The following is a 51775-nucleotide window of genomic DNA, read 5'->3' on the forward strand; positions in this document are numbered from 1 at the left end:
TTCGGGAACCGGGTCGACGATGTCGACTTCGATCCGTCGTGGCACGAGCTTCTCGATGGCTCGATCGGGAGGGGAATGCACGCAGTCGCATGGACCGACCCCGGGGGGTGGGTGGCCCGGGCGTCGTACAACTACCTCGAGTCCCAGGTCGAGCCGGGGCATTGGTGTCCCGTCTCGATGACGGCTTCCGCAGTCGGCGCCGTGCGCATGGAGCCGGATCTGGCCGCTGAGTGGGAGCCACGTTTGCTGTCGCGGGTCTACGACCCGACGCCGCGACCTGCCGGTTCGAAGAGCGGCGTCCTCGTCGGCATGGGGATGACCGAGAAGCAGGGAGGATCGGACGTACGGGCCAACACCACCACCGCGTCACCGCTCGGCGACGGCAGGTATCGCATCGAAGGCCACAAGTGGTTCACGTCGGCGCCCACCAGCGACGCCTTCCTGGTGCTCGCGCAGGCGCCGGGAGGCCTGACGTGCTTCTTCGTGCCGCGCTTCGACGAGGACGGGGGCCGCAACGCCATCCGCATCCAGCGGCTCAAGGACAAGCTGGGCAATCGTTCCAACGCCTCGTCCGAGGTCGAGTTCGAGGGCGCGACCGCGCACCGGGTCGGCGAGGAGGGCAGAGGCGTCGTGACGATCATCGAGATGGTGAACGGCACCCGCCTCGACTGCATCGCCGGATCGGCAGGCATCATGCGCCAAGCGGTGTCACAGGCGATCCACCACGCCCGGCACAGATCGGCGTTCGGCTCGAAGCTCTTCGACAAGCCGCTCATGCGCAACGTGCTGTGCGACCTCGAGATCGAGGTCGAGGCTGCTGCGTGGCTCATGGGGCGCGTGGCGCACAGCTTCGACCGCGCTGGTCACGACCCGAGCGAGAGACAGCTACGACGCATCCTCACGCCGATCGCCAAGTACTGGGTGACGAAGCGGTGCACGGAGGTCGTGCGCGAATCCTTGGAGTGCCTGGGCGGCAACGGCTACGTCGAGGAGTCGCTCCTGCCGATGCTCTATCGCGAGTCGCCGCTCAACGCCATCTGGGAAGGCTCCGGGAACGTCATCGCTCTCGACGTCCTGCGGGTCGTCCGTCGCGAGCCCGAAGCGGTCGAAGCCCTCGTCGGCCTCCTCAGGCGAGGGTCCGATGAAGCGGGATACGACGCAGAGTCCACGATCGCCGACATCGCCGGCACGCCGGAGGCCGGTGCCCGCAGTCTCGTGGAGCGGCTCGCGGTGCTGGCCCAAGCTGCCCTGCTGACCGAGAACGCACGGCCGGCCGTCGCCGAGGCCTTCGTGGCGTCGCGGCTCGAGGGCCGGTCTGGCCGCCTCTACGGGACCCTCACAGGAGAGTACGACGCCGATGCGATCCTCGAAGCCTGACCGCTCACATCCATCCGATAGGCCCTACCGTTGCGCCGTCGCGGCTGATGGCATGTCGATATGAGAACCCGAATCGCCCTCATCTCCGTCGTCCTGCTCGCCGTTGCGGCGTGCGGAGGCGAGCCATCGGCGACGTCGACGTCTCCGCTAGATGGTTCGACGACCGTCACGGCGGCGCCTCCGACGACGGCGGCGCCGACGACCGCGGTGCCGATGACGACCCTCGCCCCAGGTACGACCATCCCGCCCTCGACGTCGCAGGTGACGTCGACCACGGGGCCTCCATACGTGGTGCCGGGCACACCGGATCTGACACCTCCCGATCCGCTCAACGGGAGTGAGGGTGCGTCGGGATCCGGGTGCGCTCCCGGCACCGACGACCTACCGAGTGGGATCTGGTTCGGCTTTCTCGTCGAGAGGTCGGACTCGGCTGTGGAATTGGACCTGGCGTGCTTCTACTTCGGCGACATCGCCTGGGAGAAGGCTGCCGAGGTGGGCCAGGAAGCCAACAACGACTACTGGATCGTGAACGAGAACCCGCTGGTGCGCACGGTTCCGGTTGCGGGCGACGCCGCGGTGTGGGCGATCACGGGCGACGCCACCCTCGGCCACGAGCGGCTCGCCTACGCCGATTGGACCGGAGCCGAGTCCACGTACACCCCGTGCCCCGGTGAGGGTTGCACGGTGTGGCTGTACGTGAACGACGGAGTCGTCGACGAGATCGTCGAGCAGTACCTGCCCTGACTGTTTCCCTGGTCAGTCGCCGCCGCCTCCCGGCCCCAGCCAGAAGGGATCGTCGGGTCGGACTTCCCTGGCCCGCCTGACGGCGTAGCCGGCGTGCACGATGACGTGGTCTCCAACTTCGGCATCCGGAACCATGACGAGGTCGACCTCGCGCAGCACGCCTGCTGCGTCCACCCTCCCCGGTATAGAGGCGGGCGACGGATCGCCGATCCACACGATCCTCCCTGGTACGGCGAGGCACATCGTCAGTCGCGCACCGTGAGGGAGACGAGGACGACGCCGAGCGCTCCGGGGCCGTCGTCGGACATCTCGAGGTCGCCGGCCATCTCGATGGAGACCCTCGGGGCGTAGCCCCATCGGTGGCGCGCCATGCGGTCTACGGCGCTCCCGAGAGACTCCGCGGTGAAGCCGGAGAGGGCGCCGACACGAAGCCGGATGGCTTCGATGCGACGGTTCGGCTCTTCGGCCTCGGCGCGGGCCAGGAGGTCCCTGACGATCCCCGTCTCATGCATCGTCGATCTCCCGCGTGACCGTGGCGACGGCTTCCTCGACTTCGGGAGACAGCGCCGTTCCCGAGGTCAGGTCTCCGGCTTCGATCCCGTACACGACAAGGCTGGCGGGGAGGCGCCGCAGCGCTCTGGCGAGCTCGATCGTCTCGGCGACACCGACGGCATGGGTGGACGTGAACGTCCCAAGAGGCAGAGGGGCGCGCAATGGATCGAACTGACGGACGGTCCCGGGCGGAGAGCCCGTGCGGGTGGCGTCCACGATGATGACCTCGTCGGCTTCCTCCCAGAGATCGATGAGCTCGTACGACCCGAACATGACACGGTGCGCCTCGATCGTGCGCACCCGGTCGGCGACCTCGAGGCCAGCGGCGTCGTCACTCCTGAACGGGTTGCCGAGGCCGATGAGCATGCGCTTCACGGTCACGGCTCCCTGTCGACGGTGAGGTCGAGGAAGTGGGTGGCGCACGAGATGCACGGGTCGTAGTTGCGGATCGCCTGCTCGAGCTGCCAGCGGAGCTCGTCGTCCCCGAGGGCGGCGTGCCCCGAGGCGTACACCTTGAGGTCATCCTCGATGCTCAACTGGTTCTGCGAGGTCGGCGGGACGATGTGGGCGTCCGTGATGGCGCCTGCGTCGTCGACCAGGTAGCGGTGGTAGAGCAGGCCCCGGGGCGCTTCCGTGGCGCCATGACCGACAGCGCCACGAGGGTCGACCGCGATCGACGGTGAAGGGGGCTGCTCGTACTCGGCGATGAGGCGCAGGGCTTCCTCCACCGCCAGCACCGTCTCGACGGCTCGAACGACGATGCTCCTGAACGGGTTCCTGCAGACCGGTCCGAGGCCGGCCGTCTCCGCCGCCATCTTGGCGACGGGCGTGAGCTGCTCCGAGTTCAGGCTGTACCTCGCCATCGGTCCAACGTGAAAGGCGCCCCTCTCCTTGATGTGGGCGTGGAGTGCGTTCGACCATGCGACGTGGGTCTCCTCGAAGTGCTCGGGCCACTCGTCGACGGCGATGTCGAGACCGCGGTTCGAGACGACGCGGCCTTCGTGTATGGCGTACTCGTCCTCGTGGCGGAGTGCGACGAACTCGTAGTCCCGCTCGAACTCGGGGAACGAGAAGGCGGAGACCCACTCGGCGGTTGCCAAGGCGGCCTCGAGAGCCCACTCGAGCTCGGGAACCATGGCGGCCAGCTCCCGGCGGGTCGGTGTCCGATAGAAGCCGCCGACCTTGACGTTGATCGGGTGGATCTCCCTGCCACCGAGGAGCGTCATGATCCGGTTCCCGAGCCGCTTCAGGCGAAGGCCTCGCTCGACGATCGCCTGGTGGTCGTGCGCCATCGCCACCGCGCTCTCGTACCCGAGGAAGTCCGGGGCATGCAGGAAGTAGAGGTGGAGGACGTGGCTCTCGATCCATTCCCCGCAATAGAGCAGCCGTCGCAGGGCGCGGATCGGGCCATCGACCCGGACCCCCGCCGCGTCCTCCATGGCGGCGCACGAGCTCATCTGGTAGGCGACGGGGCAGATGCCGCAGATGCGGGCCGTGATGTCGGGCACCTCCTTGAACGACCGGCCTCTGAGGAAGGCTTCGAAGAACCGAGGCGGCTCGAAGATCTTGAACTTCAGGTCGAGCACCTCGTCGCCCCGAAGTTTGAGATACATGGCGCCTTCACCCTCGACTCGCGCGAGGTAGTCGACCGCGATCTCGCGCTCAGTGCTCATGCGCCTCGCTCGCTTCCTTGAACTCCGGGGCGTAGGCATTGAACGTCCGGAGGGCGAGCACGAGGTCGTGCTCGATGACCCCGAGCTCGGTCCACCGGTCGGTGAGCGATGGCACGTTCGGGGACGTGGCCGGTCCGAAGCATCCGTAGCATCCGCGGTCATAGGCCGGGCAGATGGCGCCGCAGCCTGCGTGGGTGATCGGGCCGAGACACGGTGTGCCCCTCGTCACCATCACGCACGGCGTCCCTCGCATCTTGCACTCGACGCACACGCTGTGGCCCGGGGTGGCGGGCTGCCGGCCGGCGACGAAGGCGTCGATGACTTCGACGAGCTGGTGCTTCGAGATCGGACAGCCTCGCAGCTCGAAGTCGACGTCGATGTGGTCGGCGATCGGGGTCGACGTCTCCAGGGTGTCGATGTATTCGGGGCTGGCGTACACGATGCTGAGGAACTCGTCGACGTTGCCCCAGTTCTTCAGGGCCTGGATGCCACCCGCTGTGGCGCAGGCCCCGATGGTGACCACCGTGCGAGACACCTCGCGCACTTGGCGGATGCGTGAGGCGTCGTGTGCGGTGGTGATCGACCCTTCGACGAGGGACAGGTCGTACGGTCCCGCCACCACCCCGCGCGTCGCCTCGGGGAAGTAGGCGATGTCGATCGCACCCGCGATCGACAGCAGCTCGTCCTCGCAGTTGAGCAGGGTGAGCTGGCAGCCGTCGCACGAGGCGAACTTCCAGACGGCGAGCTTGGGGCGCCTCGTCACAGCTCGACCACCCGCATCCGCTCCATCACGCGCCTGTACGGGACCACGGGACCCTGCCGGCAGGCGAAGTCGGGTCCGTACTGGCAGTGGCCGCAGAACCCGACGGCGCACTTCATGTTCCGTTCGAGGCTGATGAACACGTCCTCAGGGCGCACCCCGGTCGCCTTGAGCTCCCGGGCGATGACCTTCATCATGATCTCCGGCCCGCACACCATGGCAAGGGTGTTCGCCGGGTCGAAGGCGATCCTCGGAAGCAGGCCGGTCACGACGCCGACGTCGCCGAACCATCCTTCGTCGGACCGATCGACGGTCACCTCGATCTCTGCGTCGAAGCGGCTCCTCCACTCCTGGAGCTCGGAGCCGAACAGGAGGTCGCGGGGCGATCTGGCGCCATAGATCAGGGAGACGGTTCCATAGCGGCTGCGGTCGGTCAGGAGGCGGCGCACCACGGGCCGCAGGGGGGCGAGGCCTATGCCTCCGGCTGCGACGACGACGTCTTTGTCGTGGGCCTCGGCGAGCGGCCATGGGGTCCCGTACGGTCCGCGTATGCCGACCTCATCGCCGGCCTCGAGGCCGCAGATCGCCCTGGTCACCGCCCCGACCGCTCGGACTGTGTGTGACAGCGACTCCCCGGCGCCGCCGCCGCCCGACACCGATATCGGTACCTCGCCCACTCCGAAGACGTAGACCATTGCGAACTGACCCGGTGCGAACGCCGCCCCTCGATCTCCTACCGGCTCGAGGTCGATCGTCACCGTGTCCGCCGTCTCGTGGCGGGAGGCGACGACTCGATACGGGCTCGGGAGCATCGCCTCGGCGGGGAGTGGTGGGGTCGTCGATTGCGCACTGTGCGTCATCTCGACTCCCCGTAGAGGTCCAGGAGTTGCAGCCTCGTGCTCTGGAGGCGGCCGACGGCCTCCCTGGCGATCACCTCGAGAACCTGCCGCGCAAGGGCGCTGTCGCGATCGCAAGCGAGCCGAACGGCGGCCGCGTCGAACGACGTCGCGGTCGTGTCGGTCAGCGCCTTGGCGCGCCAGTTCCACCGCTGTGGCGGGAACAGCCAGCTGATCCCGACCAGGTCGCCGTCGCCCAGGGTCTGGATGACGATGGGCGGCCTACCGGGGCTCGTCAGCTCCAACCCGACCTTGCCCTGGTCGATGACGTAGAACGTCTCGGCGTCTGCCGCCTCTTCGAACAGCACGTCGCCGACTCTGAAGCGGACTCGGCGGCTCACCGACTCCATGAACGCAGCATCGTTCGCCCCGAGTCGGGACAGGAGGTCGGCTCCCGCTCGCCTTCGTCCTTCGCTCATCCGGCCCCCGCGGAGTCGGCCCGGATGGCGGCGACCTCTTCGGTGATGTCGATCCCGACGGGGCACCACGTGATGCACCTCCCGCAGCCGACACAACCAGAAGACCCGAACTGGTCGTACCAGCTGGCGAGCTTGTGAGTCATCCACTGCCTGTACCTCGACCTCGTGGACGAGCGGACGGGGACGTCGTGCAGCTTCGAGAAGTCGAGCGTGAAGCACGAGTCCCATCTGCGGCTGCGAGCCGCGGCAGCGCCGTCGAGTGCCGACGTGTCCTCGGTGGTCGAGCAGAAGCAGGTCGGGCACACGAGGGTGCAGTTCGTACAAGCCAGGCACCGTTCTGCTACGTCGTCCCAACGAGGGTGATCGCTGTTCTCGTACAGCAGCTCCTTGATCCCAGCCGTGTCCATGGCCCTTCCCATGCTCTCGGCGGTGTGCGCCACGATCTCGCCGATCGCCGTCTCGTCGGCCCGGTCCGCAAGGCGGCCGGGGAGCCGGTCCAGGACCTGTTCGCCGCGCTCCGTGCCCGCCTCGATCACGAACTCGTGACGCCTCGAGTCGATGACCTCTGTCATCACGAGGTCGTAGCCCGACGTGCAGCGCGGGCCCGTCTCCATCGACACGCAAAAGCACGTCCCGCCGGCGACGGCACAATTGACGCCGACTGTGAACGCTTCCCGGCGGACGTTCGCATAGGTCCGATCGACCATCGCCCCCATGAAGACCCTGTCTTGGATGTCGATGGCCGCCAGCTCGCAGGCTCGGGCGCCGAGAAAGGCGTACCTGACGGTCGGGAGGTCACTCTCCGAGAAGACGAGCGACCCGTTCGTTCGCTTGATCTGCAGGAGCTCCGTTCTCGGAGGGAACAGGTACTTCTTCCACGAGTGAGGTCCGACGGCGTAGCCGAACAGTGCCTCGTCGTGGCGACGGCGCAGCCGGTATGTGCCGCCATCCTGGGTGTCCGTCCAGCCGATCGGGAGGTCTTCGACCCCGGAGAGCTCGTCGTAGACGATCGCATCGTCGCGGATCGTTGGCCCCACGATCGTGTAACCCTCCTCGACGAGGACATCGAAAAGCGATCCGATGTCGCTGCGGTCGACGACGCGCCCGGCCATGAGGTCTTCTCCCTGCATCCCGGCAAACCTACCCATCCCGCGGCAACTTGGTCAGGGCCGTTCGGACGTTGCGATGCGCTGCCGCCGGGGCACATGACGCCGCAGCTCAGGGGAGCCTCTCGGCACCGGCGAGGACTCGGAGAGCGTTGAGGGTGATCATCTCGTTCGGGGCCGAGCGGCCCCAGTCGACCACCTCGACCGTGCCAGCATCCGAGCCGGGCGGCTTCCACCAATAGGCGCCCGGGCGCCACCTGCCGTCGGTGAGGCGGCGCCGCGGCAGCGCGGGTCGCCTGCCACACCGACCCTGGAGAGCACGAGGAGAGCCTGGAGGACGTCGTAGTGCCAATAGGGTGGGTAGTGGAGCGCCAGCCAAGCCCGGTTGATCACCGCTCCGGCGTGAAGCGAGTGGTAGACACGATGCTCGAGCAAGAGCTCGGCTGTCCGCATCGCCGCCGCCTTGGCGCGCTCGTCGCCGGTTGCGAGCCAGTACTCGAACAGGCCCCACATCGCCGGGAGCGACTCGTGGAATGAAGAGCGGCGCCCGGATGCGGCGATGTCGCAATTCCAGCCGCCGTCGGGCCACTGCCAGTCGATCAGCGAGTCCGCCAGCAACCCGACTCGATCGTCCTCCGCCAGCCCGAGTCGCGAGCAGACGGCGAGGACGTTCCCTTCCTGCGAGGCACAGCGTCGCACCAGTCCGTCCACGGTGGTGATCCGGGAGCGATGTCCTTCGCTCGTCAGCCAAGCGAGCACGGTGTCTGCGGCTCTCGTCGATCTCGGCTCATGGGCGGGTACGCCGAGCTCGACGAGGGAGACGAGGCGCCAGTGGGCGCCCCTCCATTTGCTGTACGGGTGGACGCCGAAGGCTCCATCCGGGCGTTGGCCGCCGAGCAGCGCCGTCACCTTGGGCCCGGCGAGGATCCCGTCGTCCGGGTCGGCTCGTCCGCCGAGGAGGTCGCGGCGCGTAAGAGAGCGAATGGCCGGTTCCTCGGACTCGAGCAGCCAGGCGATGGCGCGGCGCGTCGCCTCGTCCCAGTCTCCATCGGCCACGTCGGCGCGCCCGTGCTCGGGCCGATTGTGGCAGGCGGCCGCCTGCCACCGCCTCGAGGCGCCAAGGAAAACATGACTCGACGGCGGCGCAGCCGGGTACATGGGCGCTGGATGCACAGGCCGCCTGTCTCACGGGAGGACGGAACATGACGGACATCTGGAGCTACGAGGAAGATCTCGTCGACGTCGTTCAGAGCATCTCCGGCTTCGACGTCGAAGCACGGGATGGGAGGATCGGCACGATCGATGACGCCACCCTCGACGTGGGTTCGAGCTACATCGTCGTCGACACCGGCCCGTGGATCTTCGGCAAGAAGGTCCTGCTCCCTGCCGGCCTGATCGAAGCGATCGACCTCGACGAGGAGATCGTCTACGTCGACAGGACGAAGGAGGAGATCAAGAAGGCACCCGAGCTGCCTGAGGGCTCATTCCGGGACGATGCGTACCGAGTGGACATCGCCACCTACTACGCGTCCGGACCGCTCACGTTCTGACCGGACATCTGATGAGCCGACGACGGCGGTCCCTTCGTGGGGCCGCCGTCGCTGTGTCACGCCTGCGACGGGAGGGTAGATAGCCGTCATGGAGCGCACGACACCCATCGGACGTGACCTCGAGGCGATCACGATCCTCGCCCCGCCGGGGCGCGCCCTCGACCGCATCGATGGAGTGCGCTGGGCCGACCTCGACGAGTTCGGCCACTTCCGTGTGGCTACGTCAGACGTCGACGACAGCAGGCTGCAGTTCACCGTGGCTGCATCGGATCCCGGGCTGGACCCCGCCAGCGACACTGCCTTGTGCCGCAGCGGCTGGGTAACGGCAACCCCGCTCTCGTCCGTGGAGCCGGCCCCGTTCCCCGGCGAACGCGTCGAAGAGCTCTTCCGGATGCGGCCTGGCTGAGGGGGGTTTTGTTTCTTCGATTCGGGGTAGACCGGGGCGTGCCGACGCCGCAATGCATGAAAGGCACCAGGGAGAATGACTCGCCTCGGGCTCTCCGTCGAGAGGGCGGCCCTTCCGACTCTCCACTTCGAGACTTCGCACCTCCGCAGGTTGTCCGGTCGTCACGGGCTGTACGAGCACGCCGAGCACGATGTGCCGAGGCGCGCCCACGGATACACGACGGACGACAACGCGCGGGCTCTCGTTGTGCTCTCCCATGCGGCACTGCGGCACGACAACGGCGCCCGGTACCTGCTGCCTCGCTGCGCCGCCTACGTCATGCAGGCCCGGGTTCGGCGCGGCTGGCTGAACCGGAAGGCGGATTCCGGCCGCTGGGCAGGCGATCGAGGTCCCGACGACACCCACGGACGGGCATTGTGGGGACTTGGAGCCCTCGTGGCGGCCGGGGTGCTCGTCGACGAGGCAGCGGCCGTGTTCGCCAACGGCTGCGATCTCGACTCCCCTCATCCGCGGGCGAACGCCTACGCGGCGCTCGGAGCCGTCGCGGTGCTGCCAACCGGCCTCCCGTGCGCTGAGCGGATGCTGGAGTCAGCGGTTCGGTGTATTCCTCGCTTCGGTTCGGACCGGGCGTGGCCGTGGCCGGAGCCGCACCTCACGTATGCCAACGCCAGGCTGCCGGAGGCTCTCATCGCGGCAGGATCCGCCATCGAGGACGCCGGCCTCGTCGAGCAGGGTATCGTGCTCCTCGAGTGGCTCAGCTCCGTCGAGTCGGGTGCAGCCGGCTTCAGCTTCACGCCCGTCGGCGGCCGCGGTCCCGGAGATGGCACCCCGGGTTTCGATCAACAGCCGATCGAGGCGTGGGCCATGGCAGATGCATGCTTGCGGGCATACCGTGTCACGAGATCGGCGGTGTGGCTCGACCGCGCCGAGCAGGCGGCGATGTGGTTCCTCGGACACAACGACGTCGGCGTCTCTCTCTACGACTGCGCGACCGGGGCCGGTTTCGACGGGCTCGAAGACCGAGGCGTCAACTCGAACCGAGGAGCCGAGTCGACGTTGGCCGCGCTCGGTGCGTTGTGCGTGCTCGTTGATTGCCGCCTCGAGAGGAGAGGCCTGTGACGATACGAATAGCCATGTTGGCGCCGATCACCCACGCCTATCCACCGAAGGGATACGGTCCATGGGAGAGGGTCACGCACGACCTCACCGAGCGCCTCGTCGCAGACGGCGCCGACGTGACGCTCTTCGCGCCCGGCGGGTCCGTCACATCCGCAGAGCTCGTCGAAACGGTCCCGATCCCACTCTCGAGCGCCGTTGGCGGGCTCGACCCGCGCCTGGCAGAGACGGAGCACATCGCCACCGCCATGGAGATGGCTTCTCGCGGCGGCTTCGATGTGATCCACTCTCATCTCCACGTCCACGCCCTCGCCTTCTCGCGGCTCGTTCCCTGCCCGGTGGTGACGACACTCCACGGAGTGGCCTGGGACGCGGCCACCCACGGCCTGCTGCGGCGCTACGCGTGGTCGCCGTTCGTTTCGATAAGCGACTCGGAACGCAGGAGGTTGCCTGAGTTGAACTATGTCGCCACCGTCCACAACGGCATACGCGTCGACGAGATCCCACCCGGCCCGGGGCGGGGCGGCTATCTGGCCTATGTCGGCCGGATGGCTCCGGAGAAGGCGCCAGATCTCGCCATCGACATCGCCCGGCGCGCCGGACTTCCCCTTCTCATGGCGGGCGTCGTGGAACCGAGGCACAGTCTGTTCTTCGACGAGGCGGTTCGACCAGGGCTCACGGGACGGGGCATCGAGTACCTCGGTTCGCTCGACAGGGCCGACGTCGCCTTCCTGTTGCAGGACGCCAGCGCCTTGCTCATGCCGCTCCGGTGGGACGAGCCGTTCGGCCTCGTGGCCGTCGAGGCCCTGGCGGCAGGCACCCCGGTCATCGGTTGGAATCGCGGGGCGATCCCGGAGATTCTCCGGGACGGGGAGACGGGGTTCATCGTCGACACCGTCGACGCAGCGATCGGTGCGATCCAGCGACTGTGGACGATCGACAGGGATGAGTGCCGACGCGACGCCGCAGAGCGCTTCAGCGATGCGGCGATGGCTGCAGGGTATGCGGACGTGTACCGCACGGTGACGAGTCAGAGTCAGGTCATCGAGTCGATCAGCTGACGTACGGGATCTGGGCTGCCCGGGTCAGGCGGTGGCGCGAGCCCTCCCCGGCTCCGACAGCAGCCTGGCGTATTGCTCGGCGATCCCTCTCCAGCCCAGCCCGAGACCGCGCCGCCGAGCCTCTTCAGCGTGGAACTCGTACAACGGGGCATCGTCGAGGATGCTGTGGATCGCCTTCGCCATCGCATCCGCATCGTGATCGACGACCAGCCCTGCTCCGTCGCTCAGCAGTTCGACGGCGTGGGGGAAACGGGTCGCCACGACCGGACGGCCTGCTGCGACGGCGTCGATGACCACTCCTGAGCACACTTGCTCGTCGTTGTCATATGGCACGATGACGACATCGCTCGATCGGACGAGCCGATGGAGCTCGAGGTCCCCCACGTACCTGTCGACGAACTCGACGATCCCGGTTGCGTCGAGCTCCTCCACCAGGCTCTCGAGGGAGCTGCGGTATGTCGTCCCAGTGGCGCGAATCACCTCTGGATGGGTCTGGCCGACGATCCGGTAACGCAATCCGGGCGTCACGCCCCTCAGCTTCGACACTGCCCTGATGGCGCGCTCGAGGCCTTTGCCGGGGCCGAGAAGCCCCCAGCTGATCAACTCGGTTCTCGGCGTGGGGCGCACGGGGACCGGGGCCCATCGGGAGCCGTGGTCGATCACCGCGACCTTCATCGGCGACACGTCGTAGCCGGCTGCGAGGAACGTTCGCGCCGCCATCGACGGCACGACGACGCGGCTGCTCGCAGCCGCGAGCGATTCGACGATGTCTCGCTGGCGTGCCGTCGGGTGCCGGAGCACTGTATGGAGAATCGAAACGATCGGGCGCTCGATGTGCTCCGTGAGGTCGATCACGGCGACTCCGTCATCGGCGCCGTAGATGCCGTACTCATGTTGGAGGACGACGACGTCCGTTCCGTTGAGATACCTGGCCGCGGCCCTCCTGCTCACCGTGCTCTCCGGATCGAACTCCATACTGGTCGCCGTCACCGTCTCGTCGAGGACCGGCTCGACGTTGCGACGGATCCTGGCGACGTCCACGGAGACGTTCGGGCTCTTGGCGCAGAGGCCCTGGGCGAGCGACTCTGCGAATCGGGCGATCCCGCAGCGACTGGGAGGATACGTGGACACCATCCCGGCCCGAAGGGCAGCCTTGTCGTGAATCGGTTGCTGGACCATCGGCCAGTAGTACCCCGGTTGGTTCACTTCAAACGCCGAGGCTCGGGCGGCTCTTCCGCTTCGCTCGTGTGTGACCCCATGCCGTCTCGATCCGGCGTCGATGGCGAGAATCGAGGCATCGCGCCCGGCGACCGCCGGCGCTCAACGTGACAGGCGAGCCACGAACCAGTCGCGTGCCAGCTCGGCTGCCGCCGCCAGGGTTCCGGGTTCCTCGAAGAGGTGGGTGGCCCCCGGCACGATGGCAATGCGGCTCTCGCATCTCAGCCTGCGTTGGGCGGCGCGGTTGAGCTCGATGACCTGGGTGTCGAGACTCCCGACGATCAACAGCGTGGGACTGGCCACGTCCTCGAGGCGGTCGGCCGCCAGGTCCGGCCTTCCGCCGCGTGAGACGACGGCCCGAACGTCCACGCCTCCCCCGGCGGCTGCCCAGAGAGCGGCTGCCGCGCCGGTGCTGGCTCCGAAGTAGCCGATCGCAGCGCCGCCCGTCTCCGGCTGCGCCGTGACCCAGGCCGTGGCCCCGACCAGCCGCTCGGCCAGCAGCGGGATGTCGAACACGTTGGAGCGGTTCTCGGCCTCCTCCGGCGTCAGGAGATCGAAAAGCAGGGTGGCGAGCCCTGCATCGTTCAGCGTTCGAGCGACGTAGCGATTTCGTGGGCTGTGACGGCTGCTCCCGCTCCCATGGGCGAACAAGACCACCCCCGCGGCGCCGGGCGGCCCCGCGAGCCGTCCTTCGAGGACGACCCGGCCGATCGCCAACCGGGCGTCCCTCTCGCGAGGCGCGGGCGGCGGGCCTGGGACGCCGACCGGCGTCCTGTCGAGGCATCGGACGACCTCCTCGTCGCTGGTCGGCGAGAAGTCCCGGTACCACTGCCCTATGGCATAGAACGGCTCCGGCGTCTCCAGGCTGATCGTCTCGTCCGCTTCGCCCGCGAAGCGGGTCGCCCATCCTCGAGGTGCGACGGGCGTTGCCATGATGATCCGGCGGGCTCCGTGGGCCCTCGCCACCATGCAGGCGGCGCGGGCAGTCGCCCCCGTGGCGATACCGTCGTCGATCACGACGACCGTCTTGCCCTCCATGGGGACCGGGCTGCCGTCACCGCGATAGCGGCGGGCTCGCCGCGCCAGCTCTTCACGCTCGCGGGTCTCGACGGCCGTCACCTCCTCGGGTCGCAGTCCGGCGCGTCGAACGAGATCGCGATCCAAGACCCGGACGCCGTCCTCACCGATGGCTCCCATGGCAAGCTCCGGCTGGAACGGCACGCCGAGCTTGCGGACGAGGATCACATCGAGGGGCGCACCGATCGCTCTGGCGACCTCTGCGGCGACCGGCACTCCGCCGCGCGGCAAGCCGACGACGACGACGTCCTGGCCGCGGAGGCCATCGAGGCGCTCCGCCAGCTTGCGCCCTGCCTCGATCCGGTTCTCGAACATCGTGTTCCACACTCGTCAGCGAGGGCGTCGATGGCAAGAGTCGTTCGACCCGGGAGGGCCATCTCGGCGGGCCGCCCCCGGCGCTACCGTCGGACCATGGACGATCTCACGGCCGTCGGCGACGCCATGTGGGAGGTTCCCAGAGAAGCGGGGATGCGGGTGCCTGGCATAGTCTTCGCGTCCGAAGCGCTGCTCGAGGAGGCAGAGATCGGCCGGACGCTCCAGCAGGTACGCAACGTCGCCCACCTGCCTGGGATCGTCAAGGCGTCGATGGCGATGCCGGACATCCATTGGGGGTACGGCTTTCCCATCGGTGGAGTTGCCGCAACCGACGTCGACGCCGGCGGAGTCGTGTCGCCCGGCGGGGTGGGTTTCGACATCTGCTGCGGTGTCAGGCTGCTGGCGTCCGGGTTCGACGAGTCCGACTTCGACGGAAACCGCGCGGCCGTGATGGACGAGCTCGACCGGCGGATCCCGCGTGGCCTCGGACAGGGCTGCCTTGCACGTATCCCCGTCGAGACGGTTCTGCGGCGGGGGGCGCGCGCCGCCGTTGAAGCCGGGTACGGCAACCGACGTGACCTGGAGCGGTGCGAGGAGCGCGGCGAGTCGGGCGGTGCAGAACCTGCCCGCGTCTCAGTGAAGGCGCGCCAGAGAGGGGCAGGACAGCTGGGTTCCCTCGGCGCCGGGAACCACTTTCTCGAGGTACAGGTCGTCGACGAGGTGGTCGATACGCCCGCCGCCGAGGCTTTCGGCATCACACGAGGCATGGTGTGCGTGATGATCCACTGCGGGAGCCGCGGCCTCGGGCACCAGACGTGCACCGATCAGCTACAGGTCATGGGCAAGGCCATGTCTCGGCATGGCATAGAGGTGCCCGATCGTCAACTTGCGTGTGTGCCGGTTCGGAGCGCCGAGGGGGAGGCGTACATGGGAGCGATGGCGGCGGCCGCCAACTTCGCGTGGGCCAACCGGCACATCTTGGGCCACGAGGCCCGGTCTGCCTTCGCGGCCGCATTCCACATGAGTGTCGAGAAGACCAGCATGGATCTGGTGTACGACGTCGCCCACAATCTCGCCAAGCTCGAAGTGCACGACGTCGACGGAGTCGAGCGTCTGTTGTGTGTGCACCGCAAGGGAGCCACCAGGGCTTATGGTCCAGGACATCCCGACCTCCCTGCCGATCTGAGGGCCGCAGGCCAGCCGGTACTCGTCCCGGGGAGCATGGGTACCGCCTCCTGGGTCATGAGAGGCGTCGCCGACAACCCGGCATTCGGCTCGGCGGCTCACGGCGCCGGGCGGGTCATGAGCCGGCACGCTGCTTTGCGGCGTGACCGCGGTGCTGCCGTCGCCGATCGCCTCGAGAAGGCAGGCATCTCGGTGCGTCCCGGTTCGGTCAAGCTGCTCGCCGAGGAGGCGCCATACGCCTACAAGGACGTCGGCGAGGTCGTCGACGTCTGCGTGCGGGCGGGGCTGGCGGCGGCGGTGGCTCGGCTGCGCCCAGTTGGCGTGGTGAAAGGATGAGGCCGGAGCCGGGCGAGCCGCTCGGGATGCCGCGTGGGCACGGGACGTTCGAGCACACCGCCGACTGCGGCATCGAAGCATGGGCGCCCGACCTTCCCGGGTTGCTCGAGGAGTGCGCCTCTGGGATGTTCGGGCTCATGTACCCGCTCGTCGAGAGCGTCGACGGGCGCGAGGTTCGCGTTGCCGCTTCAGGCGAGACGATCGAGGAGCTGCTCGTCTCCTGGCTGGGGGAGTTGTTGTACGTCTCGGAGGTCGAGTCGTTGGCTCTCGTGAGTTTCGCCGTCGACGAGGCGGATGGCTCCTCGGTCAGCGGGCGAGCGATCGGTCGTTCTTCTGCGACGGTCGAATTGCATGGTCCTCCGATCAAGGCGGTCACGTACCACGGGCTGAGTGTCGTCGGCAACGGCGAGTGGCGCGCTCGGATAATCTTCGACGTGTAGCTCGCCCGACTGCCGTTGGTGGCTCGGCGCGCATAGGCTCGGTGCGATGCAGGGTTGGCGGCACGCCCCAGAGCCCCTCGGCAGCCCCGGTCGCAAAGTGCCGTGGGGGTGTTCGTGATGCGTGATGACGATGCTCGGGAGCTGTTCGTGCGGTATCCGGGCAATCCGATCCTGGGACCCGGCCGGTTCCCCCAAGTCGTGAACGCCGTCTTCAACCCCGGAGCCACCGTCCTCGACGATGGGCGCACCCTGCTTCTGTTGCGAGTCGAGTACAGAACCGGTGTGTCGTCTCTGATCGCCGCCACGAGCGACGACGGCCTCACCGGATGGGACATCGACCCCGTGCGCGGCCTCCACCCGAAAGCCGAGGACTTCGCGGAGCGGTGGGGCGTCGAAGACCCGCGGATCACGAGGATCGGCGACGAGTGGTACGTCATCTATGTCGGCTACTCGGGCGCCGGACCGCTCGTGTCGTTGGCGGTCACCCGGGACTTCGTCGATTGGGAGCGGCGAGGCGTGCTCATGCCGCCGGACGACAAGGACGCGGCGCTGTTCCCGACCACATTTGGCGGCCGCTGGGCGCTGGTTCACCGGCCGTCGCCCTCCATGCCAGGACTCGGTTCGCACATGTGGATCTCTTTCAGCCCCGACCTCCACCATTGGGGGGACGCCCAGGTCCTGCTTCCCGCCCGGCGCGGCGGCCTCTGGGACGCCAACAAGGTCGGGCTCGGTCCACCGCCTCTGCTGACGAGCCGCGGGTGGCTCGTCTGCTACCACGGTGTCCGAGTCACGGCATCGGGTTCGATCTACCGCCTTGGGCTCGCCCTTCTCGACATCGCCGAACCGACCCGGGTGATCGCGAGGAGCAGCGAGTGGATCTTCGGGCCGCGGGCGCCTTACGAGCAGTCTGGCGACGTGCCGGGAGTGGTGTTTCCATGCGGGTGGGTGTTGCGCGACGATGGCGACACCGTCCACCTCTACTACGGCGCGGCGGACAGCGTCGTCGGTGTCGCCGAGGCGAGCCTCGAGCGAATGCTGCAGTTCCTCGTCGACACCCCTCCTCAAACTGCAGAGTGGGCGACTCCTGATTCACCGGTCTGATCGTCTCGGCGAGAGCGGCCGTCGACGAGCATTGTGATGTCGCTCGAAGGTCCGCGATTCGGGCCAGAAGTCCCTGGCATGTCCACCCGCCCTGTGTGATGGTTCGCGGTGAAGGGGTGCGCCTTCGACGGGCGTGCTGACGGCGAGGAGGTCGCGTTGATCCACCTCACGTCCGACGGCGTTGAGTCGTCGCTGCGCGTCGCCTTGATCTCGAGGTACCCCCCGAGCGTCTCAGGCGCCGCGGGTGCCGCCTCGCATCTCGTCGAGCGCCTGATCGAGCACCTCGGAGTACGGGTCGAGGTCGTGCGGATCGTCGAGTCCGGAGAGCCGTCCGCTGTCGGGCTACCCGTCGTCATGGAGGTCGATTCACGATCGCCGGATGCCGGAGCCGTTGCGGCCTGGAGGGCGAACCGCTCCGACATCGCGGTCGCGTGGATCGACGATGGACCACCGACACCGTTCCTCGTGCACCTGCTCGAGCATGCGGCCGTTCCCGTCGTGCTCCTGATCGACGAGGTCGCGTCGAGTGGATCGCTCAGCCAGTGGGGCCCGCTCTTCGGCAAGGCTGCGGCCGTTGTGGTGCGTTCCCGTGCCGCCTCGACGTATGTGGGTGGAGCCGCCGCCGACGATCTACGCATCGAAGTGGTCCCCCACGGCTCGCCGTTCCCGGTTGTCTCGATAGATCGGACGCTGCGGCGTCGCATCCTCACATGGGGCTTCCTAGGTCCTGGGGCGGGTGTGGAGCGCGTCATTCGCGCCCTCCCGCTTCTCGCCGACATGGATCCCGTTCCGCGATACCGGCTGATCGGCGCAGGAGATCCCAGATGCTCGTCGAGCGTCGTCGCAAACTATCGGGACGAGCTCGGGGCGCTGGCGGACGATCTCGGGGTGGCGACCCAAGTCGAGTTCGTACCCGGGTACCGGACCCACGACGCGCTCGTGGGTGAGCTGGCGACGGCCGATGTCGTTGCCGTCGTCTACGACGAGGTGGATCGCACGGCCTCGCGGATACTCACCGAGACGATCGGCGCCGGCAAGCCGGTGGTCGCAACGCGATTCCCGGGGGCGGTCGAGGCGCTGCGCTCCGGCGCAGGCACGGTCGTGGCACACGAGGATGACGACGGTTTGGCGTCGGCCTTGAGGCGCTACCTGGAAGACGACTCGTCGTACGGTGCCGCCGTGCGAGCGGCTCGCGGTTCGAGCGTCGAGCACGAGTGGGATGCGGTGGCTGGTGCCATCTTCGCCGTGCTGGCGCGTGTCGTATCCGGCGGAAAGATCACTGTCACCGGTCGATGAGTGGCAGGCTGGTGCCGACAGGGTCAGGAGCCGCGCATGGGAGACGACGAATGCTGAATGTCGAACGGCGCGACGTCGAGATCAGGCCCGATCCCACCAGGGTTGTCGCCAAGCCGTTCGTGCCGGGCGAATCGGCGTTCGCGGGGGGCCCGAGCCGCGCCGAGCTCATCGCCGATCGCGTGATGAAGCTGACCGACGACGAGGTGACGAAGCTCCTGGACGAGACCGTCGAGAGATTCGCCGGGCGGCATCGGGACCTCGTGCGCACCTGGGAGGCCAACGCCGACACGGCGCGCGGGCTCGTGCCGGGCCTCGAGGCGGTGAACGGGGCGCGGCGTCACCTGCTCGGCGCCGTCTTCACCCAGGAGTACGCACCCGGTGCGGCCGCCATATGCAACCCCTCGATCGTTCAGAGCCCGGAAGGCGGGGGTCGCTTCGTCCTCAGTGTGCGCTCCATAGGCGAAGGGCACATATCGTCCGTCGAGTTCAGGACAGGGCACGTCGCCCGGGACGGCTCCGTGCAACTCGACCCCCCCTCGCCGTACCTCACGACGGGAACTCGCCGGACTCCGCGCTACGAGCGGCGGGCGTTCGAGGGGCGCCTCGTCGACCTCGGTGCCGATTCGATGCTGACGGGGCGGCTCGTCGCCGACCTGGGGGAGCGGTTTGGATACGCGGAGCTGCAGGGAGCCCTCGAGGTGCTGCGGCGCAGCGACGTCTCCGAAGCCGCGGTCTTCGAGACAGCCCGCCTCGCTCACTGGTTCGCCTCCTCGAACTACGAACTGGTGTTCTCGGAGTCGATGCCCCTGTCGGAGCGCATCCTGATCCCGGCCGGGCCCGCGGACAGCCAGGGAATCGAGGACGCCCGTTTCGTTCGATTCGTCGACGACGACGGGACGTCCACGTACTACGCCACGTACACGGCGTTCGACGGCTTCACCATCCTCCCCCAGCTGATCGAGACCACCGACTTTGTGACGTTCCGGATCGCGACGCTCGGAGGCGCATGCGCCAGGAACAAGGGCATGGCCCTCTTCCCTCGCAAGATCGAGGGCCAGTACGTGGCCCTCGGTCGACACGACCTCGAGAACCTCCATGTCCTGCGCAGCGACGACATCCGCACGTGGAGTAATGCCGAGCTCATCTACGGTCCGGGGAGAGGTTGGGAGCTCGTGCAGATCGGCAATTGCGGCTCCCCGATCGAGACCGAGCACGGCTGGCTCGTGCTCACCCATGGTGTCGGTCCGATGCGCACCTACGCGATCGGCGCCTTGCTGCTTCACCTCGACGACCCTTCTCGCGTGATCGGCGATCTCGGGTCTCCCCTTCTGGAGCCGGCGGAGGACGAGCGCAACGGCTACGTGCCCAACGTCGTGTACTCGTGTGGCGCCATCGTGGAGGATGGGACCGTGGTCATCCCGTACGGGTTCTCCGACCAGGCGATCCACGTGGCCACCGTCGACCTCGAAGAGCTCATCGCCGCGATGACGTGACGGCCGGCTCACTCCGGGCGGTCGTGACCTTCGGCATCGTTGACGTCAGTGAGCTCGAGGAGGCGCGCCTCGCCTGGCGTGCACGACCGCCTCGATGACCTGCTCGTAGCGCCGTGGGCTGCGTCGCCGGCGCCCGATGGCCGCTCCGGGTACGTCATCCGACGGCTCAAGAGCCGGACGCCGGCGAAGGACGCCAGCGCCAAGCCGGCGACCACGGCCCATTGCAGGGCGCTCATGCCGGTTGTCTTGAGGAACTCGTTGCCGAGGGGGGTGTGAACGGCGAGGACGTGGATGATCGCCGAACCGGCGGCGGCACCGATGAGCCAGGCCGTGGGCCGCCGAACCCGGTCCGATTCGACGAACGCGGCTCTCACGTTGAAAGCGTGAATGAGCTGGCTGAGGACGAGGGTGCTGAAGATCATCGTCTGCGTCGATTGCCAGGACAGATCGAGCACGAAGTGCCCCAAGAGCAGCGCAGCCATCGCAGCGGACGTGAGGATGGCGCCTTGTGACATGAGCAGTGCGATGTTGCGCCCGCTGAGGATGTCGCGGCCCGAGCCGGGCGGGTCGCGCATCAGGTCGCGGATCGGTGCGTCCATGCCGAGCGCCAGGGCAGGTAGAGAATCGGTCACGAGGTTGATCCAGAGGAGTTGGACGGCGGCAAGCGGCTCGCCGAGCCACCCGAACAGGAGGAAGCCGAGCACCATCGTCATGACCTCCGACGCGTTCGAAGAAAGCAGGTAGTGAACGACGTTGCGGAGGTTGGCGAAGATCCGCCGTCCCTCGCGGACCGCCGCGACGATCGTCGCGAAGTTGTCGTCGGCGAGGACGAGCGCCGATGCCTCCTTGGCGACATCGGTCCCGGTGCCCATGGCGACGCCGATGTCGGCAGCCCGCAGAGCGGGGGCGTCGTTCACACCGTCGCCGGTCATGGCGACGATCGCCCCGGTACGCTGCCACGCCTTGACGATCTTCACCTTGTCGACCGGGTCGACTCGCGAGAACACCCGGTACTCGGTCACGGAGCGCGCCAGCTCGTGCTCGTCGGTGCGCTGGAGCTCGGATCCCTCCATCACCCCGGCGGCTTCGATGCCGACCGTCTCGGCCACCGCGGCCGCCGTGACCCGGTGGTCGCCGGTGACCATCACCACCGTGATGCCTGCTCGGGACGCTTCGGCGATGGCGTCATGGACCTCGGGTCGCTCCTCGTCCCTCATGCCGACGAGCCCGACGAAGGTGAGGTCATGCTCGGCGTCTGCAACGTCCCCCGGGGCACCATCGAGATCGCGGTAGGCGAATCCGAGGGTCCGCAGTCCTCGAGCGGCGAGCTCTGCTGCGTCGCCGTCGAGCGACGATCTCCTGGTGTCGTCGATCGGAGCCGGCCCGCCGGCATCGAGGATCGTCGTGGCGCGCTCGATGACGATCTCGGGCGCTCCCTTGACGAGCAGGCGATGGCCGGAGCCGGCCAGGTGGAGCGTGCTCATGCGCTTGCGTCGCGAATCGAAGCCGGCCTCGTCGAGGCGAGGCGATTGGCGGCGAAGCTGCTCGAGGTCCACCCCGCGTTCCTCGAGGGCGCGCAACAGCGCGATGTCCGTCGGGTCGCCTGCGAAGCCGTCCTTCGAGGACCGGGCGTCATTGCACAGCGCCGCGATCTCGACGAGGCGTCGACCCACTGCTGTCCCCGTCGAGAACGTCACCGCTCGATCGGTGGCGGTGATCACCGCGTGCACCCGGATCTCGTTGAGGGTCAGTGTGCCGGTCTTGTCCGTGCAGATGACGTTCGTCGCTCCGAGGGCTTCGACCGCCGGCAGCCGTCGCACCACGGCGTTGCGCTTCGCCATCCTCCGCACCCCACCAGCAAGGCTGATGGTGACAACTGCAGGGAGACCCTCCGGAATCGCTGCCACCGCAAGGGCGACCGCGATGAGGAACATGGTCTCGGCGGGATAGCTGCGCAATGTCCCCGCTCCGAAGATGAGAACGGCGCTGGCTGCTGCGACAATCGCTAGGCGATGACCCACCCTCGTCAGCTCGCGCTGTAGGGGCGTCGGCGGCTCCTTCTGGGCGACGAGAGATGCGATCTTGCCGACCTCGGTGGCGGCCCCGGTGCTCGTCACTATCGCCCGACCTCGTCCAGCGACGACCGCGGTGCCGCTCAAGACCATCGAAGTGCGGTCGGCCAACGACATCTCGACGGGGACGGGGGCGGCCGACTTGGCGACCGGGAGAGACTCGCCGGTGAGCGAACCCTCCGCCATCGTCAGCCGGACGCTGAAGACGACTCGCCCGTCCGCCGGGACGCGATCGCCTGGTTCGAGCACGACCAGGTCGCCCGGCACGACGCCATCCGCGGGAATCTGCTGTTCGGTGCCGCCACGTACCACTCGGGTCCACGGGGCGGTCAGCTGCCGCAGCTGAGCCATCGCTTGTTCGGCGCGCGTCTCCTGTGCGAAGCCGAGCGCCGCGTTGAGGACGACGATCGCCAGGATCGCGATGGCGTCGATCCACTCGTCGATGACGAAGCCGCTGACTGCTGCCGCGACGAGCAAGAGCCAGATGAGGACGTTCGAGAACTGCCTCCCGAGCCGGACGAGATGATCCGGGCGGCGCCGGCCGACGAGCTCGTTGGGGCCGAACCTCTCGGCCCGACTGGTCGCCTCGGCATCGCTCAACCCGGTTTCGAGATCGGTCTCCAACCTCTCGGCCACGGCATCGACGCCGAGGCCGTGCCAGGGCGGCGTCGCTTCCAAGAGCTCGAGATCCATGTGTCATCGATTCTCGCATGCGCATGGAACCCACATTCGGCAGCGGCGTGCGTCGCTGTGGCGTGCATCGCCGTGACGCCCCAGGGAGGCGCGACTCGCGTCAGGCGTGTCCGAGAACGATGGCGGCCACGAGCACGACGACGACGGCGAAGCCGACGGCGACGAACGTCCAGTCCCGTTCGCGCCACCACAAGACGAGTAGGGCCACGACCCGGGCGACGGGCGTGAGGGCGAGCACCAGGATTCCCCCCGCCATGAGCCGGTCGGGAGCCTCGGCGTCCGCCAACAATGCGCCCAGCCCGACGGGAAGCGAGGTTTCCCTTCCGGTCGCCAGCGCCCACCCGAGCCCCGCGGTGACCATGACCGTCGCAGCTGCGAGTCCGACGCGGAGGAGCAACTGGACGATATGGGGGGCGTCGCGGCCGGGTGGCCGGTCGAGGTCACGCATCGAAACCGGCTCCGAGCGAGCGGAGCGCCATGAGCACCGCGACGAGCAGGAGCAGGCCGGCGAGGGCCAGTTTGAGTACCGCCGGCTGGGCTCTGCCCGACATGCGCGTACCTGCAAATGAGCCGCCGATGACCCCGATCACGAGTGGTGCCGTCAGGAGGGGTTCGACGTACCCCCGTGCGAAGTAGATGAACACGCTCGCAGCCGCGGTGACCCCGATCATGAAGTTCGACGTCGCCGCGGCGACCTTGATCGGAATGTCCATCCCGAGGTGCATGGCAGGGACCTTGAGGAAGCCGCCGCCGACCCCGAGAAGACCGGAGGCGGCCCCGGCCATGAGCGACACCGCTGCTCCTACCGGGACCCGCCTCGCCCGGTAGCGGACGATTCCACCCCTTGCCAGGTCGAGGTAGCCGCCCGCCAGTTCCCCGGGCTGCTCCCACCCGGTGCCTGTCGCTGTGGGTTCGATGATGCGCACGGCAGGGTGCGACGCACCACGCAGCATCAGGAAGGCGGTGACGAACAGCAAGGCGGCGAAGACGCCTCCGAGCACGCTCGCCGGGAGGATCGTCGCCACCAGCCCTCCGGAGATGCCGCCGATGGTGGTCGCCACCTCGAGTGTCATCGCCAACCTCATGTTCGTGAGTCCTCGGCCGACGTAGACGCTGCCGGCCGTCGTCGACGTTGCGATTACGGCGACCAGCGAGGCGGCGACCGCAACCGGGAAGTCGACCCCGAACCCGAGCACGAGAGCCGGCACGACGAGCACCCCCCCACCGATCCCGACGAGGGCGCCGAACCAGCCGGCGGCGACTCCGAGGACGACCAGCCCGGCGAGTGCAGGCGACGACAGCTCCGTCACGTAGTCGTGGATCCGATGGCGGACATCTCGCCACCCTAGGCAGTGCTCAGCAGCTCCCGCCTAGATCCCGAAGACACCGAAGACGAGCCGGACGCCTGCCACCGTCAGCATCGCAAGGACGATGCGCCCGAAGGTCTTGGCGTCGAGACGCGCCGCTACGCGCGTGCCGAGAGGCGTGACGATCAGCACGGGCACGACTGCCGCCGCGGCTTGGGCGAGCCGGCCGGTGGTGAACGATCCGAGTGACGCCAGGGTCCCGACCTGGAGCGTCGACAGCACGAGGAACACCGTCGTGACGGCGGCGACGAAGTCCTCTCGCGGGAGGGCGAGGCTGTGGAAGAAGGTGCCGAACACCGCAGCGCTGTTGCCGGTGGCTCCGTGGACGAAGCCCCCGACGATCCCGATCGGGACCGCGGCCCTGAGCCCGGCGGCGTTCCCGAGCCGCAGGTTCGGGTTGGCGAGGGCCAGCGCCACGTAGGCGAACACTGAGGCGGCGAGGACCGCCAGCAGGATCCGGTCGTCGACATTGACCAGCACGAGCGTGCCCGCCACGACTGCGATCGCTCCGGCGCCGAGGACCCGGACCAGGAACGGCCGCATGGCGCGTGCGCCCGATCGGTTCTCGATGAGGAGCAGGATGTTCGATGACAGGTTGGCGAGCGAGAGGCCCACGACGGCGTGCTCGACGCCGATCACGGGTGCCAGCAGCGGGATGGCGAGCAGCGGGCCGCCGAACCCCGTGATCGCCTTGATGAAGAACGTGCCCGAGGTCACCAGGAGGATGAGGACGAGGTCGCCCATCACTCGACCCGCTGTTTGGTTGCCCGCAGGAGCATCGGCGCAGCTTGGCAGCACTCGCTTTCGACCGCGAGGACCCGACGCTGCCGCAGATGCGGGCCGCCGATGCGGGCCGGCGTATCTCTGGTCAGAAACCGATTCGCTCCGCGAACTTCGGGCGCACCGTCCGGTACGTCAGGTGGCGGGGACACCGACGTCGAGCGGCACGACCTCGAAGGCGCCGGCACATGCCTCGGCGAGCTCGGAAGGGGTGCCCGCCAGGATCGGGAACGTGCCGTAGTGGATCGGGACGACGGACTCGGCACCGATCAGCATGCCCGCTCTGGCGGCCTGCACGGCGCCCATCGTGTACCAGCCTCCGATCGGCACGATCGCGATGTCGGGGGACCAGAGCTCGCCGATCAGCTGCATGTCGCCGAATACCATCGTGTCGCCCGCGTGGTAGATGGTCGGGCCACCCGGCAGCTCGAGGACCCATCCACCCGCCTCACCACCCGGCACGATGCCCGAATCGCCTGTGATGCCGCTCGAATGCACGGCGTCCACGAGGGTCGCGCGGATTCCGGCGGGCCCCTCGACCGTGCCCCCCTTGTTGCTGCCGACGGTCTCGAGGCCTTGTGCCTCTCCCCACACGGCGATCTCGTGGATGGCGTGCACCCTGGCGCCGGAAGCCCGGGCGATGTCGACGCTGCTCCCTACGTGGTCGAAGTGCCCATGGGTGATGTAGATGGCGTCGACCCTGTCTTGTTCGTGCTCTTCCTCAGGGCAGGCAGGATTACCGGACAGCCACGGATCGACGAGCACCGTCGTGCCGTCGTCGGCGCGCAGGCGAATCGCCGCGTGCCCCAGCCACGTCATCTCCCAGCCGTTCAGGTTCACGGGCGCTCCTCTCGCTCATGCGTGTGATCTTATGCCGCACCACCGCCGGTCGCCCCGGCGTCGCCGCGGCGTCTCGCCAGCTCGGCGAGCTTCTCGAATGCGTCCCGCTTCTTCTCGAGGACCTTGTCGTCGAGCTCCTCCAGGTCGAGCAGCCGGTCGTCGGCGCCCTCGGTCGTCTTGATGAGCTCGTCGATCTTCAGGTGGAGTGCCACGGTGTCGCGGTTCTGACTGTTCTGGATGAGGAAGACCATGAGGAACGTGACGATCGTCGTCCCGGTGTTGATCACGAGCTGCCACGTGTCGTTGAAGGCGAAGATCGGCCCCGTGGCCAGCCAGGCGATGATGGCGCCGATGGCGATCGCGAATGCCGCCGGCCTGCCCGCGAGCGCCGCCGCTCGCTTGGCGAACCGGTCGAAGGCCTGTCGGACGGCCGAGGGCCTCTCGCCTTCGCCGGTCGCCTCCGGGCTGGGGACTGTCATCGTTCCTCCGGGTTGGGAGACGACATCTTGCTAGCGGTGGCGGCCTACAGAGCTGCGCGAGCGTACGATCCGCATGACGAACGACGGCCGGGCACGGAGGGCCGATGACGGAGTTGCGCCATCGCATGGGCAGCGCCCCGGGGCGGACGCTGCCGGCGTTGGCGTACGTCGATGTCGAGCATCACGAGCGTGAGATGGTCGACATCTGGTATCGGGAGTGGCTCTACGTGTGCCGGGCGGACACGCTGGGAGCCGCTCGCAGTTTTCGGACGTTCGAGGTCGGGGATCAGAGCGTGCTACTCGTCCGCGACGACGCCGGGGTCCTGCGTGGATTCCACAACACGTGCCGGCACAGGGGCTCGCTGCTGTGCGACGCCCCTTCCGGAGTTCTCGGCTCGCGCCGCATCACCTGTCCGTACCACAACTGGAGCTACTCGCTCTCCGGTGAGCTGCGCAGCACGCCCTTCAACGACGTGGACGAGATGGAGCAGCTCTCCCTGTATCCGGTGGCCGTCGCCGAGTGGCGCGGAATGGTCTTCGTCAACCTCGCCGCCGACGAGGCCGGGGAGCTCGCAGACTCGATGGACCCCGGGCCGGCGCTGCTCGACAGGTGGCCGCTGGAGACGCTCGTCACCGGGCACACCTTCGTCATCGACCTGGCATGCAACTGGAAGGTGTTCTGGGAGAACTTCCTGGAGTGCTACCACTGCCCGGGGGTCCATCCCGAGCTGTGCGACCTGGTACCGCTCTACAGGCGCGGGGTCGTGAGCGCCGACATGGCGGGCGACGGCTGGATCGGCGAGGGTCTGCGCGCCGGCGCCGCCACGTGGTCGATGGACGGCCGCCTCTGCGGCCCGCCGTTCCCCGAGCTCACCGACGACGAGATCGCGGCCGGGTATACGTTCCTGACCGTCCTACCGACGATGTTCGTCGTCGCCCACCCGGACCACGTGAGGATCGTCTCGCTTTCCCCTCTCGGGGTTGCGGGGACCCGGCTCACGGCCGAATGGCTCTTCGCCCCCGAGACGCTCGCGCACGAGGGATTCGACATGGGCAACGTCACTGAGTTCGGCGCCCTCGTGATGACGCAGGATGCGGCCGTGTGCGAGCTCAACCAGCGCGGGCTCCGCTCGATCCGGCACGAGCACGGCAGGCTCATGCCGAACGAGAATGACATCGCCCTGTTCTACCGATGGCTGGACCGGCGGATCGGCCCTGGTTCGAACGTGGCATGGCCGCGGGAGGGCTCGTGACGTCTCGAGCTGCGATCGGGCCTGCACGCCACGAGGACCACGATCGGTGGCGCCTGCTGTGGGACGCCTACCTCGTGTTCTACGAGAGTGAGCTCTCGCCCGGTCACGCCGATCGGCTGTGGGCCCGAATCCACGACGGTTCGGATCCGATCGAGGCGATGGTCGCCACGGTCGACAACGCCGCGGTCGGCCTGGTCCACTTCCTCCCGCACGCGGACACGTGGAGCGGCGCCATGGCCTGCTACCTCCAGGACCTCTACGTCGACGAGCACCACCGGGGCGAGGGGATCGGAGAGGATCTCATCGCTGCCGTCCAGACGCGAGCGCAGGAACGAGGGTGGGCGTACGTCTACTGGCAGACGGCCGAGGACAACGAGCGCGCCAGGAGGTTGTACGACAAGCTCACCGGGGGGCGCACCCGCTTCGTGTTGTATCAGCTCGACGTGGAGGGCGGGCCCTGAGCGTGCGCTACCAGATCACGTTCGATTGCACGGATCCCGACGCGATGGCGCGATTCTGGGCAGAGGCGCTCGAATACGTCCTCGAGCCACCTCCAGACGGTCACGCCGACTGGCGCGACTACTGGCGGAGCGTCGGCATACCCGAGGACGAGCTCGACGGCGGACACGACTCGATCGTCGACCCGGCAGGTGCGGGCCCCCGGATCTGGTTCCAACGGGTTCCGGAGGCCAAGACCGTGAAGAACCGGCTCCACTTCGACGTGCGAGTCGGTGGCGGCCGATCCGTGCCGATCGAGGAGCGAAAGCAGCGCGTCGACGCCGAGGTCGATCGCCTCTCTGCAGCAGGTGCAACAGTGATCGCCCGCCACCACTCTCCGGACGTCGATCACTACTTCGTGGCGATGCGCGATCCGGAAGGCAACGAGTTCGATGTCGTGTGACGGAGCGGGCTACCGACGATCTGACTCACGCAGCGCCGGGAGCACCTGCCGCCCGAGCAGGTCGATCGACTCGAACCAGCGGTCGTAGCTGAGGCGGGTGTCGAACACGAGGTGCTCGACACCGACCTCCTCGAAGCGGCGCGTCTGCTCGACGACCTGGTCCGGCGTTCCGGCGATGAGAGAACCCTCGATGTCGGCCACCGTCTCGAACCGGCCCGAGGGCGGCTTGACCCACCACTTGCCGCGCTGGTTGGCCCACGCCAGCAAGCCTTCGACGTTCGTTCCCGTCCAGGCGAGCTCCTCGGTGGCGGCGATCGTGGTCGGTGGAACGACGGCGACCGTCGGCATCGGCCGGCCGTTGCCGGCCACCAGTCGGCGCATCTGCTCGACCCGTTTGGCGATCGTGGCCAGGGTGGTGCGACCCGGCATCCACCCGTCGCAGTACTCGGCGGCGCGGCGCGCCGACGCCGGCGTCGAGCCGCCGTACCAGAACGGGATCGGTCCGGCCGGCTTGGGGTGGAGGGTCACGTCGGCGAAGTCGAAGTGAGCGTCGTGGTAGTGGACCGCGTCGCCGTTGAACACTGCGTCGAAGATGCGCGCCGTCGATTCGACGAGCTCCGGCCGGAAGACGCCGCCGAGGCCGACCGCCTCGAACTCGTGGTCGAAGGTCCCGGCACCCCAGCCGGTGATGATCCGCGGCCCGACGATGTGGGTCATCGTCGCCAGTGTCAGCGCGGTCACCAGCGGGTGCCGGGTAGGTATGAGCGTGGCCGTACCGAGCGTGATCCGCTCCGTCACCGCACCCACCGCGGTGAGGACCGTCAACGGCTCGAGGAAGTCCTTGCTCGCCGACTCGAACTCGCCGTGCGGCTCGAACAGCAGGTGGTCCCGCACCCACACCGAGTCGAATCCGTGTTCTTCTGCCCGCCGGGCGCCTTCGAGGATGGCGTCCTTGGCTGCGTGCTCGCCGAAGTGGGGGAGCAGCAGGCCGAACTTCATCGCCATGTCACTCCTCGCCCCTCCCTGGTTGCACCAGCCTCCCGTGGCCGGGCTCCCCGACGACGCGGCCCTCCGCCCACACGTCGGCGCCGCGCACCAGCGTCCGCTTGACCGCGCCCCTGATGCGCCGCCCGTGATACGGCGTCCACCCGATCTTCGACAGGACCGTCTCGTTCGTGATCGTCCACTCCTCGTCGAGGTCGACCAGGGTGACGTCGGCGTCTGCGCCGACACGTAGGGCACCTTTCCTGCGCAAATCGAACACCCTGGCCGGAGCGGCGCTCACCAAGTCGACGACCCGCTCGAGAGAGAGCTTGCCGCGATGGAAGGCGTCGATCATCAGCGGGAGCTGGTACTGGACGCCCGGCGTGCCGGTGTGCGCCGCCCATGCATCTGACCACCCGACCTCCTTCTCGTCTCGGGTGTGCGGGGCGTGGTCGGAGGCGAGCATGTCGACGACACCGCCCTCGAGGGCGTCCCACAGTGCCTCCCGATGATGGTCGGCGACGTAGTAGGACAGGACGTACGAGCCCTGCTCTTCGATGTCCTCCATCCTCCCGAGGAACAAAGCCCAATGGTTCACCTCACTGCTGACGTCGATGCCCCTGGCTCTCGCCGCCGCCAGCATCTCGACCTGCCTGGTCGTCTGCACGTGGACGATGTGGAGCTTGCATCCCGTCGCCTCCGCCAGCCTGAGGAGCAATGCCGTGGCCGTGTCCCAGATGAGGCCGTCGTCGACAGCGAGCGTCCTTCCATATGCCTGGGGACTACGGTCGCCTGCCGCCCAGTACTCCTGTTCGACGACGTCCATGATCGACTGGTCGTGTGGGTGGACCATGAGGCGGAGCCCCGTCGCCGCCACCGCCTTCATGGCTCGGTAGAGGTCACCGTGGTCATGCACACCGATCGCAGCAGGATGCGGATAGCTCCGCCCGGTGTCGACGACCATGTAGATCTTGAAGGCGGCGATGCCGTGCTCCGCCATCGCCGGGATCTCGCCCACGAGCTTGGCTGCCGGGTTGTGGTTGTAGTCGACGATGCTCCTGGCGGCGTACAGGTCGAGGACGGACGCCAGGTCTCCCTCCGTCATCGTCGGTGGGTCGAGGTTCGGCATGCCGAAGATGGTGGTGTATCCGCCGGCTGCGGCGGCCGACGTGCAGGTGACGAGGTCCTCCTTGTGCGTGTAGCCGGGCTCGCGGGTGTGGACGTGCACGTCGATGGCGCCCGGGATCGCCGTGAGCCCGGCGGCACCGATCGTGTCCGCCTCCCTCGGCCCTGCGCCGGGCGAGACCAGGCCGGCGATCGTCTCACCTTCGACCACGATGTCGAGGGGGCGCATCGCTCCGTCGACGAACACGTCGGCTCCTGTGATGACCCTGGTCATGCACCGACGTCCACGACTCGCGAGCCGCTCGGTGCAGCGCCGGTCGTGAGGCATGCTTCGAACCACTCCACGATGAGGGGGATCACCACGGCGCCGTACTCGGCGTAGGCGGCGTAATGGGTCGTGCGATGCTGCATGATGAGTCGCTTCGGCTCCGGTGCCGCCTCATATATCGCGACGGCGTGGTCGGTCGGCGTCACGGCGTCCGCGGCGACGGCGACGACCAAGAGGTTGCGGGCGCGGCCGGCCATCTCGATCGGACGGTAGGCGATGATCTCGTCCGCCGCCGCCAGTGGCACCCGGGACGGGACCCGCCCGTCGACGTCGGCCTTGACGCTCGTCGCCCGGCGCTCCGCCGTCGGAACCATGATCTCCTCGCGGGGATGCACCAAAGCCCCCCGGCCTTGGAGCACGCGAGCCGTCCGATCCTCGGCCAGCCGCTCCAGGAACGCATCCCAGTCGGCCGCCGATCGCATGCGGCGCAGCCAATCCTCGCCGTCGGCGACGGGGACCTGGCTGACACAGCAGCGGACCCGCTCGTCGGCTGCGGCCAAGAGGACGGCGTTGCCTCCACCGGTCCCGCCGGAGCCGAAGACCCCGATGCGCTGTGGGTCGACGTCGGGCCTCGTCGTGAGGTAGGTCACCGCGTTGCGCAGGTCGTCGACCTGCATCCGCAGCGAGAGCGCGCCCCGGTCCCCTCCCGAGTCGCCGAACCCGCGGTAGTCGAACACGAGCACCGCGAACCCTGCCTCGGTGAGCGATTCGTGGTAGGGCACGTACAACCGGGCGTCCTTGAGACCCAGCCAGCCCGGGCCCTGGACGATCCCGGGCCACGGACCGTCTTGGACCGGCACACGGAGGATTCCGGAGACGCGGGTGCCCTCGGAGAAGAACTCGACGGTCGACTCTCTCACGGTTCCCTTCGAGGACGCGGCGCGGGCGTCAACCTAACGCGGTGCCACGCACTCGAACCACAGAGCAGATCCGCCGGTGGTCCTCGTCGGTCAGGACACGTCGGCCATGGCGGCATGGGCTGCCGCCAGGCGGGCAACCGGCACCCGGAGGGGAGAGCAGCTCACGTAGTCGAGCCCGTACCCGTGACAGAGGGCGATCGACTTGGGATCACCGCCGTGCTCGCCGCATATGCCGACCTCGATCTCGGGCCTCGTCGCCCTGCCCGCCGCCACGGCGGATCGGATGAGCGTCCCGACCCCGGCATCGTCGAGCGTCGCGAACGGGTTCTCGCCGAGGATCCCGAGCGACACGTAGTTCATCAGGAACGAGGCCTCGGCGTCGTCGCGGCTGATGGCGAACGTCGTCTGCGTCAAGTCGTTGGTGCCGAAGCTGAAGAACTCGGCGACGGTCGCCAGCGCCCCGGCGGTGAGCGCGGCCCGAGGGGTCTCGATCATCGTCCCGATCATGAACGGGATCGTGATGCCGCGCTCGTCGAAGACGGCGGCCGCCTCTTCCCGAAGGATGGCGGCGACCCATTCGAGCTCGCCCCTGTCGATCGAGAGCGGGATCATGACCTCTGGCTTGACGACCACTCCTGCCGCGGCGGCGTCGCACGCCGCCTCGGCGATCGCTCTCATCTGCATCCTCGTCAGCTCGGGCATCACGATCGAGAGGCGGACCCCGCGCAGACCGAGCATCGGGTTCGTCTCACGGAGGCGCTCCACCGCCACCTTGAGGTGCTCGGAGTGCTCGAGCTCGGCGAGCGTCGTGTCGAGGTCCTCGAGCGAGGTCGCGATCCTGAGACGGATCTTCCTGTCTGCGACCTCGCTCACGAGCTGCTCCCACCCGGGGAGGAACTCGTGGAGCGGCGGATCCATGAGGCGGATGACCACCGGAAGCCCGTCCATCGCCTCGAAGAGCCCCCGGAAGTCGTCGCGCTGCATGGGCAGGAGCTCGGCGAGCGCTTCGGCGCGCTCGGCAGGCGACGTCGCCATGATCATCCTCTGCACGATCGGCAGCCGGTCCGCCTCGAAGAACATGTGCTCGGTGCGGCACAGTCCGATCCCGTGGGCGCCGTACTCCCTTGCCCTCCTGGCATCGGCCGGGTAGTCGGCGTTGGCGCGAACGTCGAGGCGGCGCAGCTCGTCGGCCCACTCGAGCAGCGTCACGAGCCAGCGGTCGGCGAGATCGGGCACGTACGTCTCGAGCTGGCCGAGAAACACCTCGCCGGTGTTCCCGTCGATAGAGATCCACTCTCCCTCGCTGATCGTCTTCCCGTCGACGTGCATCACATGGTCGGAGGGCTCGATCGTGAGCTCCGCCATCCCGACCACGGCGGGCTTGCCGAACTGCCTGGCAACCAGGGCGGCGTGGCTGGTGCGGCCCCCCCGACTCGTCAGGATCCCCTCTGACGCGATCATCCCATGCACGTCGTCCGGCTTGGTCTCGGGGCGCGCCAGCAGCACGCGGCGCCCCTCGGCGTGCCAGCGCTGCGCCAGGTCGGGGTCGAACGCCACGACCCCGACTGCGGCGCCTGGTGACACGTTCAGGCCCCGGCCGAGCAGCCGTCCTTCGACGAGCGACGCCTGCCTTGCGTCGCTGCTCAGTTGCGGATGGAGGAAGAAGTCGACCTGTTCGGGGGTCACTCGTCGCACCGCCCGGTCGCGGCTGATGAGGCCCTCTTGCGCCATGTCGACCGCGATGCGGACCGCCGCCTGGGCGGTTCGCTTGCTGTCGCGGGTCTGCAGGAGCCAGAAGCGGCCCTGCTCGACGGTGAACTCCATGTCCTGCATGTCGCCGTAGTGACGCTCGAGCTTGGCCGCGATGGCGGCCAGCTCGTCGTAGACCGCAGGCATCTCCTTGCGCAGCGCACCCAAGTCCTTGGTGGCCCTGATGCCGGCAACCACGTCCTCGCCCTGGGCGTTCACCAGGTAGTCCCCCTCGAGGCGCGGCTCTCCGGTGGCGCCGTCACGCGACATGGCCACTCCGGTAGCCGAATCCTCGCCGAGGTTGCCGAACACCATCGCCTGGATGTTGACGGCGGTTCCGAGGTCGTGTGCGATGCCGGCCGCGTTCCTGTAATCCACCGCCCGCTTGCCGTTCCACGACCGGAAAACCGCCTCCACCGCCAGCCGCAACTGCTCCCTCGGCTCGTCCGGGAAGGCGGTGGCGATCCTTCTGAACCGCATCGCCGCCTCGCTCAGGTCTTCGGTGCTCAGGCCGGTGTCGGAGGTCACGCCACGGCGGGCACGCAGCTCCGCCAGCACCTGCTCGAAGAGCTCGTCCTTGTGCCCGAGCACGACGGAGCCGAACATCTGGATGAGGCGCCGGTACGAGTCGTACGCGAAGTGCTCGTCGCCGCTCTCTGCGATCAGGCCCGTGACGACTTCCTCGTTGAGCCCGATGTTGAGAACCGTGTCCATCATCCCCGGCATCGAGAACTTGGCGCCCGACCGGCAGGAGAGCAACAAGGGGCGGTCCTGGTCCCCGAAGCGCCTGCCGGTCCTCTCCTCCACGTCGGCGAGGGCAGCTGCGATCTGGTCGTCGAGGCCTTCAGGGAACTGCAGGCCGGCCTCCAAGTACGCGTTGCACGCCTCGGTCGTCACGGTGAACCCCGGCGGAACAGGAACCCCGAGCCGGGACATGTCGCCGAGGTTGGCGCCCTTGCCGCCGAGAAGGCCGCGCACCGCGTCCCACTCGCCTCCTACGGACTGCTCGGCCTCGTCGACCTCGTCGAATCGATAGACCCATCTCTTCATGTGTTGCCTCGGGTCATTGCGGAACGAATGTGACGAGCGCCTTCATGTAGTTTGCCCGCTCGAAGGCGCTCGGGTCGGGGCTCGCCTGCTGGCTCAGGCTTCCCTTCATCTGCTCGACGGCGTCGTAGCCGTTCGCCGAGAGCCACGCCAGGAGCTCGCGGCGCATCGTCCTGACGTGGCCTGGGCCGTGGCGGAGCAGTGCAGAGGCCGACATCGCGACGTCTCCTCCGACGAGAAGCACCTTGACGACGTCGTCTGCCGAGTGCACACCCGTGGTTGCAGCCAGGGACACGTCGAGCCGTCCGTGCAGGATCCCGATCCACGTGAGAGGCAGCCGTAGCTCCGTCGACGTCGAGAGCAAGAGGTTTGGCCTCACGTCGAGGGCACCGAGGTCGACGTCCGGCTGGTAGAAGCGATTGAACAGCACGAGCCCATCCGCACCGGCGGCGGCGAGTCGCGCCGCGAACTCGGCGAACGACGAGTAGAACGGGCCGACCTTGACGGCGAGTGGGATGGCGACGCTCTTGCGCACCGACTCGACCATGGCGAGGTGCTCGGCTTCGACCACCGACCCGCTCCTGGCGGCGTCGGCGGCGACTTGGTAGATGTTGAGCTCGAGGGCGTCTGCGCCGGCGTGCTCGATGCGCTCGGCGTACGCAACCCATCCTCCCGGCGAGACGCCGTTCAGGCTGCCGATCACAGGGATCCGCAACTGGCGCTTGGCGAGCCGCAGCACGTTCAGGTACGACTCCGAGCCGGTGTTGTACTGGAGCATCTCGGGAAGGTGTCCGCCGGAGAACTCCGGGGAGAAGTCGGCTCCGAAGTCCGCAACGTCGGCCACTGCGAGGGCGTCGTGGACGATCTGCTCCTCGAACAGGGAAGGCAGCACTGCCGCAGCGATGCCTGCTTCCTCCAGCGCCAGCAGCGTCTCGATGTCTCCCGTCAGCGGCGAGGCGGAGGCCACGAGCGGACTGGCGAGCTCCAGGCCGAGGTACCGGGTCGTGAGGTCGACCGTCATTCCTCGGCCTCCGCGTATACGGCCGTGCGGTGGATGTCGACCATCTGCTCGTAGAGCTGCCAGCGGTCGTCGATGTCCTGCTGAGCGCGCTCCATCAGATGCTCGGCATGGTGAGGGTTCGATCGGGCGAGCATCGCGAACCGGGCCTCGCTGGCGGCGTACTCGGCGAAGCGCATGGCGGACTTGCGGCTGTCGAGGCGCAGGCCCGGGTCGCCGGCGGCCTCCGCTCGCGGGTCGTAGCGGTAGAGCGGCCAGTACCCGCACTCGGCCGCCGCTTTCTGGTGCTGCATCATCGTGCTCATCTCGAGGCCATGGGCGATGCACGGGCTGAAGGCGATGATCAGCGAGGGTCCCGGGTACGACTCGGCCTCGGTGAACGCCTTCACGACTTGTGTCATGTTGGCGCCCATGGCCACCTGGGCGACGTAGACGTTCCCGTACGCCTGGGCGATCATCCCGAGGTCCTTCTTGCCGGTTGCCTTCCCGGCAGAGGCGAACTTGGCGACCGCGGCGCGCGGCGTCGCTTTCGAGGCCTGGCCGCCGGTGTTCGAGTACACCTCGGTGTCGAGCACGAGGATGTTGACGTCCCGTCCTGAGGCGAGCACGTGGTCGAGGCCTCCGAACCCGATGTCGTACGCCCACCCGTCGCCGCCCACGATCCACACGCTCGTGCTCACCAGGCTGTCGGCGATCTGCTCGAGTGTCCTGGCGCGCCCGTCATCGATGCCGGCGAGACACTCCCTGAGGGCGCCGACCCGTCGGCGCTGCTCGGCGATGCCCGCTTCGCTCGTCTGGTCGGCGTCGAGGAGCTCCGCTGCGATGTCCCCGATGCGGTCGGCGAGGGCTTCCACGAGATGCTGCGCCGCCTGGGTCCTCTCGTCGATGGCGAGCCGCATCCCGAGGCCGAACTCGGCGTTGTCCTCGAAGAGCGAGTTCGACCACGCCGGCCCGCGGCCCTCACCGTCGACCGCCCACGGGGTGGTCGGCAGGTTGCCGCCGTAGATGGATGAGCAGCCGGTGGCGTTGGCGACCACGGCTCGGTCTCCGTAGAGCTGGCTGAGGAGCTTGAGGTACGGGGTCTCCCCGCAGCCCGCGCACGCCCCCGAGAACTCGAACAGCGGCTCGAGTAGCTGAGAGCCCTTGATGCTGGCGACATCGAGCGTCGTCCTGTCGTGGGGAGCGATCTCGAGGAAGTAGTCGAAGGACCGGCGGGTGACGGCGAGGGTCGGGTCTTTGGGCGCCATGTCGATCGCCTTGTGGGCGGCCACCTCCTTGCTGCGGGCCGGGCATATGTCGACACAGACGCCGCAGCCCGTGCAGTCGTCGGGAGCCACTTGGATCGTCATCGCCATGCCTGCGAAGTCCTTGGACTTCCACAGCTTCGACTGGAACCCGTCGGGGGCGTCCTCTATCGCCGACGGGTCGTATACCTTCATGCGGATCGCAGCATGGGGGCAGACGAGGGCGCACCGCCCGCAATCGATGCAGATCTCGGGATCCCACATCGGGATCTCGGTTGCGATCGAGCGCTTCTCGAAGCGAGACGTCGCCGTCGGGAAGGTCCCGTCGACCGGGAAGGCGCTGACCGGGAGGTCGTCGCCGCGACCGGCGAGGATGACTCCCGTGACCTTGGCGACGAAGTCCGGGACGTCCTCCGGCACGGCGGCACGGATGTGCAGCGCGGTCGTCGCCTCTGCGGGCACGGGAACCTCTTGCATGGCGTCGATCGCTGCGTCGACCGCTGCGAAGTTGCGTTCGAGCACGACGTCGCCGAATCGCCCGTATGCCTTCTCGATGGACGCCTTGATCGCGCCGGTCGCCTCCGATCCCGGGACGAGGTCGGTGAGGGCGAAGAAGCAGGTCTGCAGGACCGTGTTGACACGCTTGCCGAGCCCTGCCGTGGTGGCGACCTCGTCTGCATCGATGACGAAGAAGCGAAGCTTCTTGTCGACGATGTGGTGTTGGGTCTCCCGAGGGATCCTGCTCCAGACGGCGGAGGCCTCGAACGGGGAGTTCAGGAGGAACGTGGCGCCCGGGGCGGCGTGCTCGAGCACGTCGATCTTCTCGAGGATGCCGAAGTTGTGGCACGCCACGAAGTCCGCCTCGTCGACGAGGTACGTCGACGTGATCGGACGAGGCGAGAACCGCAGGTGAGAAACGGTCATCGCCCCGGATTTCTTCGAGTCGTACACGAAGTAGCCCTGGGCGTGCCCGCCCCCGCGGGCGCCGACGATCTTGGCCGTGCTCTTGTTGGCGCCGACCGTGCCGTCGCTGCCGAGCCCGAAGAACAGTCCCCGGAAGACGTCATCGGGCTCGCGCCACTCGGCCGTGACCGGAAGCGACCGTTTGGTGACGTCGTCCGTGATGCCGACGGTGGCGTGGCGGATCGGCGCAGGCTTGGCCAGCTCTTCGAGGACCGTGAGGGCGTGTGCCGGGGTGAACTCCTTCGAGGAGAGGCCGTAGCGAACCCCGATCGCCTCGACGTCTCGTCGGCCGTGCTCTGAGAGCGCCGCGACCACGTCGAGGTAGAGCGGATCACCGACCGCGCCCGGCTCTTTGGTTCGGTCGAGCACGGCGATCGAGCGGGCCGTCTCCGGCAAGGCGGCGAGGAAGGCGTCGCCCGCGAATGGCCGGTAGAGCCTCACGACGATGACGCCGACCTTCTCGTCCCGGGAGGTGAGATGGTCGACGGCTTCGGTCGCCGCTCCGGCGGCGCTCCCCATCACGACGAGCACCCTCTCGGCGTCGGCGACGCCGTGGTAGTCGAACAAGCGGTAGCGACGCCCCGTGTGCTCGGCCAGCCGGTCCATCACCGAAGCCACGATCGCCGGAGTCGCGTCCGTGAACGAGTTGGCTGCTTCGCGGCTCTGGAAGAAGACATCGGGGTTCTGGGCCGTGCCGCGCAGCACGGGGCGGTTCGGGTCGAGCGATCGCATGCGGTGAGCGGAGACGAGCCGGTCGTCGACCATCGCCCGGATCACGTCCTCCCGGATGGCGTCGATCGTGGCCACCTCGTGCGACGTGCGGAACCCGTCGAAGAAGTGGAGGAACGGGATCCGACTCTCCAGCGTCGCGACGTGGGAGACGAGGGCGAGGTCCTGGGCTTCCTGTACCGAGCTCGAGCAGAGCAGGGCCATCCCGGTCTGGCGGGCGGCCATGACGTCGCTGTGATCTCCGAAGATGCTGAGGGCATGCGTCGCGATGGTGCGGGCCGCCACGTGGACGACGGCCGGGGTCAGCTCGCCTGCGATCTTGTAGAGGTTCGGCAGCATGAGGAGAAGGCCCTGCGACGCCGTGAAGGTGGAGCCGAGCGCTCCCGTCTGGATGGCGCCGTGGAGCGCCCCGGCGGCACCCGCCTCGGACTGCATCTCGACGACCTCGGGGACGGCGCCCCAGATGTTCGTTTTCCCTTGATGGGCCCACGCATCGGCGAGCTCTCCCATGGCGGATGCCGGGGTGATCGGGTAGATCGCCATGACCTCGCTGAGAGCGAAGGCGATGCGCGCCGCTGCTTCGTTGCCGTCGACGACGATCTGATCTCGGGGTGTCGTTGCTGCCGCCACGGCCACCATCGTTCTGGATGGGCGCAGAACCGGCCAGGGCCGAAAGCCCCCCGGTTCACGACCTACCCTCGTGCCGGCAGGCGATCCGGACGACCCGCCACTATCACCGGGCGGCGCGGTCGGCCTCGCTCGGGATCAATAGTCGCGGTAGTAGTCGCCGATCGGGTCGCCGGCCTCGTCGGCCGCCTCGTCGGCCGCCTCCCCGGATGCGCCCACGACGTACCAGACGCCGCTGACGCCCTGGCCTTTCGTGTCCCCGGGAGCGCTGTCGGCGCCGTAGTAGTACAGCGGCCATCCGTTGTACGTGACCTGGGTGCCGCCATCGCTCCGCTCCGACGCACCGAGTAGAGAGGCGTCGACGCCGTCGCCTGCGGTCGCCTCACCGAGCATCGGAGGCCAGGTGGCAGCGCAGCTGTCGATGCACGTGCTGTCGCCCGCATCGTCCGGCACGAACAGGTACAGGGTGTAACCGTCTCCGTCGACGAGGTGGTCGCCCAGGTCTCCCGAAGCCAGCGCGACCTCGGGGCCGGCGGCAACCGTCGTGGCTGGCGCCGAGGTGGTCGGCGCTGCCGTCGGCGCATCCGTCGTCTGAGCGCCTCCTACGTCGCTCGCAACGTCACCCGACGGCGTCTCCCCACACGCCGCCGCCACGACGGCGATTCCCACGACGATGACGGCGAGGTTCCGTTTCATCACCCGTTCTCTCCTCGTTGAGCTCGAGGAACGATACGTCCCGCCCGCCCGATCGGTTCGGCCGGGCCTGTCAATAGGGTGCCTCGACGTCTCCCATCTCGACGTAGACGCTCTTGAGCTGGGTGTAGTGCTCGATGGCGGCCGCCGAGTTCTCCCTGCCGATGCCGGATTGCTTGTAACCGCCGAACGGCATCTCGATCGGCGTGACGTTGTAGGTGTTGATCCAGATCGTGCCCGCTTCCAGGTTCGCCGCCACCCGGTGGGCGCGCTGGACGTCCTTCGTGAAGATGCCTGCCGCCAGGCCGTATGGAGTTCCATTCGCCCTCGCCACGACCTCGTCCTCACCGTTGAACGTGAGCACCGCCATCACCGGCCCGAAGATCTCCTCACGCACGATGGTCATGTCGTCCGTGCAGCCGTCGAAGACGGTCGGCTCCACGAAGTAGCCGTCGGCGCACTCCGGCCCGTCCGGCACGCCGCCTCCTGTCACGAGGCGTGCCCCTGCGTCGATTCCCGCCTGGATGTAGCCGAGCACCTTGTCGCGATGCTCGGCAGATATGAGTGCCCCGACGTGCGTCTCGAGGTTCATCGGGTCGCCGATCCGCATCTTCGCCGTCCGGATCCTGAGACGCTCGACGAACTCGTCGTGGACCGCCTCGTCGACGAAAACCCTGGTCCCGTTCGAGCAGATCTCGCCCTGCGTGTAGAAGTTGGCGAGGAGGGCGGCAGAGACGGCGTTGTCGAGATCGGCGTCTGCGAACACGATGAGAGGCGACTTGCCTCCCAGCTCGAGGGTCACGTGCTTGAGCGTCTCGGCGGCGCTCGCCATCACCTTGCGCCCGGTCGTCACCTCGCCCGTCAGCGAGACCTTGGCGATTCCGGGGTGAGCCGTCAGGAGCGCCCCGGTCGAGCCGTCTCCCTGGACGACGTTGAACACCCCGTCCGGGACGCCCGACTCCGTGTAGATCTCGGCGAGCCGGAGGGCGGTGAGCGGCGTCAGCTCGGCCGGTTTGAAGATCATCGAGTTGCCGCACGCAAGCGCCGGGCCCGACTTCCAGCAAGCGATCTGGATGGGGTAGTTCCACGCTCCAATCCCTGCGCAGACGCCGAGCGGCTCTCGCCGGGTATACGCGAACGAGGACCCGAGGTCGTAGTGGTCGCCGTGGATGGATGCGGCCAGGCCGGCGAAGTACTCGACGGCGTCTGCTCCGGAGGAAACGTCGACGGCGAGTGCCTCCTGAAGCGGCTTGCCGGTGTCGAGCACCTCGAGCCTGGCGAGCTCGTCGTTGCGCTCTCGCAGCAGCGCCACCGCCCTGTTGAGGACCCTGCCGCGTTGGGCGCCGCTCATGGCGGACCACTCCTCGAAGCCGGATCGGGCGGACGTGACCGCCGCATCGACTTCGCTCCTGCCCGCCTGCTGGACGCTGCATATCGGCTGTCCGGTGGCCGGGTTGACCGCCTCGAAGCGCACGGCGTCGGGTGCGTCGTGGTACCGGCCTCCGATGTACGACTTCGCTTCTGGGAGCTGCAACAGTCACCTCACTGCTGGGTCGAGGGCGGCCCGGCGTCACCGCAGCCGAGGCTACCCGCGCCGGCGCCCGCGCCGACGCCGCCTTGGATGCCCGGGGACGGATCGGGGCGTCGGATTTAGGATCACCATCCTGGACGTGCGTCCCGGCATCGCATATGTGCGACGCGGGGACGCAAGAACGGGAGAGAGGGTGTCGCATGGCGGTCGGTCTGGGAGTCATCGGGGTCGGATGGTGGGGAAGGACGCTCGCCAACGCGGTCAACGCGACCGGCGAGGCCAGGGTGGTCGCCGGCTACTCGAGGTCTCCGGACGCCAGAGACGCCTTCGCGGCCGAGTTCGGTTGCGCGGCGCCGGGGTCGCTCGACGAGCTCCTTGCCGATGACGACGTCGAGGGTGTCCTCATCGCAACGTCGCACTCCAGCCACCGGCCGCTCGTCGAGGCGGCCGCCGCGGCAGGCAAAGCGATCTTCGTCGAGAAGCCGCTCACCCTGCACCTCGACGACGCCAGAGCAGCCGTCGCCGCCGCCGAGCAGGCCGGCGTGCCGCTCCAGGTGGGCCACCAGCGCAGGCGGATGCCCGGCAACCGGGCGATCAAGAGGATGATCGACGCCGGCGACCTCGGGACGATCCAAGCCGCCGAGAGCCACCAGTCGGTGCCGAACGCCCTCAGCCACGCCCCGGACGCTTGGCGGCGAGATCGAGAGGAGAGCCCTCTCGGAGGCATGACGTCGCTCGGCGTCCACAAGATCGACACGCTCCACTACCTCGTAGGGCCGATGAAGCGGGTGTTCACGATGTCGAAAAACACCATGACGGACCCCGAGATCGACGAGGCGACCGTGGTCGCCATCGAGTTCGAGAACGGAGCCGTCGGCACGCTGGTGACCTCGTTCGTCATACCGGTGAACTCGTGCCTGAGCATCTACGGGATCGGCGGCAGCGCCCACACCGAGATGGACGCCAAGCAGCTGTTCACCCAGTCCCCCGAGACCGGCCCGCAGCGCACCGAGGTACCGCTCGGCCAGGTCGACCCCATCCACGACCAGCTCGTCGAGTTCGCCGCCGTCGTGCGCCGCGAGAAGCCGCCCGAAGTGGGCGGCCGGGAGGGCATGGCAGTCGTATCCGTGCTCGAGGCCATGGTGCGCAGCAGCGAGTCCAACCTGCCGGTCGACGTGTCCTACTGATCCACCGCCGAGTTGCGATCAGGGGCGGATGAGTACCTTCATCGAGCTCGGATCGTCGACCGCCTCGAATGCGGCGGCACCTTCGTCCAGCGAGAAGCGGTGGGTCACGAGGCGAGCGAGGTCGAGCGTCCCGTCTGCCGCGAGCGCCACGGCCCGGGCGTAGTCCGTCGCGATCGCCGCTCTCGGGTTGTGGATCGTCAGCTCCTTGAAATAGAGCTGGTAGTACGGCAACCCGGCGCCCCCACCCGTGAGCGTCCCGAACACGACCACCTGGCCGCCGACCCTCGTCAGGTCGATGACCCGGCCGAGGGTCTCCTCGGTCCCGGCCGCCTCGATCCCGTAGTCGACCCCGGCGCCGCCGGTGATCTCGGCGACGACCTCTGCGGCGCTCTCCGGAGGACACACGGCCGCCGCCCCCGCCTCCGCCGCCAGGTCGCGCTTCCACTCCGCTCGGGTGACGCCGATCACCGTCGCTCCGGAGGCGACGAGGAGCCGGACGAGAAGCTGTCCGGCGACGCCGAGCCCGACGACGACGGCCGAATCGCCCGGGAAGATCGAAACGGTCCGCAGCGCGTGGATCGTCGTCCCGCACACCTGGAGCAGCCCGGTCGCATCGTCGGCGATCGAGTCGGGCACTGCGATGAGGCGCTCCTCGGGAGCGGTCATCAGCTCGGCGAACGCCCCGTCGGCGTCCCGGCCCATGAGACCGCCGACGAGACACAGGTTGGGCCGTCCCTGGCGGCACAGGGCGCATCGACCACAGGCCACGGCGGGATCGACGAGGACACGATCGCCTACCGCGAAAGCGTCACTCGGCCCCGGGACGACGACCCTCCCGATGGCTTCGTGACCCATGATCCTCGGGTAGACCGACTTGATCTTGCCGGCGAGGATCTTCACGTCCGTGCCGCATATGCCTGCCGTCTCGAGCCGGATGAGGGCGCCACCTGACGGGGCCGGCTCGGGCGTGTCCCGGACCTCCAGCACACCCGGCTCGATGACTTGAATGGACCGCATCGACGAAACCCACTCTCGACCGACGTATCTTTGCGCACCCGGACGTGTGGACCGTCCCAGCCGGGAATCCTGCACTATCGGTTGTATCATATGTCGGAGCAGTCGAGCACGAAGGGAAGATGACGATGGACCCCGGCATCGCCGGTGTCTTGGGTGGCGCAGTGCGCCCGAGGCCGACCGCCTACTCGTTCGTCTTCGAGACCCTCCGCCAGGGGATCCTCGACGGTGCGATCACGGGTGGGACCCGCCTGGTACAGGCGGAGATCGCCGAGATGCTCGACGTGAGCACGACTCCCGTGCGCGAAGCTCTGCGCGACCTCGCCTCGGAGGGCCTCATCAGGCTCGATCCGCATCGCGGCGCCGTCGTCCACGAGCTGACGCGGGACGAGCTCCTCGAGATGTACGAGATCAGGCGCGTCCTCGAGCCCGAGGCGCTGCGGAGAGCCGTCGATCACATCGATGAGGCAGGCATCGAGGCTGCGCTCTCCATCCACGAGAAGATGCTCGCCGATCCTGAGTCGGACGGCTTCAGCGACTTGAATCGGGCGTTCCATCTCTCGATCTACGACTCGGCAGGCTCGCCGCGGCTGGCTGCCATCCTCCGTGGCCTGTTCGACACCTCGGCGATGTATGTCCGGGCGACGATGCGCCAACAGCCGGACCTCAGGAAGATGGCCATCGGCGACCACGCCGCCATCATCGACGCCCTGCGGGCCAGGGACACCGAGGGGGCGATCACCGTCATCGAGCGCCACATGCGGATTCCCCACGAAGTGTTCGCCCGGGATCAGCGCGAGTGAACGGGTTCGGGAACCGAGGTTCCGTGGGTTCTGGCAGTCGGCGGGGCAGATGAGCGCCGGAGCGGTCACGGTCGACATCCATTGTCACCTGGCGACTCCTGCGGCCGCCGCCGCGGTCGAGGACCACAAGCGTCCCCGGTACGAGCCGTACGACTACTTCATGGGTGCCGATTCGAAGGAGCACAACCGGGAGATGTTCCCGACGATCATCGAGGCGCTCCGCAACCCGGCCGCCCGGATCGAGCACATGGACCGCATGGGCATCGACGTGCAGGGCTTGGCGACGTTCGTCTCGGAGTACGGGTATTGGGCACCGGCCAAGGTCGGCGCCGAGTCTGCCCGCCTGCAGAACGAGCGACTGGCGGCCGCGGTGGCGGACTTCCCCGACCGTTTCGTGGCGCTGGGGGCGACCGTGCCGCTCCAGGATGTCGACATGGCGATCGCCGAGATGGACCGGGCCGTCGACGACCTGGGGTTCAAGGGCCTCCAGATAGGTGGCACGATCCACGGCCACAACCTCGACGAGCCAAGGTTCCGGCCCTTCTGGCAAGCCGTTGCCGCCAAGGGCGTTCCCGTGATCCTGCACCCGAACGGTTACGAGGAGAGCCACCGCCTCGGTGAGTACTTCCTCGTCAACTGCGTCGGCAACCCTCTCGAGACGATGGTTGCGGCGAGTCGGCTGATCTTCTCGGGGCTCTTCGAAGAGTTGCCCGACCTCCGGCTCGTGCTCCTCCACGGTGGCGGGTACCTGCCGTTCTACAGCTCGCGGTCCGACCACACGTGGGAGGTGCGGCCCGAGACCAGGGTTGCGATCCCGGACCATCCGCCGAGCCACTACATGAGGCGGCTGTACTACGACACGATGGTGTTCCAGCCGATCTATCTGCGTCACCTCGTCGAGATCGTCGGCGCCGATCGCGTCATGGCGGGGACCGACTTTCCGTTCGACATGGGCGAAACCGATCCGCTCGGGCTGGTCGACGCCACCGACGGCCTCGACGAGGACGAGCGAGCCGCCATCAAGGGGGGCAACGCCCTGCGGGTGTTCTCGTTGTGAGCGCGCCGAAGCTCGATCCCGGCCTCGGGTTGTCCCCCGTCGACTTCGACGAGATCGGACCGCCCATCGGGCAGCGCTTCCCGGACGTCGTCCTGCCCGACCAGACGGGGCGCGCCGTCGACCTGCACGCCGACCGCGCCGGACGCCCGGCGCTCGTGGTCGTCCACCGCAGCGCAGATTGGTGACCATGGTGCAAGATGCAGCTGGTCGAGTTGCAAGAGACGGCGGCGAGCAGCAGTGACCTCGCCGTCTACGCAATCTCGTACGACCCGGTCGATGTGCTCGCCGACTTCGGGGCCCGGCACGGCATCTCGTATCGGCTGCTCTCCGACGTCGGGAGCATCGCAATGAGCGCACTGGGGGTGCTGAACCGCAGTATCGCCGCCGATCAGGCGTACTGGGGATGGGCGTACGAGGACAAGCACCACGGCCTGCCGTACCCCGGGTCGTTCGTGTTGGACCCGTCAGGCATCGTGGTCGACAAACGCTTCGAGCGATCGCACAGGAACCGTCGCACGAGCCGATCGGTCGTGGAGGACCTCGGCCTCGTGGCAGCCGGCGACGGCGCCGAGGTGAGCGCTACCGCGGCGGCGGACGGAATCACTGCCGCCGCCTACCACGCAACCGCATCCGTCTTCCCGAACCAAGTGAGCACCGTCAGGGTCGACGTGGCGCTGGATCCAGGCGTGCACGTGTTCGTCCCGCCGACGAGCGGCGGGTACACGCTGCTGGAGGCTTCCATCGAGGCGCCGGACGGCGTCTTCTGGGACGAGCCGGATCCTCCGTCGGGGGAGCCCTTCCTCATCGACGGCATCGACGATGAGCTTCAAGTGGTCGAGGGGCGGGCAGCGCTCGAGATCCCATTCCACGTTCACGAGAAGACGGGCGAAACCGTCCGCTTCACGATCGTGGTGAGATACCAGGCGTGCTCCGCCACGATCTGTCTCCCACCGGGCGAGATCCGGCTCGAGCTGTCTCTCGTCGTCAGGCCGAAGATGTGACCACGATCCGGGCGGGCGGCTACGCGCCCCGCGACAGCACACACACGCGGGCGCTCGAGCACATCGCCCGGCGGCTCGATGCCGCCGTCGACGGAGCGGTCGCGGTCGAGATCGTGCCCAACATCATGGACCTGGGACGCCAGAGCTCCGACCTCCTCGACATGGTCGAAGGCGGTGAGCTGACGCTGTGCTATTTCTCGACGAGCTACCTCGGAGAGCGGGTACCCGAGCTGAACGCCCTCGAGGTTCCGTTCCTGTTCGACACCCTCGACGAGGCACACTCGGCCATGGATGGGTCTTTCGGGGCGGCCCTGACGGCGGCAACGGAGCGCCGCACCGGTCTCGAGGTGCTCGGCTACTGGGACAACGGCTTCCGCCATCTCACGAACGCCCGCCATCCCGTCCATGTGCCGGAGGACGTGGCCGGCCTGCGGGTGCGCCTCCAGCCGAACCGGGTCCACGAGGCGATGGTCGAAGCGTGGGGAGGCATCCCGGTCGCCGTCGAGCTGAGCCGCGGGATCGAGCTGCTGATGGCCGGCGAGGTCGACGCCCAGGAGAACCCGCTGGCGAACACCACCGCATGCGGGGTGGACGCCATCCATCCCCACGTGACCATGACGGCCCACCTCTTCGGGGCTCGCGGCGTCTACGCAAATCCGAGATCGCTCGAGGCGCTGCCTGCCGAGGTCGCCGATGAGCTGCGGATCGCCGCTCGCGACGCCATCGCCTTCCAGCGCCCGGCGGCGGCGGCCTTCGAGAACGAGACGCGAGAGAAGATGGCCGCCGCCGGGACGGCGTTCGTCGATCCGACACCCGACGAGAGGGCCGCCTTCGTCGCGGCGACGGCGCGTGTCGCCGAATGGGCGAGGTCCGAGGTCGGCGAGGTGGTTCCGTGGCCGACGTGACGTGGGACTTCAGCCGGCGTGCGGTTGCCATCACTGGTTCGGCGGCCGGGATCGGAGCCGGCGCGGTTGCCGCTTTTGGAGCTGCCGGGGCGACCGTCTACGCCCTCGACGTCGACGAGGAGGCAGGCCGGGCCGCCGTGGCGGGGGTCGATGGGGCCGAATTCCTGCGAGTCGACGTCACCGACCGCCGGTCCGTCACTGCCGCGTTCGATCATGTGGATTCCCGGGGCGGCCTCGACGTCCTCGTGAACAACGCAGGCGGCTTCTGGGAGCAGCACACGATGGAGTCGGTCGGCGACGACGAGTGGGACAGGATCGTCGACCTCAACCTCAAGGGAGTCTTCCTCTGCTCGCAAGCGGCCATCCCCCTCCTCAGACGGAGCACCGCCGGGAGGATCATCACGATGAGCTCGCTCGCCGGCCAGACGGCGGCGTACCGCTCGTCGCCGCCCTACGCAGCCGCCAAGGCCGGAGTCCTCGCACTCACCAGGGTCATGGCACTCGAGCTGGCGGGCGAAGGGATAACCAGCAACGCCATCGCTCCGACCGCCGTGCTCACCGAGCGGATCCACACCGTGAGGTCGCCCGAAGAGCGCAGCCGGACGGCGGAGACCATCCCCCTCGGACGCTACGGCGAGATCGACGAGATCGTCGCCGTGATGATGTTCCTGGCTTCCGAAGAGGCGGGATTCATCACGGGTGAGACGGTCTCGGTGAATGGAGGGAGGTTCATGGCGTGATCGGGTTCGTCGGCCTCGGGAGGATGGGGCTGCCCATAGCCCGCAACATCGCCGCAGGTGGGCACGACATCCGCTGCGTCGATGTCGTCGGGTCGGCAGTCGAGCGCGCCCTCGCCTCCGGCCTCGATGCCACGACAGATCTGGGCGCGCTCGAAGGCGCCGACGTCGTGCTGACGTCTCTACCCGACACTCCCGAGGTCGCCGGGGTGTTCCTCGAGCCGGGGAATCTCCTGGAGGCCATGGCGGATGGCGGGGTCGCAGTCGATCTGTCGACGATCTCGATCGACGGGTCACGCGCCATCGCCGAGGAAGCGGCGGCGCGGCGCCGATCGTTCCTCGACGCCCCGCTGAGCGGGAGCGTTCCCCACGCCGAGTCGAAGACCCTGGCCGTGATGGTCGGGGGTGAGGCCGGCGCACTGGCGACGGTGATGCCCGTGCTGGCGTCCATGTCGTCGTCGGTGCACCACATGGGTGGCAACGGGGCCGGCCTCGTCATGAAGCTCATCACGAACCGGCTGCTTGCCGCCTCGGTCGCCGCCCTCGCCGAGGCCGTCGTGCAGATGGAGGCGAACGACATCGATGTGGACGCCGGGCTCGGCCTCCTCGCCGCCGGGGCGGTACCGAAGCTCATCGAGTACAAAGGACCGGCGCTGCGCGACAGGGAGTACCGGGCAGCGTTCACGATCGACCTGATGCGCAAGGACATGGGCCACGCCTCAGGGTTGGCCGGGGGTGACCGCCTCGCATCGGTCGTCGAGCAGGTGTTCGACGAGGCGTCGCGACTCGGTCACGGGGACGGCGACATCGCTGCGATCATCGAGACGTGGCTCGTGAAGGAGGGACCGTGGCGAACCTGATCGTGTTCGACGAAGCCGACCCGGTGGAGCGCGGCGACGGCATCACGAGCGTGCGGCTCACCCCCGAGCCGCTCGAGGGGCAGGGCTTCGTGATGGGGGTCACGTCGTTCCCTCCCGGCACGAGCATCCCGCTCCACGCCCACAACACCGTGGAGCAGGTGACGGTGCTCGAAGGTGAGGGCATCGCCGTGCTCGAAGGCGCTGAGCGGCCGGCGCGGCCCTACGACACCACCCAGATCGCGCCCGGCGAGTTCCACAGGTTCGTCAACACCGGAGGCGGGATCATGAGGATCCTGTGGGTGTACGGCGACACGTACGTGACCCGCACGTTCGCCGACACGGGCGAGACCGTGGAGCAGTTCCAGCGCGGCGCGCCATGACCGCGCCGCCTTTCCCGATGGGCAGGCTCGAGGCTTTCGTCGCCGACGTGCTCGGTGCTCTCGGTGTGCTGCCCGACCACGCCGAGACGACTGCGAAGCGCTTGCTGGAAGCCGACGCCCGAGGCAGGACCGGCCATGGAATCATCCGGCTGCCTCTGTACGCCGAGCGCATCGAGGCAGGCGGCTACAACCTGCGGCCGGCAATCCGCATCGCCCGGCAGACCCCGGTTTCGGCGCTCGTCGACGGCGACAACGGACTCGGCCAGGTCGTGATGACGCTCGCCGCCGAGACGGCGATCGAGAAGGCGCAACAATCCGGGATGGCGTGGGTGGGGACGACCCGCTCGAACCACGCCGGCGCAGCCGGCATCTACCCGGCCATGGCAGTCGGGGAGGGGTTGATCGCCTTCTACTTCGCGGTCGCCAACGCCAACGGCATGCCGCCGTGGGGCGGTCGGGAGCCGATCCTGGGAACGAACCCGATCGCCATCGGCGTCCCGGCCGGTGACGAGCCTCCCTTCCTGCTCGACATCGCGACCACCGTCGCATCGCACGGCACCATCAAAGTGGTGGCGCAGGCGGGGGAGCAGATGCCGATCGGCTGGGTCGTCGATGTCGAGGGCAACCCGATCACCGACCCGAACCGCGCCGACGAGGGCTTCCTCGTCCCGATCGGCGGCTACAAGGGCGCCGGCCTCAACATCGCCATCGGGCTCCTCGCCGGGGTCCTCAACGATGCGGCCTTCGGCCGTTCGGTGGTCGATCACAGGGAGCATCCGGAAATCCCCACGAACACCGGCCAGGCGATCTTCGTGATGCGTCCCGATCTGTTCGCCGAACAGGACGAGTTCCTGGCGCGAGTCGACGCAAAGCTCCACGAGTTCCGCACCTCGGAGCCCATGGGAGGCGCCATCGTGAGGCTTCCCGGCGACCGGGCGGCGGAGGTCGAGAAGGGGAGCCGGGCAGGCGGGATCGAGATCCCCGAGATGCTCCTCGGTCGGCTTCGGGGTCTCGCCGATCGGCTCGGGGTGGGCGACAGGTTGGAGTAGCGGCGCCGGCCGCAGCTCACTGCCCGAGGTCGTAGCGCATGATCGGGCGCGCCGCGACGTGCCGGGCGACCGTGACGAAACCTGCTCGAGCGAACGTCGTCGCGTATCCGGTGCTCGACGCGCTCGGCGTGAGGTCGGCGTCGAGCGGATATGCCTCGACCGCCGGCGCGCCGGCCTCCGCGGCCGCCTCCACGGCCGCCGCGATCAGGGTCGTCGTCACGCCCTGCCTTCGGTAGCCCTTTCGGATGTAGAAGCACGAGATCGACCAGACGGGGGCGTCGTCGACGCGCCGCAGCCGCGGCGAGCGATCGAGCCACGGCAAGGCGTCGCGGGGGGTGAGCTGGCACCAGCCGACGGCAATCTCGCCGTCGAAGGCGAGCAGGCCGGGAGGAGGGCCGGCGGCGACGACTTCGCGAAACGCCTCCCTGTTCTCGTCGGGGTCGGTGCGGCGGTAGGCGTTGCCGGTTCGCCAGTACGTGCACCAGCACCGGCCGACCGGGCCGGTCGTGTCGAACAGATCGACGAGTGCTGGCCACAGCTCGGGGGTGAGGGCCCGGATGACGAGATCCACTCGTGGCATGAAAGCACGGACGTCGGCAGCCGTTGCCTGTGCCGATTGCCACATGGCCGTAACTCGGTATGATCGCGGCTTCTTTTCGTCAGTCGGGTGTGGTATGGTCGAACGTATGTTCGATATTGGTGATGTGGTTGGGGAGCGGCTCCCGGAGGGGCTCGACTCGATGCGTCCCGGGTCGGGGTTGGCGGCCGCCTTGGAGGGGGTCGACGTGTCCCGGTTGTCGGGTTATGACCGGATCGTGGCGTTGCGGGCACACCAGCGGCTCGTGTCGCATTATCAAGCCCGCATGTGCCAAGACATGGAAGCGGTTGTTGAAGTGCTCGACGACGGGAACTCGATGGAGGCCGCCATCTCTGGGGCGGCTGAGATCAGGGTGGCGTTGCGGTTGACGCGTCGGGCCGCCGACTCGGAGTTGTCGATGGCGCTCGATCTGCGGAGGCGTCTCCCGGTCGTGTGGACTGGCCTGCTAGACGGCGCCCTCGACGGGCGGCGGGCCCGTTGCATTGTCCACCAGACCGCCCACCTCGACGAAGCAGTCGCCCGGGACGTCGTTGCCGGCGTCATCGACGAGGCACCCGGGTTGACCACCGGACAACTGATCGCACGGCTACGGGGCATGTGCATCGAGGTGGCACCCGACGGGGGCTTGTCAAGTTCCACAGGTCTGGACCACCGTCTCGGGCCAGACCGCCTCGATGGCGTCACCGAACCCGGTCAGTCCGTCGCAGCAGGCGATCAACACGTCTGAGACGCCCCGGTTGCGGAGCTCGGTGAGCACTGCGAGCCAGAACTTGGCTCCCT

General features: G+C 68.3%; 51 protein-coding genes and 2 pseudogenes. 25 read left to right on the forward strand and 28 right to left on the reverse strand.

Features of this window, described 5'->3' with window-relative positions; translation table 11 throughout:
- A partial coding sequence (locus tag VGC47_01380; protein ID HEX9853952.1) for an acyl-CoA dehydrogenase family protein occupies window positions 1–1377 on the forward strand: 1377 nt, incomplete at its 5' end.
- A 60-nt stretch (window positions 1378–1437) separates the two neighbouring features.
- Window positions 1438–2121 (forward strand): hypothetical protein, encoded by a 684-nt coding sequence (locus VGC47_01385; GenBank protein ID HEX9853953.1) that lies wholly within the window; start codon window positions 1438–1440, stop codon window positions 2119–2121.
- A gap of 12 nt (window positions 2122–2133) precedes the next feature.
- On the opposite strand, the gene VGC47_01390 is transcribed toward VGC47_01385, so the two are convergent.
- The 9 genes from VGC47_01390 to VGC47_01430 form a co-directional block, all read right to left on the reverse strand.
- Entirely contained in the window at window positions 2134–2364 is a 231-nt protein-coding gene (locus VGC47_01390) for a HypC/HybG/HupF family hydrogenase formation chaperone (protein ID HEX9853954.1), read from the reverse strand.
- 2 nt (window positions 2365–2366) lie between these two features.
- Window positions 2367–2633 (reverse strand): hypothetical protein, encoded by a 267-nt coding sequence (locus tag VGC47_01395; GenBank protein HEX9853955.1) that lies wholly within the window; start codon window positions 2631–2633, stop codon window positions 2367–2369.
- Window positions 2626–3039 (reverse strand): hydrogenase maturation protease, encoded by a 414-nt coding sequence (locus VGC47_01400; protein ID HEX9853956.1) that lies wholly within the window; start codon window positions 3037–3039, stop codon window positions 2626–2628. Before VGC47_01400 ends, VGC47_01395 begins: the two co-directional genes overlap by 8 nt.
- Window positions 3040–3050: 11 nt before the next feature.
- Window positions 3051–4346 (reverse strand): Ni/Fe hydrogenase subunit alpha, encoded by a 1296-nt coding sequence (locus VGC47_01405; GenBank protein HEX9853957.1) that lies wholly within the window; start codon window positions 4344–4346, stop codon window positions 3051–3053.
- A complete protein-coding gene (locus tag VGC47_01410) occupies window positions 4336–5109 on the reverse strand; it encodes an oxidoreductase (GenBank protein HEX9853958.1) in 774 nt (257 codons plus the stop codon). Before VGC47_01410 ends, VGC47_01405 begins: the two co-directional genes overlap by 11 nt.
- On the reverse strand, window positions 5106–5966 hold the full coding sequence (locus VGC47_01415; protein HEX9853959.1) for an FAD/NAD(P)-binding protein: 861 nt from the start codon (window positions 5964–5966) through the stop codon (window positions 5106–5108). Before VGC47_01415 ends, VGC47_01410 begins: the two co-directional genes overlap by 4 nt.
- Window positions 5963–6421: a cyclic nucleotide-binding domain-containing protein gene (locus VGC47_01420; protein HEX9853960.1), complete on the reverse strand. Its 459-nt coding sequence runs from the start codon at window positions 6419–6421 to the stop codon at window positions 5963–5965. The genes VGC47_01415 and VGC47_01420 overlap by 4 nt, the downstream gene beginning before the upstream one ends.
- Window positions 6418–7551, reverse strand: coding sequence for a 4Fe-4S dicluster domain-containing protein (locus VGC47_01425; GenBank protein ID HEX9853961.1), 1134 nt, complete (start codon window positions 7549–7551; stop codon window positions 6418–6420). Before VGC47_01425 ends, VGC47_01420 begins: the two co-directional genes overlap by 4 nt.
- A gap of 138 nt (window positions 7552–7689) precedes the next feature.
- The gene (locus VGC47_01430; GenBank protein ID HEX9853962.1) at window positions 7690–8583 is read right to left on the reverse strand and encodes a hypothetical protein; all 894 of its coding nucleotides are present in this window, start codon (window positions 8581–8583) and stop codon (window positions 7690–7692) included.
- A 146-nt stretch (window positions 8584–8729) separates the two neighbouring features.
- On the opposite strand from VGC47_01430, the gene VGC47_01435 reads away from it, so the two are divergent.
- From VGC47_01435 to VGC47_01450, 4 genes are all read left to right on the forward strand, one after another.
- A complete protein-coding gene (locus tag VGC47_01435) occupies window positions 8730–9077 on the forward strand; it encodes a PRC-barrel domain-containing protein (GenBank protein HEX9853963.1) in 348 nt (115 codons plus the stop codon).
- 88 nt (window positions 9078–9165) lie between these two features.
- A complete protein-coding gene (locus tag VGC47_01440) occupies window positions 9166–9483 on the forward strand; it encodes a hypothetical protein (GenBank protein HEX9853964.1) in 318 nt (105 codons plus the stop codon).
- A gap of 75 nt (window positions 9484–9558) precedes the next feature.
- Window positions 9559–10602 carry a glycosyltransferase gene (locus VGC47_01445; protein HEX9853965.1) on the forward strand — a complete coding sequence of 348 codons (1044 nt, stop codon included), beginning with the start codon at window positions 9559–9561 and terminating at the stop codon, window positions 10600–10602.
- Window positions 10599–11660, forward strand: a complete 1062-nt coding sequence (locus tag VGC47_01450) for a glycosyltransferase family 4 protein (protein ID HEX9853966.1) — start codon at window positions 10599–10601, stop codon at window positions 11658–11660. Before VGC47_01445 ends, VGC47_01450 begins: the two co-directional genes overlap by 4 nt.
- Before the next feature lie 24 nt (window positions 11661–11684).
- Here VGC47_01450 and VGC47_01455 read toward each other — a convergent pair whose 3' ends face one another.
- Together VGC47_01455 and VGC47_01460 are read right to left on the reverse strand one after the other, a co-directional pair.
- Window positions 11685–12866, reverse strand: coding sequence for a glycosyltransferase (locus VGC47_01455; protein ID HEX9853967.1), 1182 nt, complete (start codon window positions 12864–12866; stop codon window positions 11685–11687).
- Between the two features lie 114 nt (window positions 12867–12980).
- Window positions 12981–14270, reverse strand: coding sequence for a phosphoribosyltransferase family protein (locus tag VGC47_01460; protein ID HEX9853968.1), 1290 nt, complete (start codon window positions 14268–14270; stop codon window positions 12981–12983).
- A 96-nt stretch (window positions 14271–14366) separates the two neighbouring features.
- Between VGC47_01460 and VGC47_01465 the strand changes: the two genes are divergently transcribed.
- The 5 genes from VGC47_01465 to VGC47_01485 all read left to right on the forward strand — a co-directional run bounded on the left by VGC47_01465 (window position 14367) and on the right by VGC47_01485 (window position 20121).
- The gene (locus VGC47_01465; GenBank protein HEX9853969.1) at window positions 14367–15791 is read left to right on the forward strand and encodes an RtcB family protein; all 1425 of its coding nucleotides are present in this window, start codon (window positions 14367–14369) and stop codon (window positions 15789–15791) included.
- Window positions 15788–16231 carry an archease gene (locus VGC47_01470; GenBank protein HEX9853970.1) on the forward strand — a complete coding sequence of 148 codons (444 nt, stop codon included), beginning with the start codon at window positions 15788–15790 and terminating at the stop codon, window positions 16229–16231. Before VGC47_01465 ends, VGC47_01470 begins: the two co-directional genes overlap by 4 nt.
- Before the next feature lie 117 nt (window positions 16232–16348).
- Complete coding sequence (locus VGC47_01475) at window positions 16349–17332, forward strand: glycosidase (GenBank protein HEX9853971.1); 984 nt, start codon at window positions 16349–16351, stop codon at window positions 17330–17332.
- 156 nt (window positions 17333–17488) lie between these two features.
- Window positions 17489–18628, forward strand: a complete 1140-nt coding sequence (locus VGC47_01480) for a glycosyltransferase (GenBank protein HEX9853972.1) — start codon at window positions 17489–17491, stop codon at window positions 18626–18628.
- A gap of 50 nt (window positions 18629–18678) precedes the next feature.
- On the forward strand, window positions 18679–20121 hold the full coding sequence (locus VGC47_01485) for a glycoside hydrolase family 130 protein (protein HEX9853973.1): 1443 nt from the start codon (window positions 18679–18681) through the stop codon (window positions 20119–20121).
- Between the two features lie 8 nt (window positions 20122–20129).
- Here VGC47_01485 and VGC47_01490 read toward each other — a convergent pair whose 3' ends face one another.
- The 6 genes from VGC47_01490 to VGC47_01515 all read right to left on the reverse strand — a co-directional run bounded on the left by VGC47_01490 (window position 20130) and on the right by VGC47_01515 (window position 26352).
- On the reverse strand, window positions 20130–22886 hold the full coding sequence (locus VGC47_01490) for a cation-translocating P-type ATPase (GenBank protein ID HEX9853974.1): 2757 nt from the start codon (window positions 22884–22886) through the stop codon (window positions 20130–20132).
- Window positions 22887–22986: 100 nt separating this feature from the next.
- Window positions 22987–23334, reverse strand: coding sequence for a DUF1634 domain-containing protein (locus tag VGC47_01495; protein ID HEX9853975.1), 348 nt, complete (start codon window positions 23332–23334; stop codon window positions 22987–22989).
- Window positions 23327–24196, reverse strand: coding sequence for a sulfite exporter TauE/SafE family protein (locus VGC47_01500; protein HEX9853976.1), 870 nt, complete (start codon window positions 24194–24196; stop codon window positions 23327–23329). The genes VGC47_01495 and VGC47_01500 overlap by 8 nt, the downstream gene beginning before the upstream one ends.
- Window positions 24197–24256: 60 nt before the next feature.
- Window positions 24257–24997, reverse strand: a complete 741-nt coding sequence (locus VGC47_01505) for a sulfite exporter TauE/SafE family protein (protein HEX9853977.1) — start codon at window positions 24995–24997, stop codon at window positions 24257–24259.
- A 171-nt stretch (window positions 24998–25168) separates the two neighbouring features.
- Window positions 25169–25873 carry a metal-dependent hydrolase gene (locus VGC47_01510; protein HEX9853978.1) on the reverse strand — a complete coding sequence of 235 codons (705 nt, stop codon included), beginning with the start codon at window positions 25871–25873 and terminating at the stop codon, window positions 25169–25171.
- 29 nt (window positions 25874–25902) lie between these two features.
- Window positions 25903–26352, reverse strand: a complete 450-nt coding sequence (locus VGC47_01515; protein HEX9853979.1) for a low affinity iron permease family protein — start codon at window positions 26350–26352, stop codon at window positions 25903–25905.
- Window positions 26353–26456: 104 nt separating this feature from the next.
- Between VGC47_01515 and VGC47_01520 the strand changes: the two genes are divergently transcribed.
- From VGC47_01520 to VGC47_01530, 3 genes are read left to right on the forward strand one after another with little or no spacing between them, the layout of a single operon-like run.
- Complete coding sequence (locus VGC47_01520) at window positions 26457–27605, forward strand: aromatic ring-hydroxylating dioxygenase subunit alpha (protein ID HEX9853980.1); 1149 nt, start codon at window positions 26457–26459, stop codon at window positions 27603–27605.
- Window positions 27602–28066, forward strand: a complete 465-nt coding sequence (locus tag VGC47_01525; GenBank protein ID HEX9853981.1) for a GNAT family N-acetyltransferase — start codon at window positions 27602–27604, stop codon at window positions 28064–28066. Before VGC47_01520 ends, VGC47_01525 begins: the two co-directional genes overlap by 4 nt.
- Complete coding sequence (locus VGC47_01530; GenBank protein ID HEX9853982.1) at window positions 28063–28506, forward strand: VOC family protein; 444 nt, start codon at window positions 28063–28065, stop codon at window positions 28504–28506. Before VGC47_01525 ends, VGC47_01530 begins: the two co-directional genes overlap by 4 nt.
- A 9-nt stretch (window positions 28507–28515) precedes the next feature.
- Here the strand turns inward: VGC47_01530 and VGC47_01535 are convergent, their stop codons facing one another.
- The 8 genes from VGC47_01535 to betB form a co-directional block, all read right to left on the reverse strand.
- A complete protein-coding gene (locus tag VGC47_01535) occupies window positions 28516–29511 on the reverse strand; it encodes an LLM class flavin-dependent oxidoreductase (GenBank protein ID HEX9853983.1) in 996 nt (331 codons plus the stop codon).
- 1 nt (window position 29512) lies between these two features.
- Window positions 29513–30889: a dihydroorotase family protein gene (locus tag VGC47_01540; protein HEX9853984.1), complete on the reverse strand. Its 1377-nt coding sequence runs from the start codon at window positions 30887–30889 to the stop codon at window positions 29513–29515.
- Window positions 30886–31803 (reverse strand): alpha/beta fold hydrolase, encoded by a 918-nt coding sequence (locus VGC47_01545; GenBank protein ID HEX9853985.1) that lies wholly within the window; start codon window positions 31801–31803, stop codon window positions 30886–30888. The genes VGC47_01540 and VGC47_01545 overlap by 4 nt, the downstream gene beginning before the upstream one ends.
- A 90-nt stretch (window positions 31804–31893) precedes the next feature.
- Window positions 31894–34602, reverse strand: a complete 2709-nt coding sequence (gene ppdK, locus VGC47_01550; GenBank protein ID HEX9853986.1) for a pyruvate, phosphate dikinase — start codon at window positions 34600–34602, stop codon at window positions 31894–31896.
- 13 nt (window positions 34603–34615) lie between these two features.
- On the reverse strand, window positions 34616–35620 hold the full coding sequence (locus tag VGC47_01555; GenBank protein HEX9853987.1) for a dihydroorotate dehydrogenase-like protein: 1005 nt from the start codon (window positions 35618–35620) through the stop codon (window positions 34616–34618).
- Window positions 35617–39192 (reverse strand): pyruvate:ferredoxin (flavodoxin) oxidoreductase, encoded by a 3576-nt coding sequence (nifJ, locus tag VGC47_01560; protein ID HEX9853988.1) that lies wholly within the window; start codon window positions 39190–39192, stop codon window positions 35617–35619. Before nifJ ends, VGC47_01555 begins: the two co-directional genes overlap by 4 nt.
- Before the next feature lie 126 nt (window positions 39193–39318).
- Window positions 39319–39876, reverse strand: a complete 558-nt coding sequence (locus VGC47_01565; protein HEX9853989.1) for a hypothetical protein — start codon at window positions 39874–39876, stop codon at window positions 39319–39321.
- A gap of 70 nt (window positions 39877–39946) precedes the next feature.
- Window positions 39947–41410 (reverse strand): betaine-aldehyde dehydrogenase, encoded by a 1464-nt coding sequence (betB, locus tag VGC47_01570; GenBank protein ID HEX9853990.1) that lies wholly within the window; start codon window positions 41408–41410, stop codon window positions 39947–39949.
- 194 nt (window positions 41411–41604) lie between these two features.
- Here betB and VGC47_01575 point away from each other — a divergent pair, with 194 nt between their 5' ends.
- The gene (locus VGC47_01575) at window positions 41605–42591 is read left to right on the forward strand and encodes a Gfo/Idh/MocA family oxidoreductase (protein ID HEX9853991.1); all 987 of its coding nucleotides are present in this window, start codon (window positions 41605–41607) and stop codon (window positions 42589–42591) included.
- An 18-nt stretch (window positions 42592–42609) separates the two neighbouring features.
- Here VGC47_01575 and VGC47_01580 read toward each other — a convergent pair whose 3' ends face one another.
- Window positions 42610–43608, reverse strand: a complete 999-nt coding sequence (locus tag VGC47_01580) for an alcohol dehydrogenase catalytic domain-containing protein (protein ID HEX9853992.1) — start codon at window positions 43606–43608, stop codon at window positions 42610–42612.
- Window positions 43609–43733: 125 nt separating this feature from the next.
- On the opposite strand from VGC47_01580, the gene VGC47_01585 reads away from it, so the two are divergent.
- From VGC47_01585 to VGC47_01625, 9 genes are read left to right on the forward strand one after another with little or no spacing between them, the layout of a single operon-like run.
- A complete protein-coding gene (locus VGC47_01585; GenBank protein ID HEX9853993.1) occupies window positions 43734–44408 on the forward strand; it encodes a GntR family transcriptional regulator in 675 nt (224 codons plus the stop codon).
- 49 nt (window positions 44409–44457) lie between these two features.
- Window positions 44458–45465, forward strand: coding sequence for an amidohydrolase family protein (locus VGC47_01590; GenBank protein ID HEX9853994.1), 1008 nt, complete (start codon window positions 44458–44460; stop codon window positions 45463–45465).
- Window positions 45462–45650 (forward strand): hypothetical protein, encoded by a 189-nt coding sequence (locus VGC47_01595; protein ID HEX9853995.1) that lies wholly within the window; start codon window positions 45462–45464, stop codon window positions 45648–45650. The genes VGC47_01590 and VGC47_01595 overlap by 4 nt, the downstream gene beginning before the upstream one ends.
- A 12-nt stretch (window positions 45651–45662) precedes the next feature.
- Window positions 45663–46466: a protein-disulfide reductase DsbD domain-containing protein gene (locus VGC47_01600; GenBank protein ID HEX9853996.1), complete on the forward strand. Its 804-nt coding sequence runs from the start codon at window positions 45663–45665 to the stop codon at window positions 46464–46466.
- Complete coding sequence (locus VGC47_01605) at window positions 46463–47371, forward strand: TRAP transporter substrate-binding protein (GenBank protein HEX9853997.1); 909 nt, start codon at window positions 46463–46465, stop codon at window positions 47369–47371. Before VGC47_01600 ends, VGC47_01605 begins: the two co-directional genes overlap by 4 nt.
- Window positions 47359–48111 (forward strand): SDR family NAD(P)-dependent oxidoreductase, encoded by a 753-nt coding sequence (locus VGC47_01610; protein ID HEX9853998.1) that lies wholly within the window; start codon window positions 47359–47361, stop codon window positions 48109–48111. The genes VGC47_01605 and VGC47_01610 overlap by 13 nt, the downstream gene beginning before the upstream one ends.
- Window positions 48108–48968, forward strand: a complete 861-nt coding sequence (locus VGC47_01615) for an NAD(P)-dependent oxidoreductase (protein HEX9853999.1) — start codon at window positions 48108–48110, stop codon at window positions 48966–48968. Before VGC47_01610 ends, VGC47_01615 begins: the two co-directional genes overlap by 4 nt.
- Window positions 48956–49348 (forward strand): cupin domain-containing protein, encoded by a 393-nt coding sequence (locus tag VGC47_01620; protein HEX9854000.1) that lies wholly within the window; start codon window positions 48956–48958, stop codon window positions 49346–49348. The genes VGC47_01615 and VGC47_01620 overlap by 13 nt, the downstream gene beginning before the upstream one ends.
- The gene (locus VGC47_01625; GenBank protein HEX9854001.1) at window positions 49345–50397 is read left to right on the forward strand and encodes an Ldh family oxidoreductase; all 1053 of its coding nucleotides are present in this window, start codon (window positions 49345–49347) and stop codon (window positions 50395–50397) included. The genes VGC47_01620 and VGC47_01625 overlap by 4 nt, the downstream gene beginning before the upstream one ends.
- 16 nt (window positions 50398–50413) lie before the next feature.
- Here VGC47_01625 and VGC47_01630 read toward each other — a convergent pair whose 3' ends face one another.
- Window positions 50414–50968 (reverse strand): GNAT family N-acetyltransferase, encoded by a 555-nt coding sequence (locus tag VGC47_01630; protein HEX9854002.1) that lies wholly within the window; start codon window positions 50966–50968, stop codon window positions 50414–50416.
- Window positions 50969–51311: 343 nt separating this feature from the next.
- Here VGC47_01630 and VGC47_01635 point away from each other — a divergent pair.
- Window positions 51312–51587 (forward strand): annotated as a pseudogene (locus tag VGC47_01635) (DUF222 domain-containing protein).
- Window positions 51588–51632: 45 nt separating this feature from the next.
- On the opposite strand, the pseudogene VGC47_01640 reads toward VGC47_01635, so the two are convergent.
- Window positions 51633–51775, reverse strand: a pseudogene (locus VGC47_01640) (transposase).

Source organism: Acidimicrobiia bacterium (assembly GCA_036396535.1).
GTDB lineage: Bacteria > Actinomycetota > Acidimicrobiia > Spongiisociales > UBA5794 > DASWKR01.

Coding starts and splice junctions, on each gene's coding strand:
- VGC47_01385 (HEX9853953.1), top strand. CDS start 1,438: ATGAGAACCCGAATCGCCCTCATCTCCGTCGTCCTGCTCGCCGTTGCG.
- VGC47_01390 (HEX9853954.1), bottom strand. CDS start 2,364: ATGTGCCTCGCCGTACCAGGGAGGATCGTGTGGATCGGCGATCCGTCG.
- VGC47_01395 (HEX9853955.1), bottom strand. CDS start 2,633: ATGCATGAGACGGGGATCGTCAGGGACCTCCTGGCCCGCGCCGAGGCC.
- VGC47_01400 (HEX9853956.1), bottom strand. CDS start 3,039: ATGCTCATCGGCCTCGGCAACCCGTTCAGGAGTGACGACGCCGCTGGC.
- VGC47_01405 (HEX9853957.1), bottom strand. CDS start 4,346: ATGAGCACTGAGCGCGAGATCGCGGTCGACTACCTCGCGCGAGTCGAG.
- VGC47_01415 (HEX9853959.1), bottom strand. CDS start 5,966: ATGACGCACAGTGCGCAATCGACGACCCCACCACTCCCCGCCGAGGCG.
- VGC47_01420 (HEX9853960.1), bottom strand. CDS start 6,421: ATGAGCGAAGGACGAAGGCGAGCGGGAGCCGACCTCCTGTCCCGACTC.
- VGC47_01425 (HEX9853961.1), bottom strand. CDS start 7,551: ATGCAGGGAGAAGACCTCATGGCCGGGCGCGTCGTCGACCGCAGCGAC.
- VGC47_01435 (HEX9853963.1), top strand. CDS start 8,730: ATGACGGACATCTGGAGCTACGAGGAAGATCTCGTCGACGTCGTTCAG.
- VGC47_01440 (HEX9853964.1), top strand. CDS start 9,166: ATGGAGCGCACGACACCCATCGGACGTGACCTCGAGGCGATCACGATC.
- VGC47_01445 (HEX9853965.1), top strand. CDS start 9,559: ATGACTCGCCTCGGGCTCTCCGTCGAGAGGGCGGCCCTTCCGACTCTC.
- VGC47_01460 (HEX9853968.1), bottom strand. CDS start 14,270: ATGTTCGAGAACCGGATCGAGGCAGGGCGCAAGCTGGCGGAGCGCCTC.
- VGC47_01465 (HEX9853969.1), top strand. CDS start 14,367: ATGGACGATCTCACGGCCGTCGGCGACGCCATGTGGGAGGTTCCCAGA.
- VGC47_01470 (HEX9853970.1), top strand. CDS start 15,788: ATGAGGCCGGAGCCGGGCGAGCCGCTCGGGATGCCGCGTGGGCACGGG.
- VGC47_01475 (HEX9853971.1), top strand. CDS start 16,349: ATGCGTGATGACGATGCTCGGGAGCTGTTCGTGCGGTATCCGGGCAAT.
- VGC47_01485 (HEX9853973.1), top strand. CDS start 18,679: ATGCTGAATGTCGAACGGCGCGACGTCGAGATCAGGCCCGATCCCACC.
- VGC47_01490 (HEX9853974.1), bottom strand. CDS start 22,886: ATGGATCTCGAGCTCTTGGAAGCGACGCCGCCCTGGCACGGCCTCGGC.
- VGC47_01495 (HEX9853975.1), bottom strand. CDS start 23,334: ATGCGTGACCTCGACCGGCCACCCGGCCGCGACGCCCCCCATATCGTC.
- VGC47_01505 (HEX9853977.1), bottom strand. CDS start 24,997: ATGGGCGACCTCGTCCTCATCCTCCTGGTGACCTCGGGCACGTTCTTC.
- VGC47_01515 (HEX9853979.1), bottom strand. CDS start 26,352: ATGACAGTCCCCAGCCCGGAGGCGACCGGCGAAGGCGAGAGGCCCTCG.
- VGC47_01520 (HEX9853980.1), top strand. CDS start 26,457: ATGACGGAGTTGCGCCATCGCATGGGCAGCGCCCCGGGGCGGACGCTG.
- VGC47_01535 (HEX9853983.1), bottom strand. CDS start 29,511: ATGGCGATGAAGTTCGGCCTGCTGCTCCCCCACTTCGGCGAGCACGCA.
- VGC47_01540 (HEX9853984.1), bottom strand. CDS start 30,889: ATGACCAGGGTCATCACAGGAGCCGACGTGTTCGTCGACGGAGCGATG.
- ppdK (HEX9853986.1), bottom strand. CDS start 34,602: ATGAAGAGATGGGTCTATCGATTCGACGAGGTCGACGAGGCCGAGCAG.
- VGC47_01555 (HEX9853987.1), bottom strand. CDS start 35,620: ATGACGGTCGACCTCACGACCCGGTACCTCGGCCTGGAGCTCGCCAGT.
- nifJ (HEX9853988.1), bottom strand. CDS start 39,192: ATGGTGGCCGTGGCGGCAGCAACGACACCCCGAGATCAGATCGTCGTC.
- VGC47_01565 (HEX9853989.1), bottom strand. CDS start 39,876: ATGAAACGGAACCTCGCCGTCATCGTCGTGGGAATCGCCGTCGTGGCG.
- VGC47_01575 (HEX9853991.1), top strand. CDS start 41,605: ATGGCGGTCGGTCTGGGAGTCATCGGGGTCGGATGGTGGGGAAGGACG.
- VGC47_01580 (HEX9853992.1), bottom strand. CDS start 43,608: ATGCGGTCCATTCAAGTCATCGAGCCGGGTGTGCTGGAGGTCCGGGAC.
- VGC47_01585 (HEX9853993.1), top strand. CDS start 43,734: ATGGACCCCGGCATCGCCGGTGTCTTGGGTGGCGCAGTGCGCCCGAGG.
- VGC47_01590 (HEX9853994.1), top strand. CDS start 44,458: ATGAGCGCCGGAGCGGTCACGGTCGACATCCATTGTCACCTGGCGACT.
- VGC47_01600 (HEX9853996.1), top strand. CDS start 45,663: ATGCAGCTGGTCGAGTTGCAAGAGACGGCGGCGAGCAGCAGTGACCTC.
- VGC47_01625 (HEX9854001.1), top strand. CDS start 49,345: ATGACCGCGCCGCCTTTCCCGATGGGCAGGCTCGAGGCTTTCGTCGCC.